Origin of the sequence: Streptomyces vastus, assembly GCF_039532825.1 — a bacterium.
Classification (GTDB): Bacteria; Actinomycetota; Actinomycetes; order Streptomycetales; family Streptomycetaceae; genus Streptomyces; species Streptomyces vastus.
Window position 1 is genome coordinate 1 of sequence record NZ_BAAASJ010000042.1, and the last position, 48,862, is coordinate 48,862.

The 48,862-nt window shown below is 69.6% G+C and carries 54 protein-coding genes and 3 pseudogenes; 20 read left to right on the forward strand and 37 right to left on the reverse strand.

The annotated features are described in order from the left end of the window. The coding region (locus ABD357_RS21040) for a transposase (protein ID WP_344392001.1) at window positions 1–321 on the forward strand (321 nt) is incomplete at its 5' end. Between the two features lie 37 nt (window positions 322–358). On the opposite strand, the gene ABD357_RS21045 is transcribed toward ABD357_RS21040, so the two are convergent. Then, the gene (locus ABD357_RS21045) at window positions 359–1,075 is read right to left on the reverse strand and encodes a polyamine aminopropyltransferase (protein WP_344392003.1); all 717 of its coding nucleotides are present in this window, start codon (window positions 1,073–1,075) and stop codon (window positions 359–361) included. A gap of 116 nt (window positions 1,076–1,191) precedes the next feature. Beyond that, a complete protein-coding gene (locus ABD357_RS21050; RefSeq protein WP_344392004.1) occupies window positions 1,192–2,877 on the reverse strand; it encodes a ribonuclease J in 1,686 nt (561 codons plus the stop codon). Window positions 2,878–3,172: 295 nt separating this feature from the next. On the opposite strand from ABD357_RS21050, the gene ABD357_RS21055 reads away from it, so the two are divergent. Beyond that, window positions 3,173–3,349 (forward strand): hypothetical protein, encoded by a 177-nt coding sequence (locus ABD357_RS21055; protein WP_344392006.1) that lies wholly within the window; start codon window positions 3,173–3,175, stop codon window positions 3,347–3,349. Between the two features lie 58 nt (window positions 3,350–3,407). Here the strand turns inward: ABD357_RS21055 and ABD357_RS21060 are convergent, their stop codons facing one another. The 8 genes and pseudogenes from ABD357_RS21060 to ABD357_RS21095 form a co-directional block, all read right to left on the reverse strand. Beyond that, window positions 3,408–3,731: a cupredoxin domain-containing protein gene (locus ABD357_RS21060; RefSeq protein WP_344392007.1), complete on the reverse strand. Its 324-nt coding sequence runs from the start codon at window positions 3,729–3,731 to the stop codon at window positions 3,408–3,410. A gap of 313 nt (window positions 3,732–4,044) precedes the next feature. After that, complete coding sequence (locus tag ABD357_RS21065) at window positions 4,045–4,944, reverse strand: DUF5134 domain-containing protein (protein ID WP_344392066.1); 900 nt, start codon at window positions 4,942–4,944, stop codon at window positions 4,045–4,047. A 196-nt stretch (window positions 4,945–5,140) separates the two neighbouring features. Further along, window positions 5,141–5,659: a hypothetical protein gene (locus tag ABD357_RS21070; RefSeq protein WP_344392008.1), complete on the reverse strand. Its 519-nt coding sequence runs from the start codon at window positions 5,657–5,659 to the stop codon at window positions 5,141–5,143. Continuing rightward, entirely contained in the window at window positions 5,656–6,006 is a 351-nt protein-coding gene (locus ABD357_RS21075; RefSeq protein WP_344392009.1) for a BlaI/MecI/CopY family transcriptional regulator, read from the reverse strand. Before ABD357_RS21075 ends, ABD357_RS21070 begins: the two co-directional genes overlap by 4 nt. Window positions 6,007–6,338: 332 nt before the next feature. After that, window positions 6,339–6,593 (reverse strand): hypothetical protein, encoded by a 255-nt coding sequence (locus ABD357_RS21080; protein ID WP_344392011.1) that lies wholly within the window; start codon window positions 6,591–6,593, stop codon window positions 6,339–6,341. A gap of 98 nt (window positions 6,594–6,691) precedes the next feature. After that, entirely contained in the window at window positions 6,692–7,183 is a 492-nt protein-coding gene (locus tag ABD357_RS21085; protein ID WP_344392013.1) for a hypothetical protein, read from the reverse strand. A 474-nt stretch (window positions 7,184–7,657) separates the two neighbouring features. Continuing rightward, window positions 7,658–7,852: pseudogene (locus tag ABD357_RS21090) on the reverse strand (HoxN/HupN/NixA family nickel/cobalt transporter); the annotation flags it as partial. 24 nt (window positions 7,853–7,876) lie between these two features. Further along, window positions 7,877–8,527 (reverse strand): TetR/AcrR family transcriptional regulator, encoded by a 651-nt coding sequence (locus ABD357_RS21095; RefSeq protein ID WP_344392015.1) that lies wholly within the window; start codon window positions 8,525–8,527, stop codon window positions 7,877–7,879. A gap of 158 nt (window positions 8,528–8,685) precedes the next feature. Between ABD357_RS21095 and ABD357_RS21100 the strand changes: the two genes are divergently transcribed. Further along, complete coding sequence (locus tag ABD357_RS21100) at window positions 8,686–8,853, forward strand: hypothetical protein (protein ID WP_344392016.1); 168 nt, start codon at window positions 8,686–8,688, stop codon at window positions 8,851–8,853. A gap of 5 nt (window positions 8,854–8,858) precedes the next feature. After that, complete coding sequence (locus ABD357_RS21105) at window positions 8,859–9,404, forward strand: hypothetical protein (RefSeq protein ID WP_344392017.1); 546 nt, start codon at window positions 8,859–8,861, stop codon at window positions 9,402–9,404. A 257-nt stretch (window positions 9,405–9,661) separates the two neighbouring features. Here ABD357_RS21105 and ABD357_RS21110 read toward each other — a convergent pair whose 3' ends face one another. The 5 genes from ABD357_RS21110 to ABD357_RS21130 all read right to left on the reverse strand — a co-directional run bounded on the left by ABD357_RS21110 (window position 9,662) and on the right by ABD357_RS21130 (window position 13,398). After that, complete coding sequence (locus ABD357_RS21110) at window positions 9,662–10,531, reverse strand: F510_1955 family glycosylhydrolase (RefSeq protein WP_344392018.1); 870 nt, start codon at window positions 10,529–10,531, stop codon at window positions 9,662–9,664. Between the two features lie 32 nt (window positions 10,532–10,563). Further along, window positions 10,564–11,589 carry a C40 family peptidase gene (locus ABD357_RS21115; protein WP_344392019.1) on the reverse strand — a complete coding sequence of 342 codons (1,026 nt, stop codon included), beginning with the start codon at window positions 11,587–11,589 and terminating at the stop codon, window positions 10,564–10,566. Between the two features lie 222 nt (window positions 11,590–11,811). Further along, the gene (locus ABD357_RS21120; RefSeq protein WP_344392020.1) at window positions 11,812–12,723 is read right to left on the reverse strand and encodes a M56 family metallopeptidase; all 912 of its coding nucleotides are present in this window, start codon (window positions 12,721–12,723) and stop codon (window positions 11,812–11,814) included. Further along, window positions 12,720–13,094 (reverse strand): BlaI/MecI/CopY family transcriptional regulator, encoded by a 375-nt coding sequence (locus ABD357_RS21125; protein WP_344392022.1) that lies wholly within the window; start codon window positions 13,092–13,094, stop codon window positions 12,720–12,722. Before ABD357_RS21125 ends, ABD357_RS21120 begins: the two co-directional genes overlap by 4 nt. Window positions 13,095–13,176: 82 nt before the next feature. Next, window positions 13,177–13,398 (reverse strand): heavy-metal-associated domain-containing protein, encoded by a 222-nt coding sequence (locus ABD357_RS21130; protein ID WP_344392023.1) that lies wholly within the window; start codon window positions 13,396–13,398, stop codon window positions 13,177–13,179. A 110-nt stretch (window positions 13,399–13,508) separates the two neighbouring features. Here ABD357_RS21130 and ABD357_RS21135 point away from each other — a divergent pair, with 110 nt between their 5' ends. The 3 genes from ABD357_RS21135 (at window position 13,509) to ABD357_RS21145 (ending at window position 16,266) form a co-directional block, all read left to right on the forward strand. Further along, entirely contained in the window at window positions 13,509–13,922 is a 414-nt protein-coding gene (locus tag ABD357_RS21135; protein WP_344392024.1) for a DUF6153 family protein, read from the forward strand. Window positions 13,923–14,009: 87 nt separating this feature from the next. Continuing rightward, entirely contained in the window at window positions 14,010–14,645 is a 636-nt protein-coding gene (locus ABD357_RS21140) for a DUF305 domain-containing protein (protein ID WP_344392025.1), read from the forward strand. 1,399 nt (window positions 14,646–16,044) lie between these two features. After that, complete coding sequence (locus tag ABD357_RS21145) at window positions 16,045–16,266, forward strand: tyrosine-type recombinase/integrase (RefSeq protein ID WP_344392026.1); 222 nt, start codon at window positions 16,045–16,047, stop codon at window positions 16,264–16,266. Window positions 16,267–16,374: 108 nt separating this feature from the next. Here ABD357_RS21145 and ABD357_RS21150 read toward each other — a convergent pair whose 3' ends face one another. Continuing rightward, window positions 16,375–16,941: a rhodanese-like domain-containing protein gene (locus ABD357_RS21150; RefSeq protein WP_344392027.1), complete on the reverse strand. Its 567-nt coding sequence runs from the start codon at window positions 16,939–16,941 to the stop codon at window positions 16,375–16,377. An 88-nt stretch (window positions 16,942–17,029) separates the two neighbouring features. Between ABD357_RS21150 and ABD357_RS21155 the strand changes: the two genes are divergently transcribed. Continuing rightward, a complete protein-coding gene (locus ABD357_RS21155; RefSeq protein WP_344392067.1) occupies window positions 17,030–17,311 on the forward strand; it encodes a metal-sensitive transcriptional regulator in 282 nt (93 codons plus the stop codon). 90 nt (window positions 17,312–17,401) lie between these two features. Here ABD357_RS21155 and ABD357_RS21160 read toward each other — a convergent pair whose 3' ends face one another. From ABD357_RS21160 to ABD357_RS21175, 4 genes are all read right to left on the reverse strand, one after another. Continuing rightward, window positions 17,402–18,154 (reverse strand): sulfite exporter TauE/SafE family protein, encoded by a 753-nt coding sequence (locus ABD357_RS21160; RefSeq protein WP_344392028.1) that lies wholly within the window; start codon window positions 18,152–18,154, stop codon window positions 17,402–17,404. After that, window positions 18,151–18,504, reverse strand: coding sequence for a rhodanese-like domain-containing protein (locus tag ABD357_RS21165; protein WP_344392029.1), 354 nt, complete (start codon window positions 18,502–18,504; stop codon window positions 18,151–18,153). Before ABD357_RS21165 ends, ABD357_RS21160 begins: the two co-directional genes overlap by 4 nt. A 76-nt stretch (window positions 18,505–18,580) precedes the next feature. Beyond that, the gene (locus tag ABD357_RS21170; RefSeq protein WP_344392031.1) at window positions 18,581–19,951 is read right to left on the reverse strand and encodes a rhodanese-like domain-containing protein; all 1,371 of its coding nucleotides are present in this window, start codon (window positions 19,949–19,951) and stop codon (window positions 18,581–18,583) included. Between the two features lie 219 nt (window positions 19,952–20,170). Next, a complete protein-coding gene (locus ABD357_RS21175) occupies window positions 20,171–20,704 on the reverse strand; it encodes a hypothetical protein (protein WP_344392032.1) in 534 nt (177 codons plus the stop codon). A gap of 128 nt (window positions 20,705–20,832) precedes the next feature. On the opposite strand from ABD357_RS21175, the gene ABD357_RS21180 reads away from it, so the two are divergent. Together ABD357_RS21180 and ABD357_RS21185 are read left to right on the forward strand one after the other, a co-directional pair. Continuing rightward, window positions 20,833–21,225 carry a PPOX class F420-dependent oxidoreductase gene (locus ABD357_RS21180; protein ID WP_344392033.1) on the forward strand — a complete coding sequence of 131 codons (393 nt, stop codon included), beginning with the start codon at window positions 20,833–20,835 and terminating at the stop codon, window positions 21,223–21,225. Between the two features lie 48 nt (window positions 21,226–21,273). Then, entirely contained in the window at window positions 21,274–21,708 is a 435-nt protein-coding gene (locus tag ABD357_RS21185; protein WP_344392034.1) for a VOC family protein, read from the forward strand. A 34-nt stretch (window positions 21,709–21,742) separates the two neighbouring features. On the opposite strand, the gene ABD357_RS21190 is transcribed toward ABD357_RS21185, so the two are convergent. Then, on the reverse strand, window positions 21,743–22,765 hold the full coding sequence (locus tag ABD357_RS21190; RefSeq protein WP_344392068.1) for a zinc-binding alcohol dehydrogenase family protein: 1,023 nt from the start codon (window positions 22,763–22,765) through the stop codon (window positions 21,743–21,745). A gap of 148 nt (window positions 22,766–22,913) precedes the next feature. Here ABD357_RS21190 and ABD357_RS21195 point away from each other — a divergent pair, with 148 nt between their 5' ends. The 4 genes from ABD357_RS21195 to ABD357_RS21210 all read left to right on the forward strand — a co-directional run bounded on the left by ABD357_RS21195 (window position 22,914) and on the right by ABD357_RS21210 (window position 26,150). Beyond that, window positions 22,914–23,684: a peptidoglycan-binding domain-containing protein gene (locus tag ABD357_RS21195; protein ID WP_344392035.1), complete on the forward strand. Its 771-nt coding sequence runs from the start codon at window positions 22,914–22,916 to the stop codon at window positions 23,682–23,684. Between the two features lie 375 nt (window positions 23,685–24,059). Next, window positions 24,060–25,040 carry a pectate lyase family protein gene (locus ABD357_RS21200; protein ID WP_344392038.1) on the forward strand — a complete coding sequence of 327 codons (981 nt, stop codon included), beginning with the start codon at window positions 24,060–24,062 and terminating at the stop codon, window positions 25,038–25,040. A gap of 31 nt (window positions 25,041–25,071) precedes the next feature. Continuing rightward, complete coding sequence (locus ABD357_RS21205; RefSeq protein WP_344392039.1) at window positions 25,072–25,854, forward strand: pectate lyase; 783 nt, start codon at window positions 25,072–25,074, stop codon at window positions 25,852–25,854. A gap of 98 nt (window positions 25,855–25,952) precedes the next feature. Continuing rightward, complete coding sequence (locus ABD357_RS21210) at window positions 25,953–26,150, forward strand: BBE domain-containing protein (protein ID WP_425584953.1); 198 nt, start codon at window positions 25,953–25,955, stop codon at window positions 26,148–26,150. Window positions 26,151–26,169: 19 nt separating this feature from the next. On the opposite strand, the gene ABD357_RS21215 is transcribed toward ABD357_RS21210, so the two are convergent. The 4 genes from ABD357_RS21215 to ABD357_RS21230 form a co-directional block, all read right to left on the reverse strand. Continuing rightward, complete coding sequence (locus ABD357_RS21215) at window positions 26,170–26,979, reverse strand: SAM-dependent methyltransferase (protein ID WP_344392041.1); 810 nt, start codon at window positions 26,977–26,979, stop codon at window positions 26,170–26,172. Window positions 26,980–27,013: 34 nt separating this feature from the next. Further along, window positions 27,014–27,547, reverse strand: coding sequence for a hypothetical protein (locus ABD357_RS21220; protein ID WP_344392042.1), 534 nt, complete (start codon window positions 27,545–27,547; stop codon window positions 27,014–27,016). 86 nt (window positions 27,548–27,633) lie between these two features. Next, entirely contained in the window at window positions 27,634–27,879 is a 246-nt protein-coding gene (locus ABD357_RS21225; protein ID WP_344392044.1) for a DUF397 domain-containing protein, read from the reverse strand. Then, complete coding sequence (locus ABD357_RS21230; protein ID WP_344392069.1) at window positions 27,876–28,703, reverse strand: helix-turn-helix domain-containing protein; 828 nt, start codon at window positions 28,701–28,703, stop codon at window positions 27,876–27,878. Before ABD357_RS21230 ends, ABD357_RS21225 begins: the two co-directional genes overlap by 4 nt. Before the next feature lie 297 nt (window positions 28,704–29,000). Between ABD357_RS21230 and ABD357_RS21235 the strand changes: the two genes are divergently transcribed. Together ABD357_RS21235 and ABD357_RS21240 are read left to right on the forward strand one after the other, a co-directional pair. Beyond that, window positions 29,001–29,576 (forward strand): ATP-binding protein, encoded by a 576-nt coding sequence (locus ABD357_RS21235; RefSeq protein WP_344392045.1) that lies wholly within the window; start codon window positions 29,001–29,003, stop codon window positions 29,574–29,576. Next, window positions 29,573–30,187, forward strand: coding sequence for a DUF6624 domain-containing protein (locus ABD357_RS21240; protein ID WP_344392046.1), 615 nt, complete (start codon window positions 29,573–29,575; stop codon window positions 30,185–30,187). Before ABD357_RS21235 ends, ABD357_RS21240 begins: the two co-directional genes overlap by 4 nt. Window positions 30,188–30,230: 43 nt before the next feature. On the opposite strand, the gene ABD357_RS21245 is transcribed toward ABD357_RS21240, so the two are convergent. From ABD357_RS21245 to ABD357_RS21265, 5 genes are read right to left on the reverse strand one after another with little or no spacing between them, the layout of a single operon-like run. Continuing rightward, window positions 30,231–33,212, reverse strand: coding sequence for a helix-turn-helix transcriptional regulator (locus ABD357_RS21245; protein ID WP_344392047.1), 2,982 nt, complete (start codon window positions 33,210–33,212; stop codon window positions 30,231–30,233). A gap of 49 nt (window positions 33,213–33,261) precedes the next feature. Further along, complete coding sequence (locus tag ABD357_RS21250; protein ID WP_344392048.1) at window positions 33,262–35,139, reverse strand: glycoside hydrolase family 15 protein; 1,878 nt, start codon at window positions 35,137–35,139, stop codon at window positions 33,262–33,264. 50 nt (window positions 35,140–35,189) lie between these two features. Then, window positions 35,190–35,540, reverse strand: coding sequence for a UBP-type zinc finger domain-containing protein (locus ABD357_RS21255; RefSeq protein WP_344392051.1), 351 nt, complete (start codon window positions 35,538–35,540; stop codon window positions 35,190–35,192). Continuing rightward, a complete protein-coding gene (locus ABD357_RS21260; RefSeq protein WP_344392053.1) occupies window positions 35,537–37,015 on the reverse strand; it encodes an ATP-binding protein in 1,479 nt (492 codons plus the stop codon). Before ABD357_RS21260 ends, ABD357_RS21255 begins: the two co-directional genes overlap by 4 nt. Further along, on the reverse strand, window positions 37,012–38,688 hold the full coding sequence (locus ABD357_RS21265) for an NAD(P)/FAD-dependent oxidoreductase (protein ID WP_344392055.1): 1,677 nt from the start codon (window positions 38,686–38,688) through the stop codon (window positions 37,012–37,014). The genes ABD357_RS21260 and ABD357_RS21265 overlap by 4 nt, the downstream gene beginning before the upstream one ends. A 183-nt stretch (window positions 38,689–38,871) precedes the next feature. Here ABD357_RS21265 and ABD357_RS21270 point away from each other — a divergent pair, with 183 nt between their 5' ends. Continuing rightward, complete coding sequence (locus tag ABD357_RS21270) at window positions 38,872–39,720, forward strand: DUF1206 domain-containing protein (RefSeq protein WP_425584955.1); 849 nt, start codon at window positions 38,872–38,874, stop codon at window positions 39,718–39,720. Window positions 39,721–39,827: 107 nt separating this feature from the next. Here ABD357_RS21270 and ABD357_RS21275 read toward each other — a convergent pair whose 3' ends face one another. The 4 genes and pseudogenes from ABD357_RS21275 to ABD357_RS21290 form a co-directional block, all read right to left on the reverse strand. After that, the gene (locus ABD357_RS21275; protein ID WP_344392071.1) at window positions 39,828–40,994 is read right to left on the reverse strand and encodes a S1 family peptidase; all 1,167 of its coding nucleotides are present in this window, start codon (window positions 40,992–40,994) and stop codon (window positions 39,828–39,830) included. A gap of 229 nt (window positions 40,995–41,223) precedes the next feature. After that, window positions 41,224–42,246, reverse strand: a complete 1,023-nt coding sequence (locus ABD357_RS21280; protein WP_344392057.1) for an ABC transporter ATP-binding protein — start codon at window positions 42,244–42,246, stop codon at window positions 41,224–41,226. Beyond that, window positions 42,239–42,874 (reverse strand): annotated as a pseudogene (locus ABD357_RS21285) (ABC transporter ATP-binding protein); the annotation flags it as partial. The pseudogene ABD357_RS21285 and the gene ABD357_RS21280, both read right to left, overlap by 8 nt. After that, window positions 42,811–43,041 carry an ABC transporter substrate-binding protein gene (locus ABD357_RS21290; protein WP_344392058.1) on the reverse strand — a complete coding sequence of 77 codons (231 nt, stop codon included), beginning with the start codon at window positions 43,039–43,041 and terminating at the stop codon, window positions 42,811–42,813. The pseudogene ABD357_RS21285 and the gene ABD357_RS21290, both read right to left, overlap by 64 nt. Window positions 43,042–43,260: 219 nt before the next feature. Here ABD357_RS21290 and ABD357_RS21295 point away from each other — a divergent pair. Beyond that, window positions 43,261–43,521 (forward strand): annotated as a pseudogene (locus ABD357_RS21295) (site-specific integrase); the annotation flags it as partial. 85 nt (window positions 43,522–43,606) lie between these two features. After that, entirely contained in the window at window positions 43,607–44,908 is a 1,302-nt protein-coding gene (locus tag ABD357_RS21300) for a hypothetical protein (protein WP_344392074.1), read from the forward strand. A gap of 61 nt (window positions 44,909–44,969) precedes the next feature. Here the strand turns inward: ABD357_RS21300 and ABD357_RS21305 are convergent, their stop codons facing one another. After that, window positions 44,970–46,235, reverse strand: coding sequence for an FAD-dependent monooxygenase (locus ABD357_RS21305; RefSeq protein WP_344392060.1), 1,266 nt, complete (start codon window positions 46,233–46,235; stop codon window positions 44,970–44,972). Between the two features lie 14 nt (window positions 46,236–46,249). Further along, window positions 46,250–47,107 (reverse strand): alpha/beta fold hydrolase, encoded by an 858-nt coding sequence (locus ABD357_RS21310; protein WP_344392061.1) that lies wholly within the window; start codon window positions 47,105–47,107, stop codon window positions 46,250–46,252. Window positions 47,108–47,184: 77 nt separating this feature from the next. On the opposite strand from ABD357_RS21310, the gene ABD357_RS21315 reads away from it, so the two are divergent. Further along, window positions 47,185–48,072 (forward strand): AraC family transcriptional regulator, encoded by an 888-nt coding sequence (locus ABD357_RS21315; RefSeq protein WP_344392062.1) that lies wholly within the window; start codon window positions 47,185–47,187, stop codon window positions 48,070–48,072. Window positions 48,073–48,119: 47 nt separating this feature from the next. On the opposite strand, the gene ABD357_RS21320 is transcribed toward ABD357_RS21315, so the two are convergent. Further along, the gene (locus ABD357_RS21320; RefSeq protein ID WP_344392065.1) at window positions 48,120–48,713 is read right to left on the reverse strand and encodes an ABC transporter substrate-binding protein; all 594 of its coding nucleotides are present in this window, start codon (window positions 48,711–48,713) and stop codon (window positions 48,120–48,122) included. Between the last annotated feature and the right edge of the window lie 149 nt (window positions 48,714–48,862).

Here is a 48,862-nt window from a genome sequence, read left to right on the forward strand (position 1 = left end):
GGCAAGTGGGGACGGGCGCTTACGTTGCGTGAGCCCGCCCAGAGGGCGGCCCTCCAGCAGCGCCGCGGCGAGCAGGAAACCGATGCCTGGCGGGAACGCTACCGCCGACGTGCCGGGATCGAGGCCACCGTCTGCCAGATCGTCCACCGCACTCACGCACGCCGCAGCCGCTCCCGGACCGCCGCCGCCACTCACCTGAGCCACTGCCTCGCCGCCACCGCCGTCAACCTCATCCGGATCGATGCCTGGCAGCAAGGCCACCGCCCCGAACGCACCCGCACCACCCACTTATGCCGCCTCCTCGCCCGCCCCTCGAAATGAGAGATCAGCAACGGGGTCCTCTAGGCCAAGGAGCACGTCAATTCTTCCGCGCCACGTAGACGGTGTTGGTCGAGGTGCCGCCCTGGAGCGGGTTGCAGAAGTCGACGACGTGGGCTTCCGGTGCGGCGAAGGACTCCGCGAGTGTGGAGGTGAACTGCTCGTCCGGCCGGTCGTTGGACCACAGGGCGAAGATCCCGTCGGGGCGGAGGTGATCGGCGAGGGCCCGGAGCCCCGCCGGCTGGTAGAGCGCCGCGTGGCGTGGATTCAGTACGTGGCGCGGCGAGTGGTCGATGTCCAGCAGGACGGCGTGGAAGCGGCGGCCCGGTGACTGCGGATCGAGACCGCGGGGATCGCCGACCGCTGCGAAGAAGTCGCCTTGCACCAGTCGGCAGCGGGGGTCCGATGCCAGGCGGGCGCCAAGCGGTACCAAGTCGCGCTCGTGCCATTCGATCACCTCACCGAGCGCCTCGACCACGATCAGCGACCGGACACGGGGGTCGTCCAGGGCGGCACGGGCGGTGTAGCCGAGACCGAGCCCGCCCACCGCGATGTCGAGATCGGCATCGGGTAGCTGTGCCAGCCCGAGTCGGGCGAGCGCGACCTCTCCCGCGGTGAAGAGGCTGGACATCAGGAACTCGTCCCCGAGCTTCACCTCGTACACATCGTCGCCCGATGCCGGGTCGCGCCGACGCCGAAGGCTGATGTCTCCCAGGGGCGTCGGGCGCCAGTCGATCTCTTCGAAGCGCGCACTCATCCCATGTACCTCTTTCTGCCTGCCACGGTTGGAGGTCGCCGTCCGCCATGGCTCAAGCGGCGGCCGGGCTCGCCGTACGGCGACGCCGCATTGCGCAGTCGGCGGTCGTACCTGGCTCAGGCGTCGATGATGACGGGGATGATCAGGGGCTTGCGGCGGTAGGTCCTGAACGCCCAGGACGCCACCGCGCGGGCGATGAGCTGTTCGAGCTGGTGCGCGTCGCCGACGCCCTCCTCGGCTGCGGTGGCCAAGGTCTTCTCGATCACCGGAATGACCGGTTCGAAAGTGGCGTCGTCGTGGACGAATCCGCGCGCCAGGAAGTCGGGGGCTTCTGCGAGAGCGCCGGTGTCGGCGTCGACAAGCGCAACCACCGTGACCACGCCTTCGGCGGCGAGGGTGAGGCGGTCCTTGAGAGAGGCTTCGGTGGCGCCGCCGACTTCCATGCCGTCCACGTAGACGTTGCCCGCGGGCACCTTGCCGGTGATCGAGGCGCGACCGTCGACGAGGTCGACGACGACACCGTCCTCGGCGATGACCACCCGGTCGGGATCGACGCCGGTACGGATGGCGAGGTCGCCGTTTGCCCGCAGGTGGCGCCATTCGCCGTGTACGGGCATGACGTGGCGGGGCTTGATGATGTTGTAGCAGTAGACGAGTTCACCGGCGCTGGCGTGTCCGGAGACGTGCACCTTGGCGTTGCCCTTGTGGACGACGTGGGCACCCCACCGGGTCAGCCCGTTGATCACCCGGTAGATGGCATTCTCGTTGCCCGGGATGAGGGAGCTGGCGAGCAGGACCGTGTCGCCCTCACCGATGCGGATCACATGGTCGCGGTTGGCCATCCGGGACAGCGCGGCCATCGGCTCGCCCTGGGACCCGGTACAGACCAGGGTGATCTTGTGGTCCGGCAGCTTCTCCAGTTCCTTCATGCTGACCACCAGACCACGCGGAACCTTCAGGTAGCCCAGGTCGCGGGCGATGCCCATGTTGCGGACCATGGAGCGGCCTACGAAGGCGACCTTGCGGCCGTGCTGGTGCGCGGCGTCCAGGACCTGCTGGATGCGGTGCACATGGCTGGCGAAGCTGGAGACGATCACGCGGCGTGGCGCGGTGCGCAGGACCTGCTCGATCGCCGGGTTCAACTCGCGCTCGGAGACGGTGAATCCGGGCACTTCGGCGTTGGTGGAGTCGGCGAGGAAGAGGTCGACGCCTTCCTCGCCGAGGCGGGCGAAGGCCCGTAGGTCGGTGATGCGGTCGTCCAGCGGGAACTGGTCCATCTTGAAGTCGCCGGTGTGCAGCACCATCCCGGCACCGGTGCGGATCGCGACCGCGAGGCCGTCCGGGATCGAGTGATTCACCGCCACGAACTCACAGTCGAACGGACCGAACCCACGCCGGTCGCCCTCACGCACCCGCACCGTACGCGGCCGAATGCCGTGCTCCTTGAGCTTGGCCTCCAGGAACGCCAGCGTCAGTTTCGAGCCCACGACGGGAATGTCGGACCGCTCGCGCAGCAGATACGGCACGCCCCCGATGTGGTCCTCGTGGCCGTGGGTCAGCACCACGGCCACGACATCGCCCAGGCGCTCCCGGATCGAGGTGAAGTCCGGCAGGATCACGTCCACCCCGGGCTGGGTCTCCTCGGGGAACAGCACGCCGCAGTCGACGATGAGCAGTTTGCCGGCGTGCTCGAAGACGGTCATGTTGCGGCCGATCTCACCCAGACCGCCCAGGGCGACGACCCGCAGTCCTCCCTTGGGCAGTGGCGGGGCGGCTTGCAGCTCTGGATGCGGATGGCTCATAGCGCGACGTTACCGGAGAGATGGGAGGTGTGATCCATTGCCTGTGCGCTCTCTTCTTGCGCGACGGCAGGTGTCGTGCCAGCGAGTGCCCTGAATCATCCGGATTACACGGAGGGCCGGAACAGCCTGCGGTGCGGACACGAACCCACCGCCCCACCACCGCTATGGCCGCAGGTGGAGGATGTCTGCTGTGCCTGATTCGGTGGGACCGGCGGAGCCAAGTATCCAGGTGGTCCCGGGAGTCAGAGCCCATCGCGCCGGCCTTGTTGTTCGTGCTGCCGGACAACCTGACGCCGTGACCGCCCCCGCCACGCTCGTGTGGGACTTCCGGGTGCTCTCGGCCGCGTCCATGGGTCTGCTCTGGGGTGGGCCGGCCGTGGGCTTCGGGCTTCTCGACGTGCGGGCCTCCCGCCCCATGGGCGGCGGCGGGCATGACCGGCGCGCCAGCCGTGCCCGCCTCTTGACACCGTGACTGTGACCTCGGTCGTCGTCTGTGTGGGGCACGGGCGCCGGTCGAGGTTCTGGACGGCTCAGCGGACGATCAGAGTACCTGTCATGTTCGGGTGGAGGGTGCAGACGAAGGCGTAGCGACCGGCCTGGGACGGGGCGGTGAACGTCCCGGAATCTCCGCCGGAGATGTTCCCGGTGTCGAAGGTGTCGCCTTCGGTGGCCGTGACGGTGTGGGTGGCGGAGTCCTTGTTGGCCACGGTGATCTTCTCGCCGGGCCGCACTTCCGGATTCGCCGGGTGGAACGCGAAGTTCTCCATCGTGATGCTGGATGAGGTCGTGGCGGGTTCGTTGTCCCCGTCGGCGCAGGCGGTCGCGAGCAGCAGGGCGGCTGTTGCTCCGAGCATCAATGGGACGGTACGTCCGCGATGGCGTGAAGGCGACATGGGACTGGATCCTTCGGACGGGCGCCCGCAAGCGGCCTGCGCTGGGGAACGCGGAGTCCGAGACCACCCGGGCGCGTGGATCGCGTGTGTCCATTGTCTCCGTCCCGGGCACCGAAGACGAAACGGCTTCGCGCGATGAGGGTCCGTGCGTGCGGAGCGCTACGGGTCCGTGCCGAGTCCACTCCGCGCGACCTGATTCAGAGGCCGGCCAGGTGCACGAGCTCGGCCCCTGGCGCGGCGTCGTCCCACTGGTCGGCGACGACTCGACTGGCCTTCACGCCGCCATCATCAACAGCATCGCGGACATGGTTCCGCCCATGCCGATATGGGCTGCCAGCGCCGCGTCCGCCGCGGCTCCGAGTTTGCGGCGCCGTCCGTGGCCCGACCGTTGGCCCATCCTGGTCCTGTCCCACACGGCGAGTGTCAGCGATGTCAGGTAGACGAACACCGTGTCCGGCATGGCGAGCAGCCAGCGGGTCCAGCCTCCTCGGGAGTCGGCACCGCGGCCGCTCCGCCTGGTGCCCCGGATCCTCGCCCACACGGACGCGCCGATCGACAGCAGGAAGTAGACGGCGAGAGCCGCGATCACGAAGCGCCATACAGAACCGGACCCGGCGGAGGAACCGGCGTCGGCCGCGGCATTCGTCATGCCCGGCATGTCCATTCCGTGCATGGACCCCGCCCCGTGCATGGACTCCATGCCTTCCATGCCCTCCATATCGTGCGTGCCCGTCGTGCCCGTCGTGCCCGTCACGCTCGCTGTGTTCTCCATGCCCGGCATATGCGCCATGGAGTGCCCGCCGCCCAGCGCCAGCACCGGACCGGAGGACGTGTTTGTCATGGCCAGCGTCATGATCACCATGCCGAAGCTTCCGACGATCAGGTGCACCCAGTGACGGCCGTGCTTCCACCCGCCGGCGCGCGTGTGCTTGACCGCCATCGCCACACCCCCGAGCCCGAGGATGCCGAACGCCACCGCCCACCACATGCCGTAGCCCGCGTACCAGCCGACCGTCGCCGGCAGGGCCATGGCCGCCATGCACAGCCCCATCAGCAGGTCGCCGCCCGCCGCGAAGCGGGTCTCACCACTGGTGGTCACCACCCGGACCGCGCTGACAGCGGCCACGAGGGCAGAGACCAACGCGATGGCCCAACTGAGCGCGAGGATTCCCATCTTCACCTTCCCGTTCGTCCGAGCTGGCGGGCGTGCGCTGCCGACGCCGCCTCGTCGTACGGAGCACCGCGAGGCGCTACATGGGGCGTTAACTGCTAGTGCCCTTAGTACGTTTCGGGGCCGAAGGATGTTCAGGTGGCCGGTGGGATTGTGTACCGCGGTCTGGTGGACGGCTTGTAGCAGTGCCGGAACGGCCTCAACCGAAGTCGTTGACCTGGTGGACCGTCGTAGGACTGGTGGCCTGCCGCTCCTGCGCGGCGGGCGGGCCCGCTCGGCGAGTTGGAGCACGGCAGCGATGGTGCCGCGCACGATGCCGGAGGGCTGGGCGTCCGCGGCGGACCGGGCGGCCGGGCCGAGGCTTTGACACGGAGAACGTCACCACCGCGCCATTGCGGCCCAGCGAGCCGTCCGAACGCGTGCTGTCGTCAGGGGCTCGGGCTCGCACCTCGTGGCCCAGGGCTCGGGTGGCGCGCAGCCCTTTCCAGAGGTGGACGGCGGATCGTATGCCGCCGATGACCGCAAGGGCTAGGAGTACGGCGCCCGCCCAGGTGCTGCCGGACAGCAGAACGCCCGTGCCGCGATGGCCGACCTGCCACGCGAGCGCCATGGTCAGGCAGCACGCGACGTAGACCACCACGGCACGGATGATCACCGATACCGTGACCAGCGTCCAGAAAGCGCGACTTCCGCGGTCGAACGCCACCGCACCGATCACGGCGACTCCTCCAGCAGGCGTCGCAGCCGGTCACGGAGGCCGGGATCCAGGGCTGCCTCGGCGGCGAAGTGCGCGACTGCCGCGTCTCCGTGAGCGCGCAGCACCTCACGGACGGCGAGGGCGGCCTCGTCCGGCGCGGTGGGGGTGTATGCGTAACCGCGGCCCTGTGGAGTGCGATTGAGCATGCCCTTCTCGGCGAGCCGGCTCATCTCGGTCATCACCGTCGTGTAGGCGAGCGGTTGGACTCGGTCCGAGTTCAGCTCTTCCAGTACTTGCCGGACGGTGACCGGGTTCCCCACGCGCCAGCACACCCGCATGACCTCGCTCTCAAGCGCTCCCAGGAGCACCGCCAACACCCTCTCCAGGACGTTACATCTATGCGAGCGTAGTACCTGGCATGCGGCGTGGATCCTTGGGTGTGGAAGCCGCTGTGGTACCGGAAGCGATCCCGCTACTACAGCGGCCTCGGTCCGTCAGGCGGCCGACGTGACCTTCACGGGCTCGGTGCCTTCCGCAAGACGAGGCCGATGAGTACGCCCTCGAACTTGCTGACCGCGACGATCGACACCGCCGTGACGACGAAAGCCGAGAAGGCCGCGCAGCATAGGGCTGCGCAGCGGAGACCTACCCCTAGCTCCGCTAAGTACATTAGTACATTAAGCGTGGTCGGCGTCCGAGGTTACGGCGAGATGTCGCCCTCATGGTGATCGGTTTCAGGGGTAGATCCGGCCGGCTTTTCGCGCCTGCGCTGCCGCCGCTCCCTCCATATCAGCTCTGCTGTCAGGATCACCACAAGGGCCGCGATCACTGCCATCGCGACGGTGCTGACGGTGGAGATCCCTGACAGGAACCCGTCTTCCTCCTTGATGTCCGAAGCGATGTGAAGAGTGCTGGTGATGCTGCTCGGGGTGTAGGCGTCGCTGTTTCCGGTCATGTTCCCCTCCGGTTCCCCCGCTGTTGGAGGTGTACGACGTCCACGTTACCCGATCGGCTCTAAGGCTCTTAGTAGATGTTGCTATTCGGGCCCGCGTCTCAGTGGCTGTGTCCGTCTTCCGTGTGACCGGCCTCGGCGTCGGTTGACGCGGTCGTCTCTGGTGCTGCGGATTCGGTGTCGGGAGCCGGGGGCTTCTCTGTGGTGGCGTGCTCGTCGGACGTCTCCGGGCCCTCCCCGTGGCTGTGTCCGCTCTCTCCGGACGACTCGCCCAGACCGTCCGCCACTGCCCGCAGTCCGAAGAAGCCGACGGTCGCGGTGAGGAGGACGGCCAGCCCCATGGGGCCGAAGATGCGGCGCCAGGAGGAGTGGGCGTCCTTGAGCACGAAGGCGATGAAGGAGACCGTTATCCCCAGGGGGACGAGCACGGCCCCACGGTCCGGGAAGTCCTCGAAGTGCTGCAGGCCGCCGCTGAGCATGCCGATGCCGAACGAGAGCAGCAGTGAAGCCCCGATGACGAGAATCGCGCGCCGCAGCGCGGGCCGGTCGGTGGCGAGGAGAAATTCGTTGACCACTGTCGCGGCCAGGAACACCAGGACGCCGATGACGGCGATTTTCGTGTACCGGGCCGGATCAGAGGATGGTGGACCACGGCGCCGCTGATGAGGCCCGCCCCGACGAAGTACAGCACGTATCCGATGTAGCGGCCCGCGAGCGGTGCGGGCTTGCGGGCGCGGTGGCGGGAGCGGGCGCGCCGGGCTGCCGCTCGGCCGCCCTCGGTGTGCTGCTGGGGTGCAGAGGGGGCGGGGCGGTCGGTGACTAGGGACAAGGCAGGGCCTATCGGCGACTCGTGGTACACGGAGTTCGGGAAGGAAGTGACTGCGGGCAGAAGCGCCACGGCAGCGCGACCGCCATCGCTGTCCGGTGAGGGCAGGATCGCGGCGGCCGAGACCAGACCGGGGTTGGTCCGCTCGGGACGGTCGGCGGACTTGCCGCCGAGCAGAGGGGATGCCGGCACCTGCCGCGCCCGCCGCCAGGAAGAGCAGTGAGACCTCGGTGGCGGTGTCGAAGCCGAGGCCGAAGAGGAAGCCCAGCGGGTACATGTGCCAGGGCTTGCCGACGGCTCGCGTCGCACGACTCAGGATCCGGCTCTTCAGCCCGCCGCCGGCGGTGAGTTGTGCCTCCAGGTCGACTTCGGTGTGGCGACCGGCCCCGCATCCGGCGGAACAACTTGGACGAGGGTGCTGCTCGGGGTAATGCAGAGTCGTGGGAAGAGGGGGGGTGAGTCAGTGGCCCGAGCGCTCTGTGTGGCGCTCTTGGTGCTGGTGTCGGCTCGTCGGCCGCCGGTCGTCCGGTGTGGGGTGTCCGTCGCGCAGCCCGGACAGGGTCACCGTGACGAGCCGGTTGGCCGCCGCTTCGGAGGGCAGGGCGGCAGCGGCCGTCAGGGCGTGGAGGCAGTACGTCGCCAGCTCGTCGGGCGCGATGTCGTCACGGAAGACACCGGTCTGCGCGCCCTCGGACACCAGGTCCCGGATCATGCCGTGGAGCCGTTGCTGTGCTCGGACGACCCGCTCGTCCCGGTGGAGGAACGCCGAGAGTTCGGTGCCGTGGTGTCCGCGGGACTGGCGTGAGATGTGAGCGAACGCCCGTAGGACCGCCTCGAGTTGTTCACCGGCTCCATCGGTCTGATCGCGGACCTCTGCGAGCTGTCGCAGGTGTTCGGTGATCTGGCGGTCGTGCCAGGCCAGCAGGATCGCCTCGACGTCCGGGAAGTACTTGTACAGCGTCGCCCGTCCGATGCCGGCGTTCTCGGCGATCTGTGACATCGTCACCGACCGCAGGCCGTGTTCGGCGGTCAGCTCCGCGGTGGTGTTCAGGATTGCGTCGCGTACGGCGCGGCGGTGCGTCTCGATCGTCTCGTTCCACAGCTTCGGCACCGAATCAGTGTACGTGGCGGCGATGTCAATACGCCCTGATTGACATCGTAGACATCGTGTCTCGTAAACTGCGGCTGCCGCGAGCTGCGGCACCGGCCGCGGGCCCAACGGGCGCGTGACGAACCGCCTGACATCCACGCACCGTGAGGGACACGCACATGGCTGACTCGCCTTCTCGCCGCGACGCCGAAAGTCATGGGCCCGGTCCCGCGGCGCATCCGGGCATGCCGCGCTGGGCGAAGGCGCTGGCGATCGCCGCCGGTGCCGCCCTGCTCGTGGCGTTCTTGCTCATGCACGTCCTCGGCGGCAGCATGGGGAACCACTGATCGCGATGACCATGAACCCTCGCCTCCGCAAGTTCGCGCTCACCGCGCACGTGACGTCATCGGTCGGCTGGCTCGGCGCCGTCGCCGTCTTCCTCGCCCTCGCCGTCGCCGGTCTGACCAGTCAGGACGCCCAGACGGTGCGCGGCGCCTATCTCGCGATGGAGCTGACCGGCTGGCTCGTCCTGGTCCCGTTGAGTCTCGCCTCGCTGCTCACCGGGGTTGTCCAGGCCCTGGGGACCTCGTGGGGCCTGTTCCGCCACTACTGGGTGCTGTTCAAGCTGCTGATCACCGTTGTCGCGACCGTTCTCCTGCTGGTGCACATGCAGGTGGCGGGCCATGTCGCCGATGTCGCAGCCGATACGAACCTGCCCAGCGGCGATCTCGTCGGGATGAGGATCCAGTTGCTGGCCGACGCCGCCACTGCCCTGTTGGTCCTGCTCGTGGCGGTCACGCTGTCGGTGTACAAGCCGAGGGGCCTGACCCGTTACGGATGGCGCAAGCAGCACGAGCCGCGGGGCCCGCAGCCCGAGGCGACCAAGCAGCAGGTCTGACCGTCTCCTGATGCCGGGACAAGCGCAACGCGCATGTCCGGCGACCGCCGAGACCTGTCTTCCAGAGGCCGTCGACAGGGCGAACCGCGCCTGGAGCGGTACGAGGAGATGGTGGGGGCACCAGGCAGTGCCGCTTCGATCAGCCAGAACGCAGAGGGAGATGGCAGCGGAGTAACGCCGGTGAGGAAGAAGCCGGTGCGCTCGCGCACGTCCTCGAAGCCGCGCGGAACGGGTGCCCGTCGCCCTTCGAAGCCGGGTCACGAAGCAAGTGGTGCCAGCTCGGAGAAGGTCTTGCCGCCGTCACGCGATTCGTACACGCCCGTCATAGTCGCCGCGAGGATGTGGTCGGCGTTCACTGCGGTCAGTGCCTGGGGTTGTCCGCCTGGCACGGTCGTGAGCTCCTTCCACGTCTTGCCGCCGTCCGCGCTGCTGCTCAGCTTCCCGGACGTGCCGATGCCGAAGAGGGACTTCTCCGCGGGCCAGGACACAAACGCCTGCACCGGCTCGGCACCCTTGGCGAAGGCGCGGCCGCCGTCAGTGCTGGTGACCACACCCTCCGCCGTGGTGGCCAGCAGCTTCTCCCCGGAGGGGTTCACCGCGAGGTCGAGGGCCTCCAGCGTCGCGCCGTCCTCCCAGCTCTTCAGGTCGCTGCTCACCCGGATGCGGCCGCCCTCGTATCCGTAGACGGTGGCCTTGGCCGAGTCCAGGGAGTGGAAGTCGGCCTCCCCGGACAGAGACCGGGACGTCCAGGTGCGGCCCGCGTCCTTGGTCTCGATCAGTCCCACGTTGCCGGGACGGTCGCTGCCCGGGGCGCCGTGTCCGCTGGCGATGAAGGTGTTCTCACCGGTCACGGTGAAGCCCATGAAGTCGTCCTTGCGGTCGCCGACGAGCTTTGGCTTCTGTCCCTTGGCCACGGTGTAGAGACCGCTGTGGGTGGCGACGTACACACGTCCGTCAGCGGGATCGACACCCAGGCCGTGCACATGGGACAGCGTCCCCGACGAGTCGGATGCATCTGCTGCTGTGTCCGCGTCGGAAGAACCGCCTCCGCAGGCGGCGAGGACCAAGGCGGCGATCGAGGTGCCGGCGATGGCGAGTAGGGGGCGGACAGCCGGGCGTGCGGTCACGGTGGTTCCTCGGGTGGTACGGGGGTTGGTGCTCAGGGCCTGCTGGCGGCGAAGAACGGCATTGAGTCCAATGGGACGATCTCGATGTTCTTGCCGGTGCGCGGCGCGTGGATGGCCTTGCCGTTCCCGACGTACATGCCGTTGTGCTGGTTGTCGTTGTACCAGTAGATGATGTCGCCCGGCTGCAGATCGGAACGGGCCACCTTCCGTCCCGCGTCGTACTGCTGCTTGACGGTACGCGGCAGCGAAACGCCCGCCGCCCGCCAGGATGCACCGGTCAAGCCTGAGCAGTCGTAGGAGTTGGGACCCGTGGCGCCCCACTCGTAGGGCTTGCCGAGCTGCGCGTACGCGAAGTCGAGGGCGGCCTTGGCGCGGCCGCTCGCCGGGCCGTTGTACGTCGCCGCACTGTCGCTGACACCCGACGCGGCGTCCTCGCGCTCCTGATCGGCTTCCATCTTGGCGCGTTGGGCGGCGGTCAGGCTGTTCAGGAGCTTGCGGGCCTTCGCCAGCTTGTCCTGGACCTCGTTCTTCGTTTTGGCGGCCTTGGTGCGCGTCTCTTCCAAGGCCTGCAGGCGCTTCTGGGCGGCCTGGCGTTCCTGGGCGATTTCGCGCTGCTTGCTCTGCATCGCCCTGAGGGCCTCGGCCTGCCGGTTGCTCGTGCGGTCGAGCATCTGGGCCTTGTCGAGGTAGTCGTCCGGGTCGCCGGACAGGAAGAGCTGCACGCTCGGATCGATGCCGCCGCTGCGGTACTGCGCGGCCGCCAACGGGCCTATCTTCTCGCGTAGTTCGTTGATCTCCTGCTGCTTGCGGGCCAGGCGGTCCTGCGCACGGTCGGCCTCGCGCTGCAGTTTCTTCTGCTGCTCGCGGATGGCGTTGTACTGCTCGGTGGGGGCCTCGGCCTCCTCGTAGAGCCGTTCCACCTCCTTGCGGACTTCGTCCACGGTGGGGTTGGGGGCCGCCTGGCTCTGCGTCGGCAGGAGGCTGACGGCGCCGGCGGCCATGCCGAGGGTGGCGATCCGGGCGCGGCTGGGCGGCTTCGGCCGACGGTGCGTACCCATCGTGGGGTGACTCCTCTGCGCGTCTGTGGACCGAGCGACGGGCTCTGGTCGTCGGACGACGCCAGTCAGCTTCGGCACTCTTCCCGTGGACCCGACGGGGGCGCGGATTGACCGCGCCCAGCGCCGCATCACCGAGCGGGTTAGAACTTAGTAGCTTCGTATTACGCATCGCAAGTGAGTCCGAGTCACAGCGGCCTCACGCGGCGCTGGAAAGTCCGGGCGTCAGCCGAGACCTGGCGGGCAAGCGACCAGCAGCGGCAGCAGCGGCACCGTCACGACCGCGGCGGCCGCCGAACCCCACAGGGCGGGGTGCGGAGCCTTGCGGGGCCCGAGGACTCGCTTCAGGCGGATCAGGACGTTCTGGCCGCCCGCAGCCAAAGCGCCCTTCGGCGTGCGAGCCGCCGCCATCTCGTACATCGCGGTGGCCAGCACCTCATGGGAGTGGCTTCGCAGTGCGCGGTCGTCCGCGATCATCTCCAGCAGGAGCGCCGTCTGCTCCCGGGCGTGGCGGGCCAGCGGCAGCCACCGGAACACCGAGTGGAAGGCTTCCATGGCGGCCAGGAACAGGTGGTGACGGCCCACGATGTGGGCTTGTTCGTGCTCGAGAACGGCGGCGAGTTGCTCGGGCGTCAGTTCGCGCACGGCCGCGTCGCTGATCACGATCCGGGGGTCCCGGCCGGGCAGGCAGTAGGCGGCGGGTACGTCGTACGGCAGGACGGTGGCGCGGAGCCGGGCCGAGTGGCGGCCCACCAGGTCGACGGCATCCCGGTGCTCTGTCCGCACCCGACGGGCTCGTACGACGTGGAAGACGAAGCTTGCGACCAGGGCGATCCCGATCGCGGCGGGGGCGCCGACGGCAAGCCGGTCCGCGGTGTTCGGGTCGGGCTGACCGGTGCCCACGTCCACTCCGCAGGTGTGCAGCAGGCCCACCAGGCCCGCGTGCAGGTGCTCGGCCGGCATCGCCAGACTGTACGCGGCCAGCGCGGCCCCGATCGAGAAGGAGACCGCCAGGGCGTGCCACACCGCTGCCGCCAGCGCGGGAGTCCGGTGCTGCCAGCTCCCGCGCAGCATGAGGCGCGGGGCAGCGAACCCCACCGCTGCCGTGTAGCCGACCAGGGCCGGAGCCGCGTTCACCGTTTGGCCTTGTCCTGTCGTCCCACGGTCCGCAGGGCCTTGCGCAGGGCGGCCATCTCGTCATCAGACATATTCGAGACGAATTCGACCAGCGCGGCCGGGCGGTCCTTGCTCTCTCCCAAACCGTCCTCCATGAGCGCGGCGGAGTACGCCTCGCGGCTGCGCACGGGTGTGTACAGCCAGGCGCGACCCTGCTTGCCCCGCAGTAGCCAGCCCTTGGAATACAGGATGTTGGTGACGGTCATCACCGTGGTGTACGCGACGGGACGGGTCTTGTTGATGTCATCGACTATGTCTCGCACGGTTGCCGGACGGTTCCACGTCCAGAGACGATCCATGATCTCTGCCTCGAGATCCCCCAGCCGTCGCATCGCCCTGACTTCCTTTCGCCACCGAGTACGCAAGGCCATAGTAGACGGCCGCTCGGTCGGGCTTTCGGTGCGAGGTGAAACGTCACGCGCGCCCTGTGAGTTCGTAACCCGCCTCGACGATCGCCTCGCGCACCCGAGTGTCGTCGAGCGGGGTGGTGGACGTCACGGTGACGTGGCCCGAGGGGATGTCGACCTGTACGCCGACGACGGTGTCGAGCGCCGAGACCTCTTCCTTAACGGCATTCTCGCAGTGGCTGCACGTCATGCCGGACACGTGATACTCGGTCGTCAGTACGTCGGACATGGTTCCTCCCGGTGAGAGCTGTAATACCCTGGGTGGGTATCACGTCTCCGTGTCTACTCTCGTGGCCTCCGGGATGCAAGAGGCTGTTGATCTATGCCTACGATGGGCCCGTGACCCGCTTCGGACAGCTCGCTCGACCGCACTCGACGGTGCGGTCCTTCGGGCTGCTCGTCTGCGCTCTGCTGCTGGGCCTGGTCGGCATGCACGGACTCGGGCCGGTTCCGGAGGTCACCGCTGCCTCGGGGCACGACCGGATGGTGTCGGTCGCGCACACGGACGTCATAGCGTCCATGCCGGGCGAGTGTGATCACGGCGAGGGCGGCTGTTCGGGCCACACGAACCATGCCGATCCGACCTGTGCTTCGGCGTCCGTCGCCGGAGGCCCCGTGGTGGCACCGGTGCTCCTGCCCGATGTGGCGGCCTGCGCCGGTGCGGTAGACGTGCCTGCCTCTTCGGCCGGCAGTGATCCCGATGGCGGCCGCGCTCCACCCTCACTCTCCGAACTCCAGCTCCTGCGGATATAGAGCGACCCGCGCGACGCCGTACCCCCACAGGGGGCGGCGCCGCGTCTCGGTATGCCCTTCACGGATCCGAACGCAGGAGTTCACTTCATGACCGCACACCGCACGCTCATCCGCCGTACCGCTCTCGCCGCCACGGCAGGAGTGGCAGCCCTCGTGCTCTCCGCCTGTGGCGGCGGAGGGCACGATATGGGGTCCATGGGCTCCGACTCCAGCCCGTCCGCGTCCGCTTCGGCCAAGAACGGCAAGCACAACGACGCCGACGTCTCCTTCGCCACGGAGATGATCCAGCACCACCGTCAGGCCGTCGAGATGGCCGATCTGGCCGACAGCCGGGCCTCCTCACAGGAGGTCAAGGACCTCGCCACGAAGATCAAGGGGGCGCAGGACCCGGAGATCAAGACCATGTCCGGCTGGCTCACCTCGTGGGGCGAGGAGGTTCCCGCGGACATGTCCGGCATGGAGGGCCACGACATGGGTGACATGTCGTCCATGCCCGGCATGATGAGCAGCGAGGACATGGACAAGCTGGAGAAGGCCTCCGGCGCCGAGTTCGACAAGACGTTCCTCGAGATGATGGTCAAGCACCACGAGGGTGCCGTCAGCATGGCCAAGACGGAGAATGCCAACGGCGGGTACGGTCCCGCCGTGAAGCTCGCGGACGACGTGATCACCGCTCAGACCGCCGAGATCGAGCAGATGAACAAGATGCTCGGCATGAGCTGACGCAGCGGCAGAAACAGTGCGGCCGGGCGGTGCACGTCACCCGCCGGCCGCACCGTTTTCTGTTCTCCACCGCCGTCGCACGGTGGCGTACAAGCGTTTGCGAATGATGAAGTCCCCATCTCTTGGGCGCGGTGGTCCCAACACGTGCCCCTGTGCGCCGTCATGTGGCTGGGTTCACGCGATGTTCTCCTGGGACGGCGCGCCGGGGCCTTCCGATCAGGTTAGGATCACCGCGTGATTACGGCCTGGTCTCCTTCTCGTAGCCCACAGAGCCGCTCATCAGCGGCTCTGTGGCGTGTGCTGGGGTTGGGCCTGTTCCTCTTCGGTCTGCTGTATACGCATGCCGTCAGCCCTGACACGACGGTGAGTCACCTCGCCTCCGACAAGGGCGTCTCGGCGTCGGGCGTTCATTTCGAGCCAACTGCCGAGCATGGAAACGTTGCGAGTGCCACGTCGATGCAGGTGGCGGGTGAGCAGCCGGACGGCCATCACGACGGCCGCGGACAGCAGCACGCCGGTGAGGAATGTGTGGTGGGGCAGCCTTCGCAGGGTCCCGCTATGGCCGTGCCCTGCCTGTCTCCGCTGAGCTCGGAGAACGGCGAGGAGGCACCCGGCTGCGCGCCCGCCCGTCACGCCGCCGCGGCACGGGACTTCGCGGTCCCGAGAACGCAAGCGGCAGACTCCGCGGTTCTTCGTATCTAGATCAGCGCCTTCCAAACCGGTCGACCCTTCCCGGGATTTCCGGACTCGGCCCAAGGCCGCGTCACGCCTTCCCCCGGCGACCGGTCCATGGCGTCCGACCTCCTGCGCACAGCGCCCCACAGCGTGTCGCGGGGACGGTCGACGGCTCTCTTCCCCCACCCCCCCACCGATCCCTGCCTTGACCGGGAGAGTTCCCGTACGGGCAGTGACCGCCGCGCGGAGGACCTGTGCCGCCCACCCCTGCCCTTTCCCGTGCCCATGCCTTACGGGTATGTCCGCTCCGGAGGAGCCTGCTCGTCCGGGGCACGCTCTACGCCCTGCTGTTCATGCTGCTGACGTGCCTCGGCGATCAACGCCATGCGCCGGATTCGCCCGCTCGATTGGCTGCGGCGTCGAGTGAAGCCCCGCTGCCCGCGGAGGGCTCCGACGGCGAGAATCTCGACTCGTCCGAGTCTCCCGACCATTGCCACGGTCCCCGCCTCGGGCAGACCGTCTCCCCACAGTCGTCCGCTCGTGTCCCGCTGCCCGCCGTCACCGCGCTGTCGCTGACGGACGCCACAGCAACTGCGCCCCTTCCATCCCGGCGCCGGCCGATCCCCCGCCTTCGCCCGCTTGCACGCAGCGCGCCGCCGGGCGGGGCCGCCGCTGGCGAAGGCGGGGCGGCGGCCCCGCCGTACAGGCGGCGCGCTCCCGCGCCGTGCGCGGGCTTGATGAAGCAGGGAGCCTGGAGGTCCGCTTCCACGACCTCCGGCACACCTGCGTGACCCTGCTGCTCGGCCTCGGCATCCCGCCGCACATCGTCCGGAACATCGTCGGGCACAGCGCGCTGGACGTGACCATGAACATCTACGCGCACGCCGACATGACCGAGAAGCGGGCCGCTCTGGACAAGCTGGGGACGCTGCTGGCGGTCGAATGACGTGGCCGTTGCCGTCAGCGTTGCCGTCAGAGACGCGAAACGCCCTGGAGGGGATGATCCCTCCGGGGCGTTCTTGCTGGTAGGAGTAGGCGCCCTCGGAGGGGCGCCTCACTCGGTGAGAGCGGCGAGCGTGGCGCCCAGGTCGGTGGCGCGTGGGCGGTTGTGGGGGAGTTTGGCGAGGACGCGGGCCATGCCGCAGGTGTCCGTGAGGGCGGAGAAGGTCAGGCCGCCCGCGATGCCCGCGGACAGGAGGCGGGCGCGCGGCCACTGCCGTCCGGCCGCCAGCCCGGCCAGGACGAGCGAACCGGCGGCCAGGCGGACCTGACGTTCCATGGCCCAGACGGCGCGGGCACCCGCGGGCCGGTGGATGTCGTGACCGAGCTGGGTCCAGGCGCTGGTGCCGCCGGTGAGCGTGGCGGCAGTGATGCCCTGCTCGGCGAGCCGTTCGCAGGCCCGGGCGGAACGGGCGCCGGAGGCGCACACGACGAGGAGGTCACCGCGGTCGGCGACGCCCCTGAGGGCGGACAGCGCCTCGTCGAGGTGGTCGAGGGGGATGTTGTGGGCGCCGGGCAGATGCCCGGAGGCGTACTCGCCGGGAGTGCGGACGTCGATGACGGTCAACTCGTGCAGGCGGGCGTGGGCCTGTTCCGGGGCGAGGACGGTGGTCGCGGTCACGTGGATCTTTCCTCTTCTTTCCAGGGGTCGGCCTACGGGTACGATACCCGTAGGGGTATGGAGATTCTGTGTGGCGAAGGAGTGGCTCGTGGAACTGGCGATGGCGGCCGACGAACTGAAGACGGTGGTCAACCGGCTGCGCAGGGCGCAGGGCCAGATCGCCGGTGTGGTCAAGATGATCGAGGAGGGCCGGGACTGCGAGGAGGTCATCACCCAGCTCGCGGCTGTCTCCCGGGCCTTGGACAAGGCGGGCTTCGCGATCATCGCCACCGGTCTGCAGCACTGCCTGGCCGACTCGGACCTGGCCGCCGACGGTGACCGCGAACAGATGCGCGCGCGTCTGGAGAAGCTCTTTCTGTCGCTCGCCTGATCTCTGGGCCGAGTACGTACCGGTGGGCCGAGTACGTACCGGTCAGGGCGCCGACCGAACGGTGACGGCCGCTCATGCCACATCCTCCGCTCATGCCACGGCGTCCGCGAGCATGAATGTGGCCACGGCCAGCAGTACCACCGCGAAGACACGCTGCAACAGCGGGCCGGAAATCTTGCCCGCCAGGCGCTTTCCGTCCCAGGCGCCCAGGACCGCCCCCGCGGTGAACGGCGCGATCACCGCCCAGTCCAGAGCCGACGCGGAGGCGCCGCGCAGGGTCAGGGAGGCCAGGGAGTTGGCCGTGATGACCAGCAGGCTGGTACCGACGGCGGCCTGCATCTCGAAGGCCAGCACGGCGACGAGCGCCGGCACCGCGAGGAAGCCCCCGCCGACCCCGAGCAGCCCGGTCAGCGCACCCAGACCCGCCCCAGCCCCGGCCGCCCTGCCCGGCCGTACCCCTGACACATCCCGTACGACCGTGCCGTCGGCGGGCCGGAGCATCCGGAAGGCGGCGACGGCGGCGACGGCGGCGAAAGCGGCGGTCAGCAGCGGCTGCGGCAGACGGGCCGCAGCCGCCCCCGCAGCCGCGGCCGGAAGGAGACCGGCCGCGGCGAACAACGCGCCCGCCTTCCACCGGACATGGCCGGCCCGGGCATGCGCGTACAGGGCGGTGGCGGAGGTGGCGGTGACGATGAGGAGCCCGGCCGTGGTGGCGGCAGCCGGGGAGAAGCCGAGCAGATAGATCAACGCGGGTACGGCCAGGACGCTGCCACCCCCACCGAGTGCACCGAGCGCCAGTCCGACCGCCCCTCCGGCGACCAGCGCCAGGATCAGCGTGCTCACGCGGTGACACCGCCGCCCGGGCCGGTGACAGGCAGACCCGCGCCGGCCCAGGCGACCATGCCGCCGGTGACGTCGGTGGCATCCACACCACGACCGGCGAGGATATCGGCGGCCCGCTGCGAGCGGCGCCCGGAGCGGCAGATTGCCACCACCGGCCGGCCCCGCGCGGCCTCAGGCACCGCGGCACCGGCCTCGAGCCGGCTCAGCGGCAGATGCAGGGCACCGGGCGCGTGCCCGGCCCGCCACTCGGAATTCTCCCGGACATCCAGCAGCACGGCCCGGCCCTGCGCCACACGCTCTTGGGCTCGTACGGGGGAGAGACGGCCGGAGCCGCGACGGAAGAACACCATGAATCGATCACCTTCGGGCGGGGAAGCGTTGGCGGAGGCGGGCGCGTGCTTTGCAGTACCGCGCCCTCAAGGAGGCCTAGCGGTCACCGTCTGCGGGACGGGCGAGAGCCAGTCCCGCATCGGCTGCGGCCTCGAACCCGTCATCGACAGCGACCACCTCCCGCCCGGCGGCATCGAGCAGGGACGCGGCGATCGCCGCGCGCATCCCCCCGGCGCAGTGCACCCAGACCACACCGGGCGGCACCTCGCCGACCCGGCCGGGCAGTTGATGGATCGGAATGTGCACCGAACCGTCGATGAAACCGCCCGCCCGCTCGGAGTCCCGCCGTACATCCAGGACCACCACGTCATCGCGTACGCCGGCGAGATCGGCGAAGCGGGCGCGCCGGAAGGAGGCGAGCCGCTCCCCGTCCCGTATCCACGCGGAGGGATCGCCGCTCGCGGCGGCGGCCGGGCGGTCGATGCCCACCCTGGCGAGCTCGCGCTGCGCGTCGGCGATCCGCTCGGCGGTGTCGGCGAGCAGCGTGACGGGCTTGCCCCAGGGGATCAACCAGGCCAGGTAGGTGGCGAGTTTGCCCTCGCCCTCGAAGTTGAACGATCCGGCGACATGGCCCTCGGCGAACGCGACGCGGCTGCGCAGGTCAACCACCCACTCCCCGGCCGCCAGCCGGGAGGCGATCTCCCCGGCGTCCGCGGGCCGCGGCGGGGTGAGGTCGACCGGTGCCGGTCCTGCGGAGTTCACCGGGCCCATGTGCGCGTAGTACGCGGGTATGTCGTCCAGTCCGGCGAGCAGCTGAGCGACGAAGGTGTCCACGTCCTGCGTCAACGCGTCATTGCTCTTGCGTTCCGCGCCGATCGTGCTCGCGTCCCCTTCGGCCTGCGCACTGGAGCAGAAGCTGCCGAAGCCATGGGTGGGCAGCACCGCGACCTCGTCGTCCAGTTCGTCCGCCAGACGATGCGCCGAGGCGTGCTGGGCGCGGGCCAGCCGCTCGGTCAGCCGCGGCTCGACGAGATCCGGCCGGCCCACCGTGCCGATCAGCAGCGAGCCGCCGGTGAACGCCGCCACCTGCCGACCGTCCTCCTCCAGTACGTACGAGGTGTGGTGCGGGGTGTGGCCGGGGGTGGCCACGGCGCGCAGCATCAGGCCCCCGTCCACGACGACCGTGTCGCCATCGGCGACAGCAGTGCGGGCGAAGGACACCGAGGCCCCGTCCGGCACCAGGTAGCGGGCGCCGCTGACACGGGCGAGTTCCAGGCCGCCGCTGACGTAGTCGTTGTGTACGTGGGTCTCCGCCACGTAGGCGATCCGCACCCCGCGCCCGGCGGCAGCGGCGATGACCTGATCGATGTCGCGGGGCGGATCCACCACCACGGCGGCCCGGGGGCCTCCGGCCAGGTAACTGCGGTTGCCCAGCCCCTCGAATTCCAGAGTGTCGACGAAGAACACGGCTAGGACTCCTCACAGGACGATTTACCCCCGGGGGTATCTGGTGGTGCCACCTTAGCAGAAATACCCAGGGGGGTATCCAGCTGAGATGAAGGCCCCCTCGTCCGAGGCTTTTGTATGTCGTTGGGCGAGTACCCGAGTCGCGGAGAGGAATCAGCTCGCACGGGACCGAGCAGTCCCGGGTCGGTCAGCCCGTATGGGCCTCACGCTTCCGAGGGATCAGTCCGTACGTGTCTCATGGATGGCGCGGCGAGCGACCTCGACGAAGGTCACGACCGACTGCCAGTAGGGCGGGAAGCAGTCGGCGAACCGCTGGGCCGCGCCCTCCTCGCCGGCGATCATCGCTTCCAGTGCCCGGAAGTCGTTGCTGGTCGACTCCCGGAGCCGGTCAGCGGCCGATGCCACCACCGCCGGGCCTTCCAGGTCCACCGCCCACACACGCTGCCGCAGCACGGCGTACTCACCGCGGAGCCGTAGCCGCAGATCCTCGAGCGCGGCAAGGCGCTCGCCGACGTCCGTGATCTTGTGCGCGTCGGTCACCTTCCAGTACAGGTCGCCCATCCGCTGCGCCTGCTCGATGACGTCCACATACGCCGCCCGCCGCGCCGCCCGCAACCGGTCCGCCTGCACCGTCGCGGCAGCCGCGTCGGCCTGGATACGCGCGGCCCGGGCGGTACCGCGGCTGGTCACCCAACTCGCGAGCACGGCGGTCCTCGCGGTCAGCGCCGCCACCCACAAAGTGTTGTCAGCCATTGATCCCCTCGCGGGAGTCTGACACGCGGTGCGCGTGCCATGGGCGCGTACGGCGGACGGCACCGGCGCAACGGAGAGGCCGGCACAGCGGAGGGGGCCCGTCCATGCGTACGGTCTAGACTCCCGGCGTGGAGAACACAGCGCTGGAGCGGCTAGGGGCCGCGAAATACCTGCTGATCACGAGCTATCGGAAGAACGGTTCGGCGGTCGCGACCCCCGTATGGGTCGTGCGGGACGGCGAGGCGCTCGGTGCCTGGTCGGCCACGGACTCCTGGAAGGTCAAGCGGATCCGCAACCGCGCCGACGTCCTCGTGGGGCCGTGCGACGCGCGCGGCAACCCGACCGGCGAACCGGTCGCCGCCACCGCCGAGATCTGCGACCCGGACGTCACCGCTCGTTACCGCACACTCATCGCCCGCAAATACGGCATCACCGGCCGACTCGTCCTGTTCGGCAGCCGACTGCGGCGCGGGAAGGCGGGGACGGTGGGGATACGGATCTCCCTGGCGCCGGCCGAGTGAGCCGACTGTTGCGTTGTCGTCCCTTCCGACGGCCCTTAGTGTCCTCGCATGGAACAGCGCATCAGTCTGGTCACGCTGGGAGTCTCCGATGTGACGCGCTCCCGGACCTTCTACGAAGCTCTGGGGTGGCGGGGGCAGGAGGTCGAGGAGACCGTCTTCTTCCAGGCCGGCGGTCTGGCCCTGGTCCTGTGGGGCCGCGAGAAGCTCGCGGCCGACTGCGGGCTGACGGACGGGGCCGCAGCCGGCTTCGGCGGGATCGCCCTGGCGCACAACGTACGCTCCGACGCCGAGGTCGACGATCTGCTCACCACCGCGGAACGAGCCGGGGCCACCATCACCAAGCCCGCCGCCACCAACGCCATCGGCTTCTACTCCGGTGCCTTCACCGACCCGGACGGCCACGCCTGGGAGATCGCACACAACCCCGGCTTCCGCCTCGCCGAGGACGGCTCGCTCACCCTCCCCGACTTCGGCACGTCCTAGGGACGGCGCCCATGGGTCCCCCGCCCCGAGGAAGTCAGCCCCGCGTTCCGGGTCCGCTGTCATTGACCAGCACCGCCGCCCCGTCGAAGCGGCCCGACTTCAGGTCCTTCAGGGCCTGCTGGGCCTGTGAGAGGGGGTACGTGTGGGTGGTGGCGCGTACGCCGAAGCGGGCCGCCAGCGTGAGGAACTCCCTTCCGTCCTCACGGGTGTTGGAGGTGACGCTGCGTACCTCCCTCTCGTAGAACAGCTCCCGCTCGTAGTCGAGCGGCGGTACCTCGCTGAGGTGGATTCCCGCGATCGAGAGGACGCCGCCGCGGTCGAGGGCCCGTAGGGCGACGGGGACCAGCGAGCCGACCGGGGCGAACAGGATCGCGCTGTCCAGCGGCTCGGGCGGCGGATCGTACGTACCGGCCGCCGAGGCCGCGCCCAGGGCGAGCGCGAGACGCTGGGCGGCCACATCGCGAGTCCGTACGTGGACGGTGGCACCCTGTGCGATCGCCACCTGCGCGCACAGGTGGGCGCTTCCGCCGAAGCCGTACAGACCGAGGCGCCCGCCGCCGGGCAGCGCCGCGCGGCGCAGCGCACGGTAGCCGATGATGCCCGCGCACATCAGCGGGGCCAGGGCGACATCGTCGAGGTCGCCGGGCAGCAGGTAGGCGAAGGCGGCCGGCACGGTGGTGTACTCCGCGTAGCCGCCGTCGGCGTCCCAGCCTGTGTAGACGGACTCCGGGCACAGGTTCTCGTTCCCCCGCGCGCAGTACCCACAACTGCCGTCGGTACGGCGCAGCCAGGCCACCCCGACCCGGTCCCCGACCGCGTATCCGGTCACCGCCTCACCCATCCCCGCCACCCGCCCCACCACCTCGTGCCCGGGCGTCACCCGTGGCCGGTGCACCGGCAGATCGCCCTCGCTGACATGGAGATCGGTACGGCAGACGCCGCAGACGCTCACATGGACGAGCAGTTCATCGGTCCCCGGCGCGGGGACCGGCTTCCCGACGAACCGCAAAGGCTCCCGCTCGATCGGCCGCGGCTCGTCCACCACCCAGGCGTGCATCGTCGTCATATCGACATGTTCCCGCCGATGGAGCCACCCGGCGCCCTCACCGGCCCCCGAGGACTGAATGCGGCGCCGTGTCACGGGCGTTGAACCTCCGGGCGCGGTGACGCGTATCAATCCCCAGTACGACCGGTAGGAGAGCAGCGTGTCGATACCGTACGACCCCGAACCGCAGCCGAGCCGCCCGGCGCTCGAGCCCACCAACGTCCAGCGGCGCCGCCCACCAGGGGCCCTTTCGGAACTCGTGCGGCTGGTCGACGCTGTGGAGCGCCAGCGGCGGAACGAGGAGTACCAGGCCGTCGCGGCACCGGCGGCCGAGACCGCCCCGCCTCCTCCGGTGGCTGAAGCCACGCCGCCTCCCGCGAAGGCCGAGGCCACCGCACCTGCCTGGACGCCCGGGGCCAACGCGCTTCCCTGGACGACCGAGGACGACACCCAGGAACTGCCGCCCGTCACGGGCGAGGAGCGCTCTGGCCCGCCCGAACCTCGGGCAGCGTACGGGCGTACGCCCTGGATGCGTCGTGCGGCGCTCGCCGTCGCCGCGGTGGCGATCGCCCTGGCGGGATTCGCCGCTGCGCTGCTGCTCACCTGGGACAGGGGAGCCACCGAGTCGCAGGCCAAACCCCCCGCTCCCGCCCCCTCCGCATCCGCGCCCGCCGCCCCGCCCGCGGCGGCCGACCCGGACGGCCCCGGGACACTCCGCCAGGGCGACAGCGGCCCCGAGGTGAGCGAGCTCCAGGAACGGCTGCTGAAAATCCCGGACGTGTACAAGGACGGCGCGACCAGCGGCGAGTACGACGCCACACTCACCGAGGCCGTCGCCCGATTCCAGCTCTGGTACGGCATCCGGGGCGACGAGACGGGTGTCTACGGCAACGACACCCGCCGCGACCTCGAGTCCCGCACCGCTTCCTAGGCAGCCTTGGAAAGTCTGGTGCGGTACGGCACCCCGTAGCGGCGCGACGAACTGTGCGACCAGGACCCCACCGAACCGCAGGGTTTTGTCACTGCACCAGGGGGGCGTTTCCGCTCCCAGATGTCCGGAACACGTTCTGCGTGAACCGTTGACCAGAAAGCGCTTACCCTCTACGGTCCGTTCAGAACAGTGACCCGGTATCAGGTATCTCGTATATGAGATAGCAGTGCCATGGTCCGTACCACCTACGGAACCACGCGCTCCAGAGCCCTATGCGCCCCGCATCGGGTGTGCCTCTGCCTGCGTACTGCGATCAGATCAGTGAATTACAGCCACATACATGATCCTCAGGTTCTCCTGAAGGGACGCACCCGCATGCGTACTCGTCCCCCACGTACACGAGCGCACAGATCCACGCTGGCCGCGGCAGCCGCGGCCACCCTCGCGACCGTCACCGTGCTCGTCCTTCCCCAGCCGGTCGGCGCCGCCGAGAGCGCCCCCATCGGCTTCGGCGCCGGGACCACGGGCGGCGGCAGCGCCACACCGGTGACCGTGTCGACCCTGGCCGCCTTCAAGACGGCCGTCACGGGCGGATCGGCGAAGGTGGTCCGGGTCAACGGCCTGATCTCGCTGAGCGGTCAGGTCGACATCGGCTCCAACACCACGGTGCTGGGCGTCGGTTCGTCGTCCGGATTCACCGGCGGAGGGCTGCGGATCAAGGAGGCGGCCAACGTCGTCGTCCGGAACCTCAACATCAGCAAGCCGCTCAAGCCCTCCGACGGGATCACCGTCCAGGAGTCGACGAAGGTGTGGATCGACCACAACTCCTTCTCGGCGGACCGTGATCACGACAAGGACTACTACGACGGGCTGCTGGACATCAACCACGGCTCCGACCATGTGACGGTGTCCTGGAATACCTTCAAGGACCACTTCAAGGGCTCACTCGTCGGCCACAGCGACAACAACGCCTCTGAGGACACCGGCCACTTGAAGGTGACGTACCACCACAACCACTTCAGCAACGTCTACTCGCGCATCCCCAGCCTGCGCTTCGGCACCGGGCACTTCTACAACAACTACGTGGCCGGAGCCGACACCGCCTGCCACTCGCGCATGGGCGCCCAGATGCTCGTCGAGAACAACGTCTTCCGCTCGACGAAGATCGCGGTCACCACGAACCGCAGCAGCGACGTGGACGGATACGCCAACCTGCGCGGCAACGACCTCGGCGGAGCCGTCACCGAGGTCTCACAGGTCGGCAGCTTCACCAACCCGCCCTACAGCTACACCGCCGAGCCCGCCTCGTCCGTCGTCGCCTCGGTGACGGCCGGCGCGGGCGCCGGAAAGATCTGATCAACCCCCAACTGGAAGAAGGCATCGGGACATGACTTCACCAGCAAAGCCGCGCGCCCGCCGGCGCGCACTGACCAGCGGACTGGCCACACTCGGCGTCTCTTCTGTCATGATCATGACACTCGGCGCGCCCCCGGCGAGCGCCGCCACCTGGCCGACCCCCAACGGCAGCCAGGGGACCTCCTCCACCATCTCCGTGTCCGGCACCAAGGACTACGGCATGAAGCAGTTCTACGGCACCGGGGACCTGGCCGGCGACGGCCAGGAGGAGGGCCAGGACCCGATCTTCAAGCTCGCGGCCGGCGCGACGCTGAAGAACGTCATCATCGGCGCGCCCGGCGCCGACGGCATCCACTGCGAGGGCAACTGCACCCTGCAGAACGTGTGGTGGGCGGACGTCGGCGAGGACGCCGCCACCTTCCGTGGCGGCTCCACCTACAACGTGATCGGCGGTGGAGCCAAGAAGGCCGCCGACAAGGTCTTCCAGCACAACGGCCCCGGCACGGTGAACATCTCCAACTTCGCCGTCAGCGAGTTCAAGACGCTCTACCGTTCGTGCGGCGACTGTTCCACGCAGCACACGCGCAAGGTCAACCTCAGCAACATCGAGGTGACCGGCACCGGATCCACCGCGCGCCTGGTCGGCATCAACGTCAACCGCAATGACGTGGCGACGCTGAGGGGCATCACGATCCTCAACGACGCCGGCCGCAAGGTCATCCCCTGCCAGAAGTACAACAACAACACCGCCGTCGGAACGGGTCCCGACAGCACGAACTGCAAGTACAGCAACTCGGACATCACCTACAGGTAGGCCCCACCCGCAAGTGGTCCTCCCACGGTGAAGGCGGCCGTCCGAAGTGTCCCCGCACGGCGCTTCGTACGGCCGCTCCGGCGTGTGCGGGCCAGGAGATGCGCACGCGCGCGGTCCGGAACGCCCCGTACGTGTCTTGCCCCTACCTGCTGCCTGAATTGATGGACGAGGGTCAGGAGCGCGTACGCGCGAGCTACCGCGACGACTACGCCCGCCTGGCACGCGTGAAGGCCGACCGTGATCCGCGGAACCTGTTCCGGCTCAACCAGAACATCCAGCCGGCCACAGGCTCCTGATCAACTGATCGGCGCGGCATCACGGCTTGCGGGCCACGCCGCCGTAGACGTCCGTGGGCTCGGGCGACGTCCCGGGCTCCGGGCGCCACAGGGGGCACGACACGATGCCGGGCTCCAGCAGTTCAAGTCCCTCGTAGTACGCGGCGAGTTGCTCGGGGCTGCGCAGGACGTACGGAATGGCGCCCGTGTCGTCGTAGCCCTCCTGGGCCTCTTTGAGTGCCGTGTCGGTGTCCGTGCTGTCGTAGTGCACGAAGTAACTGCCTGACGGGAGCGCGGCCTGGAGGCGGCTGACGATCGACTTGGCCTCTTCGTAGTCCTGGATGTGGCCGAGGATGCCCATGAGCATCAGTGCGACGGGCTTGGCGAAGTCCAGGATCTCGCCGGCCTGCGCGATGATCTTCTCGGGCTCGTGCAGATCCGCGTCGATGTAGTTGGTGACGCCCTCAGGGGTGCTGGTCAGCAGGGCCTGGGCGTGCCGGAGCACCAGCGGGTCGTTGTCCACGTAGACGATGCGCGACTCGGGCGCGACACGCTGGGCGACCTGGTGGGTGTTGTCGTACGAGGGCAGGCCCGTGCCGATGTCCAGGAACTGGCGGATGCCGAGCTCACCGGCCACGAAGGTCACCGTGCGGATCAGATAGTCACGGGAGGCGCGTGCCATGGTCTCGATGTTCGGTGCGGTCTCGCGGTAGGCGTCGCCCGCCACCCGGTCGACCTCGTAGTTGTCCTTCCCGCCCATCCAGTAGTTCCAGATCCGGGCCGAATGCGGCACCGTGGTGTCGATCTTGGACAGAGCGTCCTGGTCGGGGTGGGACTGGGCTTCTGCCATCTGAGTTCTCCTGCCGTGCGTCACGGGTCTGTGCTCAACCTACCGTCAACTTCCCTGTGCCTTGCCCCAGTTGAAAAGGGGACGAGGCAGGCGCACGGATCGGAGGGCCGAGGCCGGCGATGTCCACGGTGACGACGGGGACGTGCCGGGCGAGGGTGCGGAAGGCCCGCTCGTACGCGCGAATCTCCTCGGCGCCTTCCATGTCCTGCTGTCTTTGAGACACCGTCTGGTCCTGAGGTGCCGTCAGATGCACGAGGGCGCCGTCACGTTCGGCGACCGCTTCGGCGAAGTCGAGGGCCTGGATCCAGGTCACCCGGGAGTGTCCCCGGCGCAGCGGACCGTAGACGAGTTCGTGGATGATGCTGCCGTTGACGGCCAACAGGCCCGGTGCGGCGAGGAGTTCACGGTACGGGCGGCACGGGTCCACCTGGTGTAACTGTTCTCGTGCGCGTCTGATGAGGAACCCGTGGCGGGCGAGTTCGGTGAGCAGACCGCTCCTGCCGATACCGTCAGGGCCTTCGACGACCAGCGTTCGGCACTGGGCGACGGCCTGATGGAGCGTGTGCATACCACTCCCTCCGGACGACCGACTTCCTCAGTGTGACCGGACGACCCGCACGAGGGGAGTCCGCGTGCGGGTTTTCCGGTGGTACCTCAGGCGACCAGGAAGTCTGCCTTGCCGGACTTCGCGCCGTCCAGGAACGTCAGCATCTCGTCACGGGTGTAGATCAGCGCGGGACCCTCCGGGTCCGTGGACTGGCGGACGGCGACGCTGCCGTCGGGCAGCCGCTTGGCCTCGACGCAGCTCCCGCCGTTCGTGCCGCTCCAGGGCTTGTGCCAGCCCTCGGTGCCCAGGTCGGTGGCCGGCATGCCGCTGTAGATGGGGCCCTTGTCGTTCATTCGTCCAACTCCTTGCGCAATTTACCCAGGATGGCCCTGGTTCGAGCGACCGGTTCCGCCTGCACGGACATCCGGTCCATTACTTCGAGATACGTGACGACGTCGGCGGGCTGATCGACATAGACCGCGCCGGCGAGGCTTTCGGTGTAGACGACGTCGGGAAGCTCGGAGAAACCGAAACGGAAGTAGTGGAACGGGCCGTACGCGCCGGGATGTGCTCCTGTGTCGAGGCTGATGATCTGGATCCGGACCTTCGGCAGGTCCAACGCCTCTTCCAGCCGGTCTATCTGAGCCTGCATCACCTCACGACCGCCCACCGGTCGGCGCAGCACGCTCTCTTCCAGGACGGCCCAGATGGCGGGTGACTCCGGCTTGGCGAGCAGGTCCTGGCGCTTGAGGCGCAGCGTGACACGGCGCTCTATGTCCTCCTTCGACTCGTTGCGAAATCCCACCCGCATCAGTGCGGTGGCGTAGTCGTGGGTCTGCAACAGGCCCGGGACGTAGTGGGGTTCGTAGAGACGGATGACGCTGGCTTCGCTCTCCAGGCTGACGTAGGCGCTGAACCACTCGGGCAGTACGTCGCGGTACTTGTACCACCAGCCGGGCTGGTTGGCCTCCCTGGCCAGGGCGAGGAAGTCGTCGATCTCCGCCGCCGGAACCCCGTAGGTGCGCAGCAACTCCTTTACGTACGGGATACGAAGGCCGACCTCGGCCTTCTCGATCCGCCGGACCGTCAGAGGGGTCACCTCGATGGCCCGTGCCGCGTCCTCGAACGACACCCCGGCCTGCTCCCGCAGTTGCCGAAGCCGCTTGCCGAGAACCATCCGCAGGACTGTCGGCGCATTGCCGCCAGAGCGGTTGTCGCTCACGTCCACCCTCCCGGAACGGCCGTCACAGCGAGCAGTGTGCCACGTCGGCACTGACAGAGACAGGGAGATACGAATAGTTCTGAAATTATCAGAACGCGTGTTGCGGGCTGCATGTGCAGCCCGTCATAGTGATCGAGTGACCTGTCGCACAGTCAGCGGCGAAGGCGGTCAACCGTGCACGGCTGCATGGGAGTTGATCGCGAGGCAGGTACGGGATGCCGCGCACCGTGATGCGAGACCGGGATGGCCACCGTGACCGACGGACAATCGAGGAGTCCGGCCAAGGGCCCCGCCGGGGCCCACAAGGTGCTGGCCGCCGCTGTGATGGAGGCCGGCCGTGCGTACGCGTCACGCCCGCACCGGGTCGGTGAACCGGGCCGGGCGCGGCCCGGTGAGGTCGTCCCCGTCGCGGTCGGTGGACCTCCCGGCCTCCTGCGTACCGTGGTCCCCGCCCAGCCGTCGTGCGCCTGCACTGTGCGCCGCGCCGTCGCCGCGCACCTCACCTCCCTGCCCCTGACGCCGGAGCAGCTCGACAACGCCGTCCTCGCGACGGGTGAGCTGTTCGCCAACGCCGTCAGACACGGGAGTTCCGATTCCGGCGACACCGTCACCGTCACCGTCGAGCGCGCCGGCCACGACGTACGCGTGACGGTCGCCGACCGCTCGCCGGCGCTGCCACGGCTGCGTGCGGCGGAGGTGGCCGAGGAGTCCGGACGCGGACTCGCCCTCGTGGCCGCACTGTCCGACGACTGGGGCATCGCACGGCCCGCCTCCGGCACCACGGGCAAGAGCGTGTGGTTCACGCTGACGCTTCGGGAGCCCTCATGAACGGCATCGGTGCTTCAAGGCACTTGACCCAGGACGCGCCACACGACGAGCAACACGAGGAACACGCCGCTCTGGCGCACGACGCACCCCAGGACCGGGGCACGGGGGTGCTTCCCGCGCTGGCCTCCGCCCTCGCCCGCGAACTCGTCCGCAGGGCGGAGGAGGAACAACTGCTCATGCGTCAGGCGCAGCGCAATCGCACGCCGGGCCTGCGCCGCCGTATCCTCGACTGCCGCAAGGACAACGCCGAGGCGCTCAAGGCGATCGTCCGCCGGCACGCCTGGCCGACCGCCGACCTGGTGGGCGCGGAGGCGTCGACGGCGGCTCTGATGATTCTGCTGCACGCCCCGGATCTCGACTTCCAGCTCAGCTGCCGCGACCTGATCGCCCAGGCCACGGCGGACGGCCGCTGCCCCGCCCTGCACCACGCCTACATCGCCGACCACTGCGCCGTCGAACTGGGCCAGCCGCAGTACTACGGCACGCGCATCGACCCGTCGACGTTCCGCCCGTACCCGACCCGCTGCCCCGACACCCTCGACGAACGCCGTCGCGACGTCGGTCTGGCCCCGCTGGAAGAACAGATGCGGATGCTGCGTCACGGAGCATGAGCTGTGACGGCGGCCCGCTCCCGCAGCACGACCGTCCCAGCCTTCAGCCGGACGTGATCGTCCCGGGCTCGATCAGACCCTCGCGGTAGGCGAGAGCCACGGCTTCGGTGCGGCTGGCGGCGCCGAGCTTGGCGAGGATGTTGGAGACATGGACGCTCGCCGTCTTGCCGCTGATGAACAACTCCTCGCCGATCTGGCGGTTGGTGCGTCCGCGGGCGAGGAGTCGCAGGACGTCGTTCTCGCGGGCGGTCAGCGCGGGGACCCCGGCCGCCGTGGGTGGGGTCTCCGCGAGGCGGCCCCGTCGGATGAGTGCGTCCACACTGTCGCGCAGCGGCACGGCGCCGAGCCGGTCGGCCGTGTCCCGCGCGGCGCGCGCCTGCTCGGCGGCCTCTTCGCGGCGGTCTGCCGCCACCAATGCCTCCGCGAGGCGGAGTTGGCAGCGGGCCCGCTCGTAGACATCCCCGTAGCCGAACGCGGCGACGGCTTCCTGCCAGGCTTCGACATCCGGCCCGCTGGTGGCCCGTGCCCATTCCGCCTCCGCGCGGGCCAGCCAGGCCAGAGCCTCCGGGCCCTGCCGTTCACCGTCCTCGCCCTTGGCGGCCGTGGCCCGGGCCAGCTCCACCAGCTCCGTCGCCGTGTCCGTCCAGCGGCGAGCCCCCGCCGCGTCGCCGGTCAGCCGCAGCTGAACGGCCGTGTCCGCGACGGCGGACAGGGCGAGGGCCGCGAGCCGGACGGCGGCATTGGGACGTTCGGCCACGGAGTCGTCGGTGAGCGCTGCCACCGTCGTGCGGACCCGCTCGACGGCCGCTTCCGGCTCGCCCCGCAGGGCCGCGGCGTCGGTGAGCACGATGCCCGCGACGAGGGTGGCCATCCAGTCGAAGGGTCCGTCGAGGAGGGTGCGGGCTCGCTCGGCGGCCGTGTGATCGCCGCGGGCCAGTGCCACGTACAGCGCGGGGCCGATCGCGAAACCGCTCGCTGTCGGCAGCCGTTCGGCTTCGACGGCCGCCGATCGGACGCATTCGTCCCAGCGGCCCAGGGTGTAGAGCACCACGGTGCGCAGGTAGAGCAGCTCCAGTGCGTACGGCGAGTAGAGGAGCCCGGCGCGCCCCGCGCGCTCCAGTCCGCCGGAGAGCCAGGTGAGGCACTCGTCCGGGTCGCCGGATTCGTACGACCCGATGGCGAGGTTGAACAGCGCGCGCATCTCGACGGGGACGTTGCCGGCCCGACGGGCCAGCTCCCGCGCCTCCCGTAGCCGGGAACGCCCTTCCGGAGTGCGGCGATTGTGTGTTTCGAGACTGGTCAGGGAGATCAGCAGATCGGCCTGGGCGTCGGCCACGTCGAGTGCCTCGGCGACGCGCAGGGCCCGGCGCCCGACCCGGCGGGCGACCTCGTCCTCGCCCACATGGCGCGCCGCCATGACATGGGTGGCCGCGGCCCACACCCAGGTGGGCGACTCGGGCTCCGCGGAGATCAGGGCGAGTGCCTCGCTGCTGTAGGTGAAAGCTGCTTGCAGGCTGTCGGCCCGTATCAGATTGCCCGCGAGGGTGTACCGGACGCGGACGGCGAGTTCGGCGTCCGTGTCCGAGCCGACGCCGGCGAGCGCGGCGCGGGTGAGTGCGACCGCCCGGTGGGTCTCGCCGGCGTGGGCGGCCGCACCCGAGGCACGCAGGGTGAGTGTCACCGTGTCGGGGACGCCGTCCGGCAGAGCGGAACGAGGCACCGCCGGCCACAGGTCGAGGACGGCTTCGAGGTGGCGGAGTTCCTCGGCGGGCGCGCCGATCCGCGCGGCGTGGTCGGCGGCCTCGAGGGAGGCCGCGAGGGCGTCGGCCAGGTCGTGGCTCTCGCGGGAGTGGTGGGCGCGCTCCGCCGCGCTCTCGGCCTTGTGGCCCCGCCCGGCGAGCAGCCGGGCGAACGCTCGGTGCAGCCGCACCCGCTCGCCCGGCAGCAGATCGGCGTAGACGGCTTCGCGGATGAGGGCGTGCCGGAAGGAGTACGTGTCCTCCTCGCCGGGGACGAGGAGCTGTCGGCCGACGGCCTCGCGCAGCGCCGACTCCAGCTCCGGCTCGGGCAGGCCGACGGCGTCGTGCAGCAGCTCGTGCTCGACGCGGCGCCCGGCGACGGCCGCCGTGCGCAGTACCTGCTGGGCGGTGGCGGACAGCTGCTCGAAACGGATGAGGAGGACATCGGCGAGGCCGCTGGGCACGGCCGACGCCGGCGTGGATCCGCCGGGCAGGGTGTCCGCGGTGGCGGCGAGCAGTTCCTCCGCGTAGAAGGCGTTGCCCTCGGCGCGCTCGACGATGCGGCGGACGGTGGCCTCCGGCAGCGGAGCGGCCCGCTGGGCGCGTACCAGCCGGGCCACCTCGGGATCGGGCAGCGGCCGCAGCTCGAGGCGGTCGACGGCGGGCAGCCGCACCAGCTCGGCCAGCAGGGGGCGCAGAGGGTGGCGGCGGTGGAGATCGTCAGCCCGGTACGACGCGAAGAGCGCCAGGCGGTGGGTGGGAGTGCCGCCCGCAGGCCACTGGAGGATGCCCCGGCTGAGCAGGAAGCGCAGCAGGTCGCGGGAAGACTGGTCGGCCCAGTGCAGGTCCTCCAGCACCAGCAGCAGTGCCGTGACCTCGCAGAGGTCGGCCAGCAGAGCGGCCATGTCCTCGAACAGCTGCAGCCGGCTGCCCGCGTCCCGTACGGCACTACCGCCGTCGCCGAGCAGCCGGCCGACCACGGGATGCCTCGCCAGGATGGCGGAGAACCGGTCGTCGGCGGTGAGCACGCCGAGGACCTCGGTGAACGGCAGATACGGCAGGCCGACATCACCGAGGTCGACGCAGTGCCCCGTCAGAACGCTCATGCCCGTCTCCGCCGCGTGCCCGGCGGCCTCGGCCAGCACGCGCGTCTTGCCCACACCGGCGTCCCCCGCCACCAGCACGGCACGCGCCTCACCCGCCCGGGCACGCTCCAATACCCGGGTCAGACGGGAGAGTTCGTCCTCGCGCCCGATGAACGGCGTGGTGAATGCGGTGGTCGGCACGGAACCATCCTGGCACGCACCTCCGACACTCAAGACCGCCTCCAACTGCTCAGCCGAGCACCCGGTCGAGGTTGAACGCGGCGCTGATCAGGGCCAGGTGCGTGAAGGCCTGCGGGAAGTTGCCCTGCTGCTCGCCGGTGTGGCTGATCTCCTCGGCGTACAGGCCGAGGTGGTTGGCGTAGGTGAGCATCTTCTCGAAGGTCAGCCGCGCCTCGTCGAGCCGGCCGGCGCGGGTGAGTGCCTCGACGTACCAGAAGGAGCAGATGGAGAAGGTGCCCTCCTGACCGCTCAGACCGTCCGGGCTGACCAGGGGGTCGTAGCGGTAGACGAGCGAGTCGGACACCAGGTCGGCGCTGAGCGCGTCCAGGGTGGAGAGCCACTTCGGGTCGCTGGGGGAGACGAACTTCGCCAGTGGCATCATCAGTACCGCGGCGTCGAGCACATGGTCGTCCTCGTGCTGGACGAACGCCTGCCGGTTCGCGGACCAGCCCTTGTCCATGATCCGCCGGTAGATCGTGTCGCGGACCTGCCCCCAGCGGGTCAGCTCGGCGGGCAGGCCACGGCGCCGGGCGATACGCATGGCGCGTTCGATGGCCACCCAGCACATCAGGCGGGAGTACAGGAACTTCTTTCGCCCGCCGCGCGTCTCCCAGATGCCCTCGTCGGGCTGGTCCCAGTGCTCGCAGACCCAGTCGACCAGGGCACAGACCGCGTCCCAGTGGTCGCTGGAGATGGGCTGCCCCCACTTGTCGTAGAGGTAGACCGAGTCGATGAGCGCTCCGTAGATGTCGAGCTGCAGCTGGCCGGCCGCGTCATTGCCGACGCGTACCGGTGCGGAGCCCCGGTGTCCCTCCAGGTGGTCCAGTTCGCGCTCGGGCAGCTCGTTGCGCCCGTCGATGCCGTACATGATCTGCAGGGGGCCCGAGGGCCCGCCGCTCCGGTCGACGCGCGCGGACAGGAAGTCCATGAACGCCTTGGCCTCGCTGCTGAAGCCGAGCCGCAGCAGTGCGTAGACGCAGAAGGCGGCGTCCCGAACCCACAGATACCGATAGTCCCAGTTGCGCTCGCCACCCAACTGCTCGGGCAGGCTGGTCGTCGGCGCGGCCACCATCGCGCCGGTCGGGGCGTAGGTGAGCAGCTTGAGGGTCAGTGCGGAACGGTGCACCATCTCCCGCCACCGGCCGCGGTACTGAGAGGCGGACAGCCAGTTCCGCCAGAACGCCACCGTGGCGGCGAACTGCTCCTCCGCCTCGATGTGCGGGCAGCCGCGCGCCTCGATGCCGCCGTCGACCCGGTCCAGCGCGAACACCGCGGCCTCGCCCTGGCCGAGCTTGAACTCCGCGGTCACGTCGAGGTCGTCGCACTCGACCGGAACGGTGGAGGTCAGGGCGAGCGAGAGGCCGGCGGACTCGAACAGCGTCACGTTGTCGAGCTGCCGCAGGGTGTGGGGCTGCGCCCCGTAACCGAACCGCGGTGCGATCCGGGCGCGGAACGGGATGGACCCCCGTACGCAGACCACCCGCCGGATCAGCCGGTGCCGGTCGGCCTCCGTCGCCGCGGCCGTCTCGTCGGCGACCGGCATGAAGTCCTGCACCTCGCCCACCCCGTCCTCGGTGAGGAAGCGGGTGATGAGCACGTTGGTGTCCGGGAAGTAGAACTGCTTCGTCGTCGCCGGCACGGCGGCGGCGAGCTCGAAGCACCCGCCGCGGTCCGCGTCGAGAATCGAGCCGAAGACACTCGGAGCGTCGAAGGACGGACAGCAGTACCAGTCGATCGTGCCGTTGGTGCCCACCAGCGCGACGGTGCGCAGGTCGCCGATCAGCCCGTGCTCGGCGATGGGCAGGTAACGGGCGGACCCGGCTGAGCCCGGGTACGTCGGCGTCTTTAGCGGATCTCGCGGATCTCGCGGATGTCTCGGATCGATCATCGCTGCGGCCTTCCTCCCGCTCGTCCAGGCGACCGGCACGCCGGGCCGCTTCAGCCCAGCGTGTCCGCCCAGTTCGCCGGAACCCGGCCCGCGGGCCCGGGCGAGGGCTGGTCCGACGGGCGGCTGACCGGGGGAGCGAGGGCGGGGCCGGACTCGTACAGCTCGGAGGTCTCGTAGTTCCAGAACCAGGCCTCACCCGGTTCGAAACTGCGGACGACCGGATGGCCCGTGGCCCGGAAGTGGGCCGTGGCGTGCTTCGCGGGGGAGCTGTCGCAGCAGCCGATGTGGCCGCACTGGGCGCACCGCCGCAGATGGACCCACCAGCCGCCGGCCGCACCGCACTCGACGCATCCGGTGCCGCTCGGCGGAACGCCGGGATCGATAGCCGCCGGACTGGTCATGACGCCTCCTGAGGGGGCCCGGGATCCGCAGCAGAGGGCTCGGGATCCGTGGCCGTGAGCGGAAGGAAGACCCGGAAACGCGTGTCGCCGGGCACGGACTGCACCTCCAGGTGCCCGTGGTGCTTGTTCACCACGATGCGCCAGGAGATGTCCAGACCGAGACCGGTGCCCTCACCCACGGGCTTCGTCGTGAAGAACGGATCGAAGATGCGGCCGCGGATCTCCTCCGGCACCCCGGGCCCGGTATCGCGGAACTCGACGAGCAACTGCTCCCGCTCCAGGGCCGTCCGCACGGTCAGCGTGTCCTCGCCGTCCGCGCCGTTCATCGCGGAGACCGCGTTGTCGACGATGTTCGTCCACACCTGGTTGAGCTCACCGGGGTACGTGGGGATCCTCGGCAGCGTACGGTCGTACTCCTTGACGACCTTGATACTCGAGCCGATCTTCCCGGACAGCATCAGCAGCGTGCTGTCGAGGAGTTCGTGCACATCGCAGACCTGGTAGGGCGCCCGGTCGAGCTGGGAGTACTGCTTGGCCGCGTTCACGAGGTTCGAGACACGGGTCGTGGAGTCCTCGATCTCGTTCATGAGGAGCTCGGTCTCGACCGTGTAGTTGAGCCAGCCCACGGCCCCCTGCAGCATCTCCGGGTCCACGGCTGCCGCGACCCTCTCCAGCCAGTCGGTGTCGAGCCCGGCCTGCACGAACGTCGGGGCGATCCGCCACCCGCCCTCGATGCCGTGATCGTCGAGCCAGTCGGTGAGCGCGTCCTCGCGGTCGGAGGCTTCGAGGGGGCTCAGGGCGGGTGCCTTGGCGACGCGTTCGGCCGTGCTCTCCTGGATGTCGATCAGCGTCTTCAACGCCTCACGGTTGTACGGGTCCGCGGCGATGACACCGAGCTTGTGCCGCATGTGTGCGACCCGGTCCCGCAGCGTCGAGGTGGCCCGCACCGCGGCTGCCGCCGGATTGTTGAGCTCATGCGTCAGCCCCGCGGACAGCGAGCCGAGCGCCAGCAGCCGCTCGCGCTGGTTGATCGTCCGCTGGGTGTTCTGGCTGCCGAAGAACATCCCTTCCAGCAGATGTACGGCCATGGGGAACCAGTCCCGCAGGACCGCGGCGAACGTCTCGGCGGGCAGGATGAAGAACCGCGAAGGCTCGGTGACCCGCAGGGAACCCTTGTAGCGCGCCTGATCCGGTGCGGCGAGATAGGCCTGCATGGCACCCGCGTACACCCCGCGCTGGGAGGTGCGGCTGATCTCCACGTCGTCGGCTCCGACCCGGCGCGACATCACCAGCGTGCCTTCGAGGAGTACGAAGAAACAGGTGGCCGGCTCGCCCTCCTGGTACACATAGCCGGGCTCGAACCTCTCCACCCGGCCCTCGCGGCACAGCCGCGCCAGCTGATCGGCGTCCAGCTTCTCGAACAGGAACAGTGTGCCGAGCTCCGCGGCGTCGCACGGCATCGGCTGCCCGCTCACGACTGCTCCAGATACCGGTGGACGAGCATCACGGCCATGGCTCCCTCGCCGACGGCGGAGGCGACACGCTTGGCGGACTCGGCGCGCGCGTCGCCCGCCACGAAGACTCCGGGCACATTGGTCTCCAGGTGGTACGGCGGCCGGTCCAGCTCCCAGTCCGCCGGTGGCTTCCCGTCGGCGGTCAGATCGGGCCCGGCGACAATGAATCCGCGGTCGTCCCTGAGCACCGTGCCCCCCAGCCAGTCGGTCAGCGGAGCCGCGCCGATGAACACGAACATCCACTGCGCGTCGACGAGTTCGGTGTGCCCGCTCTCCACATCGCGCAGGGTGAGCTGCTCCAGATGGTCCGAGCCGTGCGCCGCCTCGACAACCGTGCCCGTACGCACCGAGATGTTGGGCGCATCCGTGATCTGCTGGATCAGGTAGTGCGACATCGAGTCGGACAGGGACACGCCGCGGACCAGCAGGGTGACCGACTTGGCGCCCTTGGCCAGATGCATGGCGGCCTGCCCGGCGGAGTTGGCGCCGCCGACGATGTACACGTCGTGTCCCTGGCAGGCGGCGGCCTCGGTCAGCGCCGAACCGTAGAACACCCCGCATCCGGTCAGGTCTTCCACTCCGGGCGCCGCCAGCTGCCGGTACGTCACGCCGGTCGCCAGGATCACGCAGTGCGCGGCGACCGCAGAGCCGTCGGAGAACCGCACGGTGCGCGCCGCGCCGCTGACCTCGAGACCGGTCACCTCGCGCGCGGTCAGGATCTCGGCCCCGAACTTCGCCGCCTGACGCCGGGCCCGCTCCGTGAGCTGGGAGCCGGACACGCCGTCCGGGAAACCGAGATAGTTCTCGATACGGGAGCTCTGCCCGGCCTGCCCGCCGGTGGCCGTCCGCTCCACGAGCACGGTCCGCAGCCCTTCCGAGGCTCCGTACACGGCCGCGCCGAGCCCCGCAGGACCGCCGCCGATGACGACGAGGTCGTAGAAGTCGGCAGTCGGCGTCGTGGCAAGACCCACCCGGTCGGCCAGCTCCGGATCCTCGGGCTCGACGAGCGCGGTGCCGTCCGCGGTGACCACGAGCGGCAGCCGCTGTTCGTCCTGCCCGGCGGCGGCCAGCAGCCGCCGGCCCTCCGGCTCGTCGCACGAGTACCAGCGGTACGGCACCTGGTTCCGCGCCAGGAACTCCCGCACCCCCGACGAGCGCGCCGACCAACGGTGCCCGACGACCTTCGTGATCGGCACCGGCCGGTGATCGGAGGATCGCCACGCCTCCAGCAGATCGTCCAGGACGGGATAGAGCTTCTCCTCCGGCGGATCCCAGGGCTTGAGGAGATAGTGGTCGAGGTCGACGACGTTGATCGCGTCGATGGCCGCGTTCGTGTCCGCGTACGCGGTCAGCAGCACCCGGCGTGCGGCCGGGTACACGTCCAGGGCCTGCTCCAGGAACTCGATCCCGTTCATCTGCGGCATGCGGTAGTCCGCCAGGATCACCGCCACCAGATCACCGCGCAGCTTCAGCTCACGCAAGGCTTCCAGAGCGCTCTGCGAGGACTCCGCGCGCACGATCCGGTACGCCTCGCCGTAACGACGCCGCAAGTCGCGGGCCACGGCACGCGAGACCCCCGGGTCGTCGTCCACGGTCAGGATGACGGTCCGGCTTGCTTCGGCGCCCTGTGCCATTCGTCTCCCACCCCGAGGGGCCGGCGTCCTGGTGCGGTCTCACCGCAGCACCGGCCAATGCATGCCCATCGTATGTTCGATCGCTCCTCTTCGCTCCGGAATCGGGGTGTACCGCCCCACTCCGGCCGGGCTGTCCCGAGTGTCGTATGTCCCTGTCGGGGCACCTGTTCGGGGGAGGCCGTGATGCACTCGCGTACGTCGATGAGTACGTCGATATGGAGGAACCAGGCCGGGACTCGCCGGGCGGCGGGGCCACTGACCGAGGGCGCCGGGCGGGCGGGGTTCACCGCACGCGGGGTCCTCTATCTGCTGGTCGGCATGCTGGCGCTGCAGTTCGCCTTCGGCGGTGGCCGGCGGCAGGCGGACCAGGGAGGCGCGCTCGCAGAGGTCGCCGAACAGCCCTTCGGGGCCGTCCTGCTGTGGGCCCTGGGCGCCGGACTGTGCGGCATGGCCCTGTGGCGGCTGTCCGAAGCGCTGTTCGGCGCGGCGGGCCCGGACGGCCGCACCGGCAAGAAGCGTCTGTCGTCGGCGGCTCGCGCCGTCTTCTACGGGTTCGTCGCCTACTCGGTGCTCTCGTTCGCCGCGGGCGCCCGGGGCAGCGGCAGCGGGTCCAGCGACGGGCGCTCGCGCGATGTGACGGCGAGGGTCCTGGAGCTGCCCGGGGGGCAGTGGTTCATGGGGGTGGCCGGTGCCGCTGTCGCCTGCGCGGGTGTGGTGATCGGCGTCCGGGCCGTGGCACGCCGGTATCGGAAGCATCTGCGGCTCGGTGAAATTCCGCCACAGACACGCCGGTTGGTCGACACGGCGGGTGTCGTGGGCGGTGCGGCACGTGGTCTGGTGTTCGCCGCGGCGGGAGTCTTCACGCTCCGCGCGGCCGTGGAGTACGAGCCGGGTCAGGCCAAGGGCATGGACGACACACTGCGTTCATTCACCGAGACGACGATGGGGTCGTGGCTGCTGGTGGGCGTCGCGATCGGACTGGTCCTGTTCGGGGCGTTCTCGTTCGCCATGGCACGCTGGCGCAGGCTCTGAAAACGCGCGTCCGTCCAAGAACGGTCGCGGAAACGGCCATGGAGCTGGAACGGGCTCCGTCACCAGCACGGTGACGGAGCCCGTTGACCGGCCCGCGGTGCGGATGATCAGGCCGTGTGCAGGGTGAGGCCGTAGCGGTTGAGGATCTCGTTCACGGGCTGGTACCAGGTCTGGCCGCCACCGCTGCAGTTGCCGGTACCCCCGGAGGTGACCCCCTGTGCCTGGTCGCCGCTGATGTACGAGCCGCCGGAGTCGCCCGGTTCGGCGCAGACGCTGGTCCTGGTCATCTGGTGTACCGCGCCCTGGCTGTAGTTGACGGTTTCGTTCTTGCCGAGCACGGTGCCGCAGTGCCAGTGCGTGGTCGAACCCGACCGGCAGATGGAGGCACCGACGGGTGCCTCCGCCGAGCCGCGGACGAGTTGATCGGAGACCGTGCCCCAGCCGAGCACGACGGGCACCGTCCACCAGCCGCTTCCGACGTTGACCCAGGCGTAGTCGTTCTCCGGGAACGACGACCCCTGGAAGTTGCCGATGTACGACCGGTCCCAGCCGCTGACACCGGCTCCGGCCCGGCCGCAGTGCCCGGCGGTGACGAAGCCTCCGTGCACCGAAAACCCGATGGAACAGCGGACGTTGCCGGTGTAGTAGGGGTCGCCGCCTACGGTTCCGGCGGCGAAGGTCTGCGGTATCTCGTCGGTCTCCTCGACGGTGACTGGTCCTGCCGCACGGGCCCGCGCGACGAACTCCTCGACATCGTTGTCGGCGCGCTGTGCGCCGACGACGCTCACGACGACCGTGCTCGCCCGGGGGTCGACACGCCAGCCGCTGACGCCGTCCGGCGCTGACAGCTTGTCGATGCGCGCCTTGACCGCGCCGAGCTGTCGTGCGCTGTGCTTGACGGTACGGACGTTCGCGCCGTTATTTCGTACGGCGTCGACGATGGCGTCGGGGGCGGCGGCCGTCACGGCGACGGTCAACTTGCCGCTCTCCGCGTCGAACCAGGAGCCTCCGTATGCCGCTCCGGCGATCCGCCGTGCCTTCGTCTCGACGGCTGCTGCCGCCTTCTCGTCCGCCAGCCGTGCCTCTGCCTGGGACCTGGTCAGGCCCAGGTCACGTTGCATGGCGGAGAGGAGGGCGGGGGAGGCCGGAGCTTCGGGGGTGCGGACGGACTGGGTGGTGCCGGTGCCAGTGGTGGCGTCGGTGGCGGAGGCGGGCAGAGTGCCCGCGCCGGCCCAGGTGCCGAGTAGGAGGAGTGTGGCCAGGCCGGTACGCATGGTTGTGGTGCGTCTCAAGGCAGTAGCCCTTCGTTGTTCCAGCAAGGTGGGGGTGGAACAGCAGAACGGTGAGAGCGCTCTCGGTGCGTGCCGGGGCAGAGCCTAGCCGGTGATCACGGATAGGTCCATACCAATGACGTGGCGGGTGAACGAGTGGGCGTCCGGGGCGAGTTGGCGGCCTTGCCAGTCGGCCGCGCCGGTCTTCGGCGGGCCGGACCGGCATCCCGGTTCAGGAGGCGCTCGCCCGGTGATCTCCTGTGAGCGCGGACACCTCCTGAAGCGGGAAGTGACAGGCCGCCGTATGGCCCGGTGCGGCGGGTGTCGGCGTCGGGACGACTTCGGCGCATACGTCCTCCGCGCGCGGGCACCGGGTCCTGAAGCGGCAGCCGGACGGCGGGTCGGCCGGTGAGGGGATCTCGCCGGTGAGCAGGATGCGGGGCTTCTTCGCTCTGCCGCCGGCCGTCAGGGAGGGGGCCGCGGACAGCAGCGCCGCCGTGTACGGGTGGCGCGGCTGCTCGAAGACCTCCTCCGCCGGGCCGGTCTCCACGATCTTCCCCAGGTACATCACGGCGACGCGGTCGGCGACGTGCCGTACGACGGACAGATCGTGCGAGACGAACACGTACGACAGCCCCAGCTCGGCCCGTAGATCGCCCAGCAGGTTGAGCACCTGTGCCTGAATCGACAGGTCCAGTGCGGAGACGGGTTCGTCGCAGACGATGACCTCGGGTTCCAGGGCCAGGGCGGGGGCGATGCCGATGCGCTGCCGTTGTCCTCCGGAGAACTCCTGCGGGTAGCGACGCGCGTCGGACGCGCGCAGCCCGACCATCTCCAGCAGCTCAGCTACGCGCGCCGCACGCTTCGGGGCGGGCACGAGGTCGCGGTGGGTCAGCCAGGGCTCGCCGATCAGATCCGCCGCGCACAGCCGCGGGTTGAGCGACCCGAACGGGTCCTGGAAGACCATCTGCACCTTGCGCCGCCAGTCGAGCAGCCGCCGGCCCGACAACGAGAAGGGGTCCACTCCCTCGAAGCGCACGGTGCCTTCGTCGGGACGTTCCAGCCGCAGCAGAATCCTGGCCAGCGTGGACTTCCCGCAGCCGGACTCGCCGACGAGGCCGAGGGTCTCGCCGCGCCCCAGGCCGAGGTCCACCCCGTCGACCGCGCGCAGCCTGGTGCTGCCCTTCGCGGTGCGCGGCACCGTGAAGCTCTTGGCCAGGCCGGTGGCCTCCAGCAGGGTCCCGGGCTCAGGCATCGGCCAGCTCCTTCCCGAAGTGGCAGGCGGCGGCGCGGTCGGTTCCGGTTCCGGTGAGCCGTGGCCGGTGGGTGGCGCACAGGTCGCGGGCCATCGGGCAGCGCGTACGGAAGGCGCAGCCGGAGGGGACGGAGCGGGGATCGGGCGGGCCTCCGGGTATGGAGCTGAGCCGGGATCCCTTGTGCTGCTGGGCCGGTACGGATTCCAACAGGCCTCGCGTGTAAGGGTGGTTGGGCTTGCCGAACACCTCGGCCACCGGCCCGGTCTCCACAACCGTACCCGCGTACATGACGGCGACCCGGTCCGCCTGCTCGGCCGCTAGACCGAGGTCGTGCGTGATGAGGACCAGCGCCATCTGCTGCTCGCTCCGCAACTCCCGCAGGAGGTCCATGATCTGAGCCTGCACGGTGACGTCCAGTGCCGTCGTGGGCTCGTCGGCGAGCAGAACCTTCGGCCGCAGCGCCACCGCCATGGCGATCAGCAGCCGCTGACGCATGCCTCCGGAGAACTGATGCGGATACGCGTCCACGCGTGACCCGGCCTCCGGGATGCCCACACGTTCCATCAGCTCAACGGCCTTGGCCCGCGCGCCTCGCCATTGGTGACCATGGCCGCGCGCACGCTGCCCTCCGCACGCCATACGTACTTCGCTGCGGCGTACTCAGGAGCCTTGCCCCAGTAGCCGGGGTAGCGCTTCAGGCGCAGAAAGCGGCCCTGGCTCCATTCGTCGATCCGGTACGGGCCGGTGCCGACCGGCTCTCGCACCCTGGCACCGGGGTTGGTGGTGGTCGGCACGATCTCGACGAAGGACAGGCGCAGCGGGAGGATCGGGTCCGGTTTAGTGGAGTACGCGCGAGTTCCCGCTGGACGCTGGAGAGCACTATCACTGCATATCGCCAGGTAGAAGCCACACTGCCCGGCCCTCGCTCGATCGTGTGAGGTTTCAGCAGTAACTCTCAGGTTCTGCGTGTGGCTCTCGTAATTTGCTGCCTTGTGGCAGATTCCGAAAGTCGCGTGCTCACTCTCATCCGGGCCGCCCCGGAGCTGACCGTCCCGGTCGACCCGGCGGCGGCGGTCGAGTTCGGTCTCGCGGATGTCGTCACGCTCCAACGACGACGTCAGGCCCGGATCTCGGTGCAGGACGAGGAGAGCTTCTTCCTCGACACGTTGTCCGAGTACCAGTGGGCAAGGGACGCGGCAGGCCTGGCGCCGACGACACTGGATGGGCTGATCAAGCCCGTGGTGGAGGTCTGCGAGTTCTACGGCACGGTGCCGCACCTGTCAGCCCTACCGCAAAGCCGACCTGGCGGGACCGACCGCCAGGTCGCCCACGCAACTGTTGATCGACGTGCCCGTTGGCGTGGGCGGACCGTACCTGCCGCTCCACGTCGGCGAACCCGTGCCGGAGTCTGCGGACATGACGCCCGCGATGATGGTCTGCCGGGGGCAGGAGGCCCTTTTCACCATGCGCCGCGACTGGTCGCCGGTGCTGGCTCGACTACGGAGTCGGCCGCCGGGCGAATTGCCGCTGACCGGCGTGACGGCCGCGATGGTGGAGGACTTCGCCGAGCTTCGCCGCGACCAGCCGGCGTCGGGCTTCCGCAAGAACATCCGCACCCTCACCATCCTGGGCTACTGGCTCGGAGTCGAGAACGCCCTCCACGAGCGCGACGTCTACGATCTGGCCCGACTCGATACACACCTCGCGGCCAAGCCCGTTTGCCAGTTCCTGCGTGCCCGCGGCCTGCTTGTCGACGACCCCAGGCTCCACCGTGACCGCGATCTGGTCTGGATCGAGACCGCGCTCCACGCACTGCCGCAACCCGTCGCCGAGGAAGTCCGTGCATGGTCAGATGTGCTGCGCAGCCAAGGCCCTCGCGAGAGCGAGCCGCGCAGCTGGGAGGGCATCCGTCGCTACCTGACCAACCTCGAACCGGCCCTCATCGCGTGGACGCAGGCCGGCATGACGACCCTTCGGGAAGTCACCCTCGACCACCTCCAGGAAGCGCTGGACGACCTGGCCGGGACAGCCCGACGACAGCTCGCCGTCGCACTGCGCAGCCTGTTCCGGGCGCTCAAGCAGAAGAAAGTGGTCTTCCGCGACCCCACCCGCCACCTGGCCGTGGGCGATTTGACAGGCATCCCACGGCCAGTCCCCTCTGACCAACTGGCCGGCCTGCTCGACCAAGCCGAAACCCCGTTCGCGCGGCTCACCATCGCCCTGGCCGCCGTCCACGCCGTCACTGGCGCCGAGATCCGCACCGCGCTTACCACCGACCTGAACCTCGCCTGCGGAACCCTCGAACTGCGCCGTGGCCTACTGCGACACGCCCTCTACCTGGAGGAACTCACCCACCGACTCTTCACCGACTGGCTCGCCTACCGCCACCAGCGGTGGCCCGCCTCCACCAACCCCCACCTTCTGGTGACCCAGAAAACCGCCCTCGACCCGGACCACCCGGCCGTGCACAGGGGCACCCTGGGCCAAGTCCTGCCCAAGGGACCGACCCTCGACAGACTCCGTCAGGACCGCATCCTCGACGAAGCCTTCGCCACCAGCGACCCGCTCAAGCTCATGAGGCTCTTCGGCATCACCGAACAGACCGCCATGCGCTACGTCGGCACCGCCCACCCCGAGCGCACAGCCAAGTTGCCGCGGTGAACGGTGGCCTGGGCGAGGGCTGCGAGCTGTCGGTGGCCGACAGAAGGGCGGCGAGCACTCCTCACTCCGACCCAAGGCCGTCTCCGGGGTCGCCCGCGGGGTCGCCCCGGCCTCCTGATGCGGCGGGCGACGGCAGGTAGTCGTCGACGGTCACGGAGTTGTAGAGGCGTGCGCTCTTGGTAGTGAGGCGAACGAGGGCCCGACTGGGGCCCGTGGGCAGGGCGGAGATCAGGCGGGCGCCCTGAGCCAGTCCCCACACGCCGAGGTGGGACGTGGGGATCAGGGTCTTCGCCGCACTCAGCGCGACCGTGCGACTGCCGTGCACGTGGGCCGCCATCACGCGCTCGTAGGCGGGGAAGGCACGCTCGTGGTCGCCGCCCGCCCGTGCCAGTTCTCCGGCGAGGACGTACGCGCCGACGACGGCCAGGGTGGTGCTGCCGCCGACGGCCGGACCGGGGCAGTAGCCCGCGTCGCCAACGAGTGTCACTTTTCCCTGCGACCAGGTGTCCATGTGGAGCTGGGTGATCGAGTCGAAGTAGAACGCCGGGGTGCGGTCGAGTTCGTCCAGCCAGCGGTCCACGTCAGGGTGCATGCCGGCGAACGCACCGCGCAGCAGTTCCTTCTGCCGGGGCACGTCGCGGTGGTGGTAATCGAGTTCGCGCTCGCTCCGGAACAGGAACAACGCCCGCGCGTCGCCGAGGTGCCGCGCGCCGTACATGCCGGCAGTGCGGCCGACGCCGACGTGGATGAGGAGCTCGCCGTCGAGCCCGGAGACGTTCGGCAGGGTCAGCACCCCGAGGTAAGCCCCGATGAAGGCGTTGAAACGGGACTCCTCGTCGAAGATGAGGCGGCGCACGTTGGAGTGCAGCCCGTCCGCGCCGACGACGAGGTCGAAGCGGCGCGGCGCGGCATTCTCGAACCTCACCTCGCCATCGGGCGAGATCGCGGTGATCGAGTCGCCGAAGATGTACTCGACGTCGTCGCGTGCGGCGTCGTAGTAGATCTCGCTCAGGTCGTCGCGCATGATCTCGACGTGCCGGTCGGAGGTGGCGCCGAAGATCTTGGAGAGGTCCGCCCGGACGGGACGCCGTGAGCCCTCCCGGTAGACGGTCATCCGGTTCGTGCCGGTGGCCCGCTCCTCGACACGCGGGAGCACGCCCATCCTCTCCGAGATGTTCATCGCGGGCCGGAACAGGTCGACCGCGTGGCCGCCGGTCTTGCGCAGCGCCGGCGCGCGCTCGACGACAGTGACGGAGAAGCCGTGTCTGGTGAGCCAGTAGGCCAGCACCGGACCGGCGACGCTGGCGCCGGAGACGAGAATCCGCATGGCACCCCTTCTTTTCATTCAGTCCACCCGGCGTGGATCACGGTGAAGGCCAGCAGGGAGGTGGCGGTCCGCGGCGGATCCTCGAGCAGGGGCGAGTGCCCGAGACCGGGCAGCAGCTCGACCCTTGCGCCCCGAACGGCGCGGTAATCGGAGGCGGATGAGGATCGCCATCTGCGGTCGTCCTCGCCGAAGATCACCAGTAGCGGGTTGCCCAGGACCGTCAGCCGATCCGGCAGCGCCCGCTGCTCCAGGTAGGAGCGGGTGGCCCGCATCGACGTGGTGAGCGAGTGGCCGGTCATACCGCGCACGTCGTCCAGGAGCTCTTCTGGGATCTGGTAGCCCGCGCGGCTGAAACCCGTGCTCGCGAACCGCTGGAGCTGTTCGTCGGTCGGCGGCCACTGCGAGAGGCCGATCACGGCGGACTCCGTTGCGATGAAGGCGTCCAGGCTGGGTCCGGTGTTGATGAGCGCGAGCGCGGTCACTAGGTCGGGTCGCTGTTCGGCGAGGGCGGTGGCGACAACGCCGCCGCTGGAATGACCGACGACCACGGCGTGCTCGACGCCGAGCCGGTCCAGTACCGCTCCGGCCCGACGTGCCTGGTCCGGGATCGCGTAGCTGCGGTCGGCCGGTTTGGCCGACCGGCCGTGCCCGAGCAGGTCGATCCGGATGACGCGGTGAGAACCGGTCAGCAGCGGAACCAGCGGGTCCCACGAGCGGGTCGAGGATGCGGACCCGTGGATGAGCAGGAGTGCGGGGGCGTCGCGGGGGCCGTCCTGGCACACGTAGATCTCGCCGTCGTCCAGCAACAGGGTTGAACTCTCGGTGGCCTCGACGCCGCCATTCACGTGCGGTCCGCCGTCAGAAACAGTCATGAGCCCACTGTCGCCGCTGGTCCCCGTCGGCGGATTGGACGAATGTTCCCCTCAGTCGGCTCACGTAGCATGGGGTGGTGCAAACGTTCATGCACGGTGCGGCTGTGTGGGACGTCGCATGCCCGCAGCAGCCCAGCCGGGTGGCCGGTCTCACCATGGCCGGGTTCCGTGTCCGTGAACTGGACGCGCTTCGGATGGTCCCGCACCCGGCCGTGACGCTGCTCCTGGAGTTCGGCACCGGCTCGCCCGTCCTTGACTGTGCCCCCGGGCGGCAGCAGCAGGGAAGCATCGTCGCTGGGCCCGGGCTCGGGTCCGGAGGCGCGGTCCGGGCGCGAGGAGAGAACGTCGAGTGCGTGCAGGTGCGCCTGTCCCCGGTGATCGCACGCGCGATTCTGGGTGTCTCCCCCGCCGACCTCGACGGCGCCGTCGTGTCGCTGGGCGACCTGTGGGGCCGGGAGGCGTCCCGGATCCGCGAGCAACTCGGCGATGTCTTGTCCTGGCAGGATCGCTTCGCGTTGACAGACGCACTGCTCGCCTGCCGGCATGAGGCGGGGCCGCCGGTGGACCCGGAGGTGGCCTGGGCCTGGCACCGGATCGTCGTCAGCCGTGGCCTGACCCGGGTTGACGGACTCGCGGCCGAGGTCGGGTGGAGCCGTAAGCGGCTGTGGTCCCGGTTCCGGTCGCAGCTCGGCCTGCCGCCCAAACGCGCCGTGAAGCTGGTCCGCTTCGACCATGCCGCCCACCGCCTGGTCGCGGGTGAAGGCGCGGCCAAAGTCGCGGCCGACAGTGGCTACGCCGACCAGTCCCACCTGCATCGGGACGTCATGGCGTTCACCGGGGCAACCCCCGCGACCGTGGCTGGCGAGCCGTTTCTCGCCGTTGACGACATCGCATGGCCCAGCCGTGGAACAACCGCATTCTTCACCTCTTCAGGGAGCTCGGGCTCGGTCGCCGGTCGGAGGTGAGACGGCTACCGCTTTCGAGCGGGGAAGCCGACGCCGCTGGTGGGGAATTACGTGACGTTCCACAGCGGCGACTGCGGCTGCCAGAGCTGACCAACCACGAACATGCAGAACCTGCGTGTCAGGGCTTCCAAATCGGCAGACCGACGCGCGAGTTCTCGCTCGTTCCCCTCCAGGAATCTGCGAACCCGCGCGCTTCTCGCCGTCCTGACCTCAAGTGTCATGTCATTGACGGGAGTTGCGGTGACCTCGCTGTCCGTGAAGATGTAGCCGTCGACATTGCAGTCGATGTCCGAGTCCGTGGCGCGCTTGATCGAGAACGCCGCCGCCTCAGCCGTGAGCGGTGTGCCGTCATGGAACATGACGCCCTTACGGAGCTTGAAAGTCCACGAAGTGGGCGACGTACGGGTCCACTTGGTGGCCAGGGCCTGTTCCAGCCGTCCCGTGGACGGCTCGCGCTCGGTGAGCGCCTCGGTGATGTTGGCGCGCGTCACCCGGCCCGTCGCGGTGAGCGAGGCATCGCAGGGCTCGAGGGTCGGCGGCTCCTCCGGCAGGACGACGCGCAGGGTGTCCGGACCTTCGCCGATGGGGTCGGCGCCGGCCACCGAACACCCTGAGACGGCGAGCAGTACGCATACGGACATGAACGCACCCGCCGCCCGCCCCCGGCGAGCACGGGCCGTCGAGCGGGTACGCACTAGGGCCTGTGTGATGTCGTGATCATCTTGCCGATTCGGGTCCGCTCGGAGGGCGGATCCGATAGGAAGATGGTCGTGACGCGCAGGCAACTTAC

Bases quoted from the DNA above. Each gene is read 5' to 3' on its own strand.
- ABD357_RS21045 (WP_344392003.1), bottom strand. From the start codon at position 1,075: ATGAGTGCGCGCTTCGAAGAGATCGACTGGCGCCCGACGCCCCTGGGA.
- ABD357_RS21050 (WP_344392004.1), bottom strand. From the start codon at position 2,877: ATGAGCCATCCGCATCCAGAGCTGCAAGCCGCCCCGCCACTGCCCAAG.
- ABD357_RS21060 (WP_344392007.1), bottom strand. From the start codon at position 3,731: ATGCTCGGAGCAACAGCCGCCCTGCTGCTCGCGACCGCCTGCGCCGAC.
- ABD357_RS21065 (WP_344392066.1), bottom strand. From the start codon at position 4,944: ATGGGAATCCTCGCGCTCAGTTGGGCCATCGCGTTGGTCTCTGCCCTC.
- ABD357_RS21080 (WP_344392011.1), bottom strand. From the start codon at position 6,593: ATGACCGGAAACAGCGACGCCTACACCCCGAGCAGCATCACCAGCACT.
- ABD357_RS21100 (WP_344392016.1), top strand. From the start codon at position 8,686: ATGGCTGACTCGCCTTCTCGCCGCGACGCCGAAAGTCATGGGCCCGGT.
- ABD357_RS21105 (WP_344392017.1), top strand. From the start codon at position 8,859: ATGACCATGAACCCTCGCCTCCGCAAGTTCGCGCTCACCGCGCACGTG.
- ABD357_RS21115 (WP_344392019.1), bottom strand. From the start codon at position 11,589: ATGGGTACGCACCGTCGGCCGAAGCCGCCCAGCCGCGCCCGGATCGCC.
- ABD357_RS21125 (WP_344392022.1), bottom strand. From the start codon at position 13,094: ATGCGACGGCTGGGGGATCTCGAGGCAGAGATCATGGATCGTCTCTGG.
- ABD357_RS21130 (WP_344392023.1), bottom strand. From the start codon at position 13,398: ATGTCCGACGTACTGACGACCGAGTATCACGTGTCCGGCATGACGTGC.
- ABD357_RS21140 (WP_344392025.1), top strand. From the start codon at position 14,010: ATGACCGCACACCGCACGCTCATCCGCCGTACCGCTCTCGCCGCCACG.
- ABD357_RS21165 (WP_344392029.1), bottom strand. From the start codon at position 18,504: ATGGTGTTCTTCCGTCGCGGCTCCGGCCGTCTCTCCCCCGTACGAGCC.
- ABD357_RS21175 (WP_344392032.1), bottom strand. From the start codon at position 20,704: ATGGCTGACAACACTTTGTGGGTGGCGGCGCTGACCGCGAGGACCGCC.
- ABD357_RS21185 (WP_344392034.1), top strand. From the start codon at position 21,274: ATGGAACAGCGCATCAGTCTGGTCACGCTGGGAGTCTCCGATGTGACG.
- ABD357_RS21190 (WP_344392068.1), bottom strand. From the start codon at position 22,765: ATGCACGCCTGGGTGGTGGACGAGCCGCGGCCGATCGAGCGGGAGCCT.
- ABD357_RS21200 (WP_344392038.1), top strand. From the start codon at position 24,060: ATGCGTACTCGTCCCCCACGTACACGAGCGCACAGATCCACGCTGGCC.
- ABD357_RS21205 (WP_344392039.1), top strand. From the start codon at position 25,072: ATGACTTCACCAGCAAAGCCGCGCGCCCGCCGGCGCGCACTGACCAGC.
- ABD357_RS21210 (WP_425584953.1), top strand. From the start codon at position 25,953: ATGCGCACGCGCGCGGTCCGGAACGCCCCGTACGTGTCTTGCCCCTAC.
- ABD357_RS21215 (WP_344392041.1), bottom strand. From the start codon at position 26,979: ATGGCAGAAGCCCAGTCCCACCCCGACCAGGACGCTCTGTCCAAGATC.
- ABD357_RS21220 (WP_344392042.1), bottom strand. From the start codon at position 27,547: ATGCACACGCTCCATCAGGCCGTCGCCCAGTGCCGAACGCTGGTCGTC.
- ABD357_RS21225 (WP_344392044.1), bottom strand. From the start codon at position 27,879: ATGAACGACAAGGGCCCCATCTACAGCGGCATGCCGGCCACCGACCTG.
- ABD357_RS21230 (WP_344392069.1), bottom strand. From the start codon at position 28,703: ATGGTTCTCGGCAAGCGGCTTCGGCAACTGCGGGAGCAGGCCGGGGTG.
- ABD357_RS21240 (WP_344392046.1), top strand. From the start codon at position 29,573: ATGAACGGCATCGGTGCTTCAAGGCACTTGACCCAGGACGCGCCACAC.
- ABD357_RS21250 (WP_344392048.1), bottom strand. From the start codon at position 35,139: ATGATCGATCCGAGACATCCGCGAGATCCGCGAGATCCGCTAAAGACG.
- ABD357_RS21255 (WP_344392051.1), bottom strand. From the start codon at position 35,540: ATGACCAGTCCGGCGGCTATCGATCCCGGCGTTCCGCCGAGCGGCACC.
- ABD357_RS21265 (WP_344392055.1), bottom strand. From the start codon at position 38,688: ATGGCACAGGGCGCCGAAGCAAGCCGGACCGTCATCCTGACCGTGGAC.
- ABD357_RS21270 (WP_425584955.1), top strand. From the start codon at position 38,872: ATGCACTCGCGTACGTCGATGAGTACGTCGATATGGAGGAACCAGGCC.
- ABD357_RS21275 (WP_344392071.1), bottom strand. From the start codon at position 40,994: ATGCGTACCGGCCTGGCCACACTCCTCCTACTCGGCACCTGGGCCGGC.
- ABD357_RS21280 (WP_344392057.1), bottom strand. From the start codon at position 42,246: ATGCCTGAGCCCGGGACCCTGCTGGAGGCCACCGGCCTGGCCAAGAGC.
- ABD357_RS21305 (WP_344392060.1), bottom strand. From the start codon at position 46,235: ATGCGGATTCTCGTCTCCGGCGCCAGCGTCGCCGGTCCGGTGCTGGCC.
- ABD357_RS21310 (WP_344392061.1), bottom strand. From the start codon at position 47,107: ATGACTGTTTCTGACGGCGGACCGCACGTGAATGGCGGCGTCGAGGCC.
- ABD357_RS21320 (WP_344392065.1), bottom strand. From the start codon at position 48,713: ATGTCCGTATGCGTACTGCTCGCCGTCTCAGGGTGTTCGGTGGCCGGC.